Raw genomic sequence first — 54,027 nt, 5'->3', positions numbered from 1 at the left:
CCGACGCCGAGCCTCCGGTCGTGGCAAAAAAGGGTCCAGAATGGCGCTTCCCAGATCTTTCGCACTCGCGGTTTTCGTCGCGCTTGCTGGCTGTGAAAGCGAACCGCCCGAACTGACACCGCCCGGCGGCCCTGAGGATTATCTGCGTGCCGCCGACGTATTGGCCGCGGCGCAATGCGAACTTGATGCAGTCGCGGCGCGCGCCAATCCGGCCTTCACCGCCAAAAAGGCGGATATCACGCTCAATCTTCTGGTGCGCGTTTCGGAATCCACTGGTGGCGGCGTCACGCTGACCATTCCTATTGCGTCCACCGATCTGACCCTGCGTCGGGACCGCGTGCCGGAAGGCACGGCCTTGCGGCGTATGGAATTCCGCATCACCCACACCTTCGGTGCGACCGCTGCCTGTGCAAGCCCGGAGCAACCGCTGACCGCCACGGGCCTTCGCTATATCGAGGGCGGTCTCGGTCTGGTCGAATGGGTCACGGAAACCGACGTTCTGGTAGGGCATGCGGGCAGCGCACCGCGCGAAATGAACTATTCGATGAGCTTTGACGTCACGCTCTCGGATGACCGCTCGCCGGTTTTCTCGCGCCCGATCGATTCCATCGAGTCGGATTTTTCACGTCAGGACGCCACCGCCCGCGAAGTCCGCCACCGGATCGCCGTGACCGTCGTTCCGGGCCAGACCCGTGACAGCGCGATCCAAGCCGCGGCCGATCGCTTCCTCGAGCGCATCGGGTTGCAATGATCGGGCAGGCACGGACAGCGACCGCGCTTTAAAAGGTCATTCTTTGCAGCGTAAGGGCGCGCCGACGTGATACCGAAACAGGACGGACGTCGCATTCCGATGATGCTGCGACTGCAACAATCCCCGGCCGTACGCGCCGTGCTGAACGTCTCTTAACCTTTGGCAATCATCTCGGCCTGCCGCACGATCACCTCGGCCTGGCGCACGCTTGCTATGTCGACAAGCCGTCCCTTGTAAACAGCCGCACCCGCGCCGGTCGACTGCGCGTCTTCCATCGCGGCAAGGATTTCGCGGGCCTCGGCGACGGCCTCATCAGAGGGTGTGAAGACCTCGTTGGCGATGGCGATCTGCTTTGGATGGATTGCCCATTTGCCGACCATTCCCAGCGTTGCCGAACGGCGTGCCTGCGCGCGAAAGCCTTCGTCATCACTGAAATCACCGAAGGGTCCGTCCACCGGCAAGACCCCATGCGTGCGGCACGCCGCGACGATCGCGGTTTGCGCCCAGTGCCACGGATCGGACCAGTATTTCTGGCCGTCTCGGTGCATGTAATAGTTCTCCTGCGTGCCGCCGATGCCTGTCGTCTGCATTCCCATCGAGGCCGCGAAATCCGCCGCGCCAAGGCTCATCGCCTGTAAACGCGGGGAACTTGCGGCGATTTCTTCGACATGGGCGATGCCTGCGGCTGTCTCGATAATGACCTCAAGGCTGATTGGTTTCCTGCGCCCCTTGGCCGTCTCGATCGCCGTCACCAGCGCGTCCACGGCATAGACATCCGCCGCGCAGCCAACCTTGGGGATCATGATCTGGTCCAGCCGGTCACTGGCGTTTTCCAGCAGATCGACGACATCGCGATACCAGTAGGGCGTGTCCAAGCCGTTGATCCGGACCGTCAGATATTTCGTGTTCCAGTCCACATCATGGGTCGCCTGAATGATGTTCCGGCGTGCCTCATCCTTGTCTGCCGGAGCCACCGAGTCCTCAAGATCGAGGTTGATCACATCCGCATCCGACGCCGCCATCTTCTCGAAAAGCGCAGGCCGCGAGCCGGGGCCGAAGAGCTGGCAACGGTTCGGGCGGGCAGGGGCGGCAGGCTGTAGGCGGAACGACATACGCGTAACTTTCTTTCGTTTCGAATTTCCGGACTGATATTATGTTGCGCAAAGTCCTTCAAGGGTTGTTTTGCAGGTGCAGAAAAATGGGTCAGACTGACAGGTCGCGCAAGAATCTTCGACAAAGAGGCGGAAATTCAAGGATTAATCAGACAAAATCCGTGTATTCAGGGAAGATTGCAAGCTTATTGCATCGCAAGGCGCACAATATCGCGCGAACGCAACAGAGGACTTATCATGATTCGCACTCCATACCTCCTCTTCCTCGGAGACGCCCACGACAACCTCGCCGCCAAGGTCGCGCAAGGGATCAAGGACTGGAACCCTGACAGTGTCGTGGGACAGTTCCGCATGGAAGGCTGCAATGCGGATGTCGGTGCGCCGGACATGTCGCTGCAAGAGGCTTATGATAAGGGCGCGCGCACGCTTGTGGTCGGTGTGGCCAACCGCGGGGGGGTCATCTCGGACGCCTGGCTGCGCGTGCTGGCCGAAGCGATGGAGATCGGTTTCGATCTCGCCAGCGGTTTGCACAATCTGTTGCGCGACGAGAAGTTGTTGAAGGCAACCTCGGCCCGGACCGGCGCGACCCTTCATGACGTGCGGATCCCGACCGTTGCCTATCCGATTGCAAACGGTGTGAAGCGCACCGGCAAGCGCTGCCTCGCGATCGGGACGGATTGTTCGGTTGGCAAGATGTATACCGGCCTTGCGATGGACGCCGAAATGCAAAAGCGCGGCATGAAGTCGACGTTTCGGCCAACCGGGCAGACTGGCATCCTGATCACCGGCAAAGGCGTGCCGCTGGACGCCGTTGTGGCGGATTTCATGGCGGGTGCCGTCGAATGGCTGACGCCTGATGCCGAAGCGGATCACTGGGATCATATCGAAGGGCAGGGCAGTCTCTGGCATGTGTCGTATTCCGGCGTGACGATGGCATTGATCCACGGAGGTCAACCGGACGCACTGATCCTTGCCCATGAGCCGACCCGCACGCACATGCGCGGCTTGCCAGGGTTTGGTTTGCCAAAACTCGAGGAATTGCGTGACATGGCACTGCCGCTAGCGCGGATCGCAAATCCGGCTTGTGTGGTTGCGGGTGTTTCGGTCAATACAAAAGCGTTGGGCGATGACGAGGCGCTGGCATTATGCGCCGAAATCGAAGACCGGATGGGGCTGCCGACTGTTGATCCATACCGGCATGGAGCGGCACGTCTGGTTGACGCTCTGAGCGTGATTTAGGATTGCGCCGAGCCTATGGCTCGTCGCTGTAGGTGGGGGACGCTGTCCCCCACACCCCCTGGGATTTTTCAGACCCAAAGAATGAGGACGGCTTTTTGTCTTTGAGCATTTCCGTAGTTCCCGAGCAGTTTCGACTTGCAGAGACGTTTACGATCTCGCGAGGGTCTCGGGACGCCGCGGTTGTGTTGACCGTAACGGTGTCGGATGGCCAAGTCGAAGGGCATGGCGAATGTGTGCCCTACGCGCGCTACGGCGAGACCGTCGAGAGTGTGATGGCCGAAATTCTGGCGTTGCCCGGTACGATCACGCGGCGCGCGCTGCAGGAGGCATTGCCGGCGGGGGCTGCGCGCAATGCGGTTGATTGCGCGATGTGGGATATGGAAGCCAAGCGCGCGGGTGCGCGTGTCTGGGATTTGGCGGGGGTGCCGGCGCCCGGTCCTTTGAAAACGGCCTTTACGTTATCGCTGGATTCGCCTGAAAACATGGAGGCAGCTGCGGCGCGCCATGCGCATCGTCCCCTCCTGAAAATCAAACTTGGGACCCCCGACGATATGAACCGCCTCGAAGCGGTGCGGCGTGGTGCGCCGCTTACCGATATCATCGTCGACGCCAATGAGGGCTGGACTGCCGAGGTCTATACCGAGCTTGCCCCGCACCTCTTGCGGCTTGGCGTGTTGCTGGTCGAACAACCGCTGCCCGCTGAAAAGGATGACATGCTTGCCGAGATCGCGCGCCCCCTTCCGGTTTGCGCTGATGAAAGCTGTCATGACCGCGTGTCGCTTCCGGCGCTCAAAGGTAAATACGACATCGCCAACATCAAACTCGACAAGACGGGCGGACTGACCGAAGCGCTGGCGCTGAAACAGGCAGCCCTCGCGCAGGGTTACGGCCTCATGATCGGGTGTATGGTCGGTACGTCCCTGGCCATGGCGCCCGCAACGCTGCTGGCCGAAGGCGCCGCCTTCGTCGATCTCGACGGACCGCTCCTGCTGGCCGAAGACCGGACCCCGCCGCTGGCCTATGATGCCGAGGGCCTGCATCCCCCGGAATCCGCGCTTTGGGGTTAAGCCTCTTGCACCTTCTTCTGTTGGAAAATATCCCGGGGAGGTTCGGAGGGGCTGGCCCCTCCGTGCGCCATGCCACATCTCACTGCCCTCTAGTCGGAGAACCCAACCCATGACTCGCATCGTTTACGTCAACGGCGATTATGTCCCAGAAGATCAGGCCAAGGTTTCGGTGTTCGACAGGGGCTTTCTCTTTGCGGACGGCGTTTATGAAGTCACCAGCGTCCTTGAGGGCAAGCTTCTCGACTTTGCTGGCCATGCGCGTCGTCTCGAACGCTCGCTGAGCGAGCTTGACATGGCCGCTCCGGTCTCGATGGAGGCGCTTCTGGATATCCACAGGGAACTGATCGTGCGCAATGATCTGACCGAGGGAATGATTTACCTGCAGGTCACGCGAGGCGCTGATGCGGATCGGGATTTCGCGTTCCCGGACCCCGAAAAGGTTCCGTCGTCGCTGGTGCTTTTCACGCAGGCCAAGTCCATCGCCGACAGCCCGGCTGCAAAAAAGGGTCTCAGAGTCATCTCGATCGAGGACCAGCGCTGGGCGCGCCGCGACATCAAGACCGTGCAGCTTCTTTATCCTTCGATGGGCAAGATGATGGCCAAGGCCGCGGGCTGCGATGATGCCTGGATGATTGAAGATTGCCACGTTACCGAAGGGACCTCGAACAACGCTTATATCGTGAAGGACGGCAAGATCATCACGCGGCACCTGTCGAATGAAATCCTGCACGGTATCACCCGTGCCGCGGTCCTGCGGTTTGCTAAAGAGGCGCAAATGGTTGTCGAGGAACGCGCGTTCACAATCGATGAGGCCAAGGACGCCGATGAGGCCTTCATCACCTCGGCGTCGACATTTGTGATGCCGGTCGTCGAGATTGACGGCGCGGCTCTGGGCGACGGTAAGCCGGGGCCTGTCGCGGCGCGCCTGCGCGAGATTTATCTGGATGAAAGCCGCAAGACGGCCCTGTAATTTCCGGGGATAGATCGATTTCGAATTATTCTACCCGAGGGTATTTGGGAAACCCTTAAACCCGCCGCCTTATCCGGGCGCTTCACTGTTGGCGGGCCGGTAAGTCGTGACGAACCTTGACGAAATTCTGACTTCATTTGCATCGCTCGCGGGTGATGCGATTGCTATTGGGTTTCGTGGGGTTGACGATGGCGAAGCCAAGCTGCTTTGGATCAACAACGCCTACACCGACTTGTTCGGTTATCCTGCCGACGAAGTGATCGGGCGCGAAGCCAGTCTGGTCAATGATCCCGCGCATTTAGATGCGTTCATTGCTTCGGTAGAACCCGCGCTGGAAGCCGGGGACCAGCATATTCACAGTGAAACCTACTGCCGTACCAAAGAAGGGCAATCGGTCTGGACAAGCGTCATGATGTTCGTGGTCCCGGTTGAAGGCGGGCATTACTCTGCCGCGATCTGGATGCCCTGAAGCAACGTGAAAGGGCTGCGGAAATTGCGCTGAAGGAACGCGACAATGCCGTGGGCGAAGTCCAGCTTCTGCAGGACCGGCTGCTGACCGCGCTGAACGGCTTGGAGGGCCCCTTCGCGATCTGGGACAAGGATTTTCACCTCGTCGTGTCCAATGATGCCTTTGCGCGTAGTCTGATAAACCGGCAAGAACCGCTTCCGCCGGGAACCCCGCTGGAGGACTTCATGCGTCTGGCCGCGCATTCCGGCCTTTTCGAGGATTCCGTGGGTCGCGAAGAAGCTTGGGCTGAAGCTTCGGCAAAGGCGCTGCGCGCCGGGTCCATCCGCGATATTACCCGGTTCACAAACGGCCGGGTCCACAAGGCGACCAGCCACAAGACGCCGATTGGCGACACGCTGGTGATCGCGACGGATATCACCGAACTGGAAACCGCCCGGCTGGCGCGCGAATCCTATGCACGTCAGCTTGAGCAGGCGCATGAAATTGCCCACCACCAAGCTTATCATGACTCGCTGACCGGGCTGGGAAACCGGCGATTCCTGAACGAAGAACTTGCCCGCCTAAGCGCGATCCGCCGCCAGAACGGTGGGCACATTACCGCCCTTCACCTGGATCTCGATCGCTTCAAGCAGATCAATGATACTCGCGGGCACGCCGTTGGCGACGCGGTGCTTTGCCGGGTTGCGGAAATCCTGCGGAACCTCGTTCTTGACACCGATACGCTGGTGCGCACCGGCGGCGACGAGTTCGTGATCCTGCGCCATTGCACCAAAGATCATACCCTCCCCCCGGATAAGCTTGCCGATATCATCGTCGCCGCCTTCTGGCGCCCCGTGATGGTCGATGGTGTCGAGTATCGTATCGGCACAAGCATCGGTCTGGCTTCGACGGATGTCTCAGATGAGGCCGATCTGCTGACCGATTCCGATATCGCGCTCTACAAGGCGAAATCACTCGGCCGGGGCCGGGCACAGCGGTTTGACCGAACCGATTTCCTTGAAATGACCGAGCTTAAATCGCTGTCGGATGAGCTTTTGCGGGGTCTCGATGCGCGTGAAATCATCCCGTTCTATCAGGTTCAGATTGACGCCCAGACCGGACAACCGGTCGGTCTTGAAGCACTGGCGCGCTGGCGTCACCCGCGCCTTGGCCTGATCACACCCGACCGGTTCCTGCCGATTGCCGAAGACCTCGAAGTCGTGGACCGGATCGACCATCTGGTGTTCGAGACCGCGCTGGCGGAATGCGGTGTGGCGTTCAGATCTGTTCCGCCACCGTCCTTGTCTTTCAACATTTCCCACAGGCGGCTTATGTCGCGCGGCGTTGTCGAAGCTGCACAGAAGGCGTCACAATATCCCGGCAGGATCGCATTCGAATTGCTTGAGTCAATCTTTCTGGACGAACAGGACGACGCCACGACCTTGCAACTGGATGCCCTGCGCGACGCAGGTGTTTTCCTTGAAGTCGACGACTTCGGCAGCGGTCATGCCTCGATCATAGCTCTTGGACAGGTGTCGCCCGATCGCCTGAAGATCGACCGTCGTCTTATCGAACCGGTCACAACATCGTCACGCTCGGCCGCCATGGTGCGCGCGATCATTGATCTGGCGGGCGCACTGGACATTGAAGTCACCGCCGAAGGCATTGAGACAAAAGCCCACGCGGATATCCTTCGCGTTCTTGGCTGCGACAGGTTTCAGGGCTTTCACTTCGGCCGTCCTGCGCTGCTTGATGAGGTTCTCGCGGATTGGTGGCCAGCGCAGTCCTCGCGCGCGGCCAACGCAAGTTAGGACGTCTTCTTGGACCCGACGTTTTCCTCGAACGCCACTTCGAACGCCTGTTTTTGAGCATCGCTTGCTTCGGTCTGGTAGCGGTCGCGCCACTGGGCAAACGGCATTCCGTAGAACGCTTCCCGCCCTTCGTCTTTCGACATTTCGATCCCACGCTCAGCGGCGGCCTCCTGATACCAGCGAGACAGGCAGTTCCGGCAAAAGCCGGTGAGGTTCATCATGTCGATGTTCTGCACATCCGTTCGATCTTCCTGCAGGTGCTTTTGCAGGCGCCGAAACGCTGCGGCCTCAAGCTCGATTCGGGTCTGTTCGTCGATGGTCATTCGCGTCGCTCCTCAGCTTTCCGCCGCCGCCAGCGCCTTGGGCAAAAGCTTAGCAAAACGCTCTGCCCATTCGGCCTGACCCGCGTCGGATTCAATCAGGTCGTTCCTGACCTCAATCAAGGTGTTCTGCCGCCCGGGTACAATAGCATGGCGATAAATCGTGTCCCCGATCAGATGTCCCGAATAAGGTTTGTTCGCCCCCACGACCAGTCCGGGCACCTGTTCCAAAAGCTGCACCAGAGGCAGCGACAGTCGCGTATCACCGCCATAAAGCAGCCCACAGTGCCATGGCCGCATGGGCCGTCCGCGAAACCGGGGCGTGAACGAATGCACCGAAACGATCACCGTATCGTCGTGGCGCGCGGCCAAATCTGTCACGGCTTCATGATAGGGTCGGTAACACCGCTCCAGCCGCTCATTGATGCTGGCCTGTGAAATGCCGCGGTTGCCGGCAATCAAAGTGCCGTCATAAAGCTGCATTACCAGCGTCGGATCGTCCTCGCCCCGATTCGGGTCGATCACAAGCCGCGAAAAGTTGCTCAGGATTGCAGGCGCACCCAACAACTCGGCCAGCCGCTTGGCCACACCGGCCGCCCCGATATCAAAAGCGATATGGCGCTGCATGTCCTCGGCCGCGATGCCAAGATCGCCCCCGTTCACCCAGTCCGGCACCCGGTTTCGGGCGTGGTCACACACGATCAGCCAACGGGAAGCGCGATCGCCGCCCAAAACATGGTATGGTTCCCAAGATAAATTGTGGTGTTCGCCCTGCATGAGCCGTCTGTATCGCCCCCTCTGCAAAAGCGCCAGTTGTCACGCGCTAACATTTGCTGCAATAAGCCTGCAAAACCAGTTTAGCCCGAACGAGGAGTTCCGCTCATGAGACGCCAGCGCAACGTGAAGATTGTTGCCACCCTCGGCCCTGCTTCCAGCGACAAAAAGATGATCCGTGCGCTGTTTGACGCCGGTGCCGATGTGTTCCGCCTGAACATGAGCCATGGCGAGCATTCGGAGATCGGAGAGCGTCACCGCATCATCCGCGAGATCGAAGCAGAAACAGGGCGTCCGATCGGCATCCTTGCTGACCTTCAGGGCCCGAAACTGCGGGTGGGTGTGTTCGCCAACGAGGACGGCGAAGATCTTGTGGTCGGTCAGGCGTTCCGCCTTGATCTGGACGCCGCACCGGGCAGCAACACCCGCGTCCAGTTGCCCCACAAAGAGATCTTCGAAGCCTTGGAGCCGGGTTCAAGCCTGTTGGTGAACGACGGCAAGATAAGGCTGAAGGTCGAAAAATGCGGCAAAGATTTCGCGGATTGCGTCGTGGCCGTTGGCGGCACGATCTCAAACCGCAAAGGTGTGAACGTGCCGGACGTGGTCCTGCCACTGGCGGCCCTGTCGGCCAAGGATCGCAAGGATCTCGAGTTCGTTTGCCGCCTTGGCGTCGACTGGCTGGCACTGAGCTTTGTGCAGCGCCCCGCCGACGTGGCCGAAGCGCGCGAGCTTGCCCAGGGGCGCGCCGCGGTCCTGTCGAAGATCGAAAAGCCCGCTGCGGTTCTCGCCTTTGACGACATCCTTGCGGTGTCGGACGGCATCATGGTTGCGCGCGGTGACCTTGGTGTCGAATTGCCGGTTCAGAACGTTCCGCCGATCCAAAAGCGCCTGATACGCAAGTGCCGCGCGGCGGCCAAGCCGGTGATCGTGGCCACGCAGATGCTCGAATCGATGATCGAAAGCCCGATTCCGACCCGCGCCGAGGTCTCGGACGTGGCTGCAGCGATCTACGAAGGCGCCGACGCCGTGATGCTTTCGGCGGAAAGTGCCGCCGGTGATTTCCCGGTCGAAGCCGTGCAGACGATGAACGCCGTCGCGCTTGAGGTCGAAAGCGATCCGACCTACCGCGAGGTGATCGAAGCCAGCCGTGGCGGCGTCAAGCAGTCCGTCGCCGACGGCATCGTGTCCGCCGCCCGCGAAATTGCGGAAACCGCTGATATCAAAGTGATTTGTTGCTTCTCGCAGTCCGGAAAGACTGCGTCTCTGGTCGCTCGCGAACGTCCCGCAGTGCCGATTATCGCGATGACATCGCTGATGGGAACGGCCCGCCGCATGGCGCTGACCTGGGGTTTGCACTGCGTCAAGACAAATGAGGTTTCCCGCTTCAAGGAAGCCGTCCTGAACGCCGCCCGCGCCGCCCGCACTGAGGGTTTCGCCGAACCGACCGACCATCTGGTCGTCACTGCCGGTGTGCCTTTCGGCCAGTCTGGAACGACCAACATTCTGCGTGTTGCGCCTTGTGATGAGCGGTTGATCCTGCCGGCCGACCCGGACTGACAGCCTTATCGCCTGAAAACGGTGATTTTACCCTTGCCAGACAGCCGTTTCGCGGCTATCTCGCGCACTTCCGACGAGCACCCCGGCTAAAGTGGCATGCCGAGGGCGCTTTTGAACCGTCCGAAAGAAGGAGATGGAAATGCCTAAGATGAAGACGAAGTCGAGCGCCAAAAAGCGCTTCAAAGTGTCGGCGACCGGTAAGGTCATCGGCGGATCGGCCGGCAAACGCCACGGCATGATCAAGCGGTCCAACAAGTTTCTGCGGAACGCCCGCGGCACACGCGTGCTGAGCGATCCCGACCAGAAGTTGGCCAAATCCTATATGCCATACGCACGCTGAGGAGCTTGAGAGATGCCTAGAACCAAAGGTGGCACAGTCACCCACGCCCGCCATAAAAAAGTTACCGACGCCGCAAAAGGCTATTACGGCCGTCGCAAGAACACCTTCAAGGTGGCCCGTCAGGCCGTCGACAAGGCAAACCAGTACGCAACGCGTGACCGCAAGAACCGCAAGCGCAACTTCCGCGCGCTGTGGATTCAGCGGATCAACGCCGCCGTGCGCAGCCACGATGAGGCACTGACATACTCGCGCTTCATCAACGGCCTGTCGCTGGCTGGTGTCGAAGTGGATCGCAAGGTCCTCGCCGACCTCGCCGTGCACGAACCCGAAGCATTTGGAGCCATCGTCGAAAAGGCGAAGGCCGCGCTCGCGTAACACATCCCGTCAGGGATCAAGTTTTAGGAAGCCGCGGACCTTTTTAAGGTCTCGCGGCTTCTTGTCTTTCAGGCCCTTGCTGGCTAGCAGGGCAGGGATCAATCCAAGGGGGTCCGGATGGACGATCTTCGGCAGAAATATCTGAGTGCAATCGCAGACGCCGCTGACGAAAGCGCGCTGGAAGACCTGCGCGTCACAGCTGTTGGCAAGAAGGGCGAAGTGTCCCTCAAAATGCGCGAGTTGGGCCGCATGACGCCCGAAGAGCGTCAGGTCGCAGGCCCCGCGCTGAATGCGCTGAAGGACGAGATCAACTCGGCTCTTGCCGCCAAGAAATCCGCGCTTGAAGACGCCGCCCTCGATGCGCGTCTGCGCGACGAATGGCTCGACGTCACTTTGCCCGCGCGCCAGCGCCCGCAAGGCACGATCCACCCCGTCAGTCAGGTCACCGAGGAAGTCACCGCCATCCTCGCCGACATGGGCTTTGCCGTCGCCGAAGGCCCGCAGGTTGAGACCGACTGGTACAATTTCGACGCCCTGAACATCCCCGGTCACCACCCCGCGCGCACCGAGATGGACACCTTTTATATGCACCGCGAAGAAGGCGACAATCGCCCGCCGCACGTGTTGCGCACGCATACATCCCCCGTCCAGATCCGCTCGATGCAGGACGCCGGCGCGCCGATCCGCATCATCTGCCCGGGCCGCGTCTATCGCGCCGACTATGACCAGACCCACACCCCGATGTTCCATCAGGTCGAAGGCCTCGCCATTGACCGCGACATTTCGATGGCCAACCTCAAATGGGTCCTTGAGGAATTCTTCTCGGCCTTCTTCGGCACCAAGGTCAAAACCCGCTTCCGCGCCTCGCACTTCCCGTTCACGGAACCTTCGGCCGAGGTCGACATCCAGTGCTCATGGGAAGGCGGCACCGTCAAAGTGGGCGAGGGCGACGGCTGGCTTGAAGTCCTCGGCTCGGGCATGGTCCACCCCAAGGTGCTGGCCGCTGCAGGCGTTGACCCGAACGAATGGCAGGGCTTTGCCTTCGGCATGGGCATCGACCGCATGGCTATGCTGAAGTACGGCATCCCCGACCTGCGCGCCTTCTTCGATTCCGACCTGCGCTGGCTGCGCCACTATGGCTTTGCCGCGCTGGACCAGCCCACGCTGCATGGCGGACTGGTGCGATGAACGACGAATACGAAGACCTGAACGACACCTATCCGGGTGCTGGAAGCTTCAAGTTCGGCGACAACGCCGAGCTGTCGGCGGAATTAATCGGGTTGGTCCGCGCGGGCAAAAAACGCGCCACCTGCGATGCGCTGGCCACCTTCGAAGCCGAGCCCGGTTCCATGCCGGTCGTCGGCCGCTGCGATATCGCCCAGAACTGGGACGGCACGCCTGCGCTGGTGATCCGCACGCTGAAGGTCCAGCAGGTGCGCTTTTGCGACGTCACCGAGGAAATGGCCTTGGCCGAGGGTGAAAACCACGACCTCTGGGGCTGGCGACGCGACCACGAGACGTATTTCCGGAGGCACTACGACTTTAGCCCCGAGATGATGCTGGTGTTTGAGCACTTTGAGGTGGTCGAAGATTTGGCGGAGCGGGAGTGATGGCTTCCGCTAATCATATGTCCCGCGGGGCATCAGCCCCGCATCACGCCAGCCCCGCCCCCACGGGCGGGCGTGATACGCCCACCTTCGGGTCAGGCGTGATGGTTGGGTTGAGAAAATGACCGGTATTATACCCATAGTTACGGCATTTATCGCAATTTGTGGCGGAGCGTTTGCCTATTGGAATCAAAAAAGACTGGATCGCTCCAATGCACTTGTCGAAATGCGTCGGGATGCTTATCGGAATTTCATTAGTTCGATTATCGCAGCCACGTCAGCCCAATCTCAAGACTCCAGCGACACTGGTTCCAAGTTCGAGCGCTTTCAAATTGCTTCAGGGGATATGACGGTCGTTGCTTCAGATGAAGTACTAAAGCGCCTTGCAGCTTTCCAGCTCGACCGTACTAAATCGACTCTTTCGATCGACAGCAGCTTTAAGGACTTGCTTCAGTCCATGCGCAAAGATGTTTTTGAGCATTCCACTGCGACAATGAATGATATCGAACACTCATTCCCGATCAAATTCGGAGAAAAACAATGAAATTCACCCTCTCCTGGCTCCGTGAGCACCTCGACACCACCGCCTCGGTTGACGAAATCGCCGAGACGCTGACCGATCTCGGTCTTGAAGTCGAAGGCGTCGAAAACCCCGCCGAGAAACTCCGCGATTTCACCATCGGCAAGGTCACGACCGCCGAGCAGCACCCGGATGCCGACCGGCTCCGCGTCTGCATGGTAGACACCGACGAAGGCACCAAGCAGATCATCTGCGGCGCGCCGAACGCGCGTGCTGGCATCACCGTCGTCGTCGCCAAGCCCGGCACCTATGTCCCCGGCATCGACACGACCATTCAGGTCGGCAAAATCCGGGGCGTCGAAAGCTATGGTATGATGGCCTCGGAGCGCGAGATGGAGCTTTCCGACGAACACGACGGCATCATCGAACTGCCGTCGGGCGAGGTCGGCCAGTCCTTCGCCGACTGGCTTGCCGAAAACGATCCCGCCCGCGTCGATCCCGTGATCGAGATCGCCATCACGCCCAACCGTCAGGACGCGCTGGGCGTCGAAGGCATCGCCCGCGACCTCGCCGCGCGCGGCCTCGGCACCAAGATCGAAAAGCCGATCCCTGCTGTTCCCGGCAACGGCCCCAGCCCGATCAAGGTCACCATCGACGACGACACCCTCGACGGCGCGCCCTATTTCGCGGGCCGTGTGATCAAGGGCGTGAAAAACGGCCCAAGCCCCGCGTGGCTGCAGGCGCGTCTCAAGGCCATCGGTCTCAGGCCCATTTCCGCGCTGGTCGACATCACCAACTTCATGACCTTCGACCGCAACCGGCCGCTGCACGTCTTTGACGCCGACACCGTGCAGGGCGATCTGCGCGTGCATCGCGCGACAGGCGGCGAGGAGCTTCTGGCGCTGGACGAAAAGACCTACACGTTCGAGCCCGGCATGATCGTCATTTCCGGCGGCAAGGCCGTCGAAAGCATCGCCGGTGTCATGGGCGGCGAGGAATCCGGCGTCACCGAAGACACCGTGAACGTTTTCTTGGAGTCCGCCTATTGGGACCCGATCACCATCGCCCACACGGCCCGCAAACTAAAGATCAACTCGGACGCCAAGCACCGTTTCGAGCGCGGCGTGGACCCTGAATTCACTCTGCCAGGTCTGGAACTGGCCACGCAAATGGTCCTCGACCTCTGCGGTGGCGAGGCCTCCGACGTCGTGACAGCCGGGGCCGTCCCCGACACCACGCGGGCCTACAAGCTGGACACGGATCGTTGCTCAAGCCTTGTCGGCATGGACATTCCCGCCGAAACCCAACGCGCAACGCTTGAGAAACTTGGCTTTACACTGAACGGCGACATGGCGACCCCGCCAAGCTGGCGCGGCGACGTGCAGGGCGAAGCCGACCTCGTGGAAGAGGTCGCGCGGATCGAGTCCCTGACCAAGCTTGAACCTAAACCCATGCCCCGCGCCACCGCTGGCGTGCCCAAGCAAATTCTGACGCCGATGCAGAAACGCGAAGCCATCGCGCGCCGCACCACGGCGGCTTTGGGTTACAATGAATGCGTCACCTATAGCTTTATCGATGCGAAATCGGCGGCCCTTTTCGGCGGCGGCACCGACGCCACCCGCGTCGCCAACCCGATCAGCTCCGAGATGACCCACATGCGCCCGACGCATCTGGCGGGCCTTCTGCAGGCGGCGGCCCGCAACCAGTCGCGCGGTTTTGCCGATGTCTCGCTATTTGAAGTCGGCGCGATCTTCAAAGGTGGCGAACCGGGCGAGCAGGAGCAACTGGTCACCGGCATCCGCATCGGCGCGACGGGTCCAAAAGACCCCCACGGCGCACGCCGCGCGGTCGATGTATTCGACGCCCGCGCCGACGCCGAAGCGATTCTGGCGGCCCTCGGTGCGCCGTCCCGTACGCAGTTTGCGCGCGGCACGAATGCGTGGTGGCATCCGGGCCGGTCGGCGAAAATCACGCTGGGCCCGAAGATCGTGCTTGGTGCGTTCGGCGAATTGCATCCCAAGGTTCTGCGTGAAATGGGCGTCAAGGGGCCCGCCGTCGCCTTCGCGATCCACATCGCGAACATTCCTGAACCCAAGGCCAAATCCGCCTCGCGCGGGGCGCTTCACATGAGCGATCTGCAAGCCGTCGAGCGCGATTTTGCCTTTGTGCTGGATACAAAGGTCGAAGCCATGACGCTGGTCAACGCCGCCCTCGGCGCCGATAAGACTTTGATCGAGGACGTGAGGGTGTTCGACGAGTTCATCGGTGGCAGCCTTGGCGATGGTAAGAAATCGCTGGCGATTACCGTGCGGATGCAACCCACCGACAAAACGCTCACGGATGACGAGATCGAAGCCGTGGGCGCCAAGATCGTCGAGAAGGTCGGAAAGGCAACCGGCGGCGTGCTGCGCGGCTAGGTTACCGCTCCGAATGTGACCAGCGCGGCGCCCGCGATCACAAGAACCGCGCCCGCGGCGATTGAAAGCGTCATCGGCTGGGCGGGCACGCCCAGCAATCCGAACTGGTTGATCGCCAGTCCGGCGAGGATCTGACCCGTAACCAACAACACGAACAACGCGCCCGTCCCGATGCGTGGCACCAGAAATGTGGCGCCAAGTATGATCCCCGCGCTCATGACCCCGGCAAGGAACAACCATGGTGGCACATCCGCGATTTTGCGAAAGGAGTCGCCGCGCTGCCCCGAGACTAGCGCAATGACCACCGATGTTACGAAGGCCACGAAGAAGAACGGGACATTGCCCATCACAGCAGCCCCCATTACGCGCGCCGATTGTGAGATCATGGGGATATAGATCGACATGATCGCGCCCATGAGGATCGCAAGAGCATAAAGGTGGAGTGCCATATGGAATTCCTTTTTGATTGGGTGCCCCAAGGTCGCAGATGCAAGCTGAAAATCAAATTTTACCTTCTGCTCCCGGCACGCTAAAGAGCGTCAACAAGGAGATAAGCATGACAATGAAAGTATACCTGTCGGGTGAAATCCACACGGATTGGCGCGAGCAGATCATAGAGGGTTCCAAAGATCTGGACGTCGCGTTTTCCTCGCCTGTGACAAATCACGCGGCTTCGGATGATTGCGGTGTCGCAATCCTTGGCGACGAGCCGAACAAGTTCTGGCATGACCACAAAAGCGCCAAGGTAAATGCCATACGGACTCGCCATGGTATTGAAAACGCTGACATTGTCGTTGTCCGGTTTGGCGAAAAATACAAACAGTGGAACGCCGCGTTCGACGCTGGCATGGCTGCGGCTCTGGGCAAATCGCTTATCGTTCTAAGCCAGCCCGACCACCAGCATCCCTTGAAAGAAGTCCATGCCGCGGCCCTCGCTGTGGCAGAGGAACCGCGGCAGGTGGTTGAGATCCTGAATTATGTGCTGTCGGGCAAACTTCCGTAACGCCCGGCAACAGCCCGGCCGTTAACCTTTAACGGCCGGTATCTTCAGCCCGCGCTGAACCGCTGGCCGGGCCAGAAAACGGTCAAGATAGGCTGGAACATGGGTCAGTTCGTCCCAGCCAAGCATGTCCTTCGTCCCATACCCCTCAAGCCCGCGAAGCCAAGGTGCTATGGCAATGTCGGCGATTGAATATGTGCCCGCGACCCAGTCACGGCCTTCCAGATGCGCCTCGAGCACGGCCAGAAGTCGCTTGGATTCGGCCAGATATCGTTCTCGCGGGCGTGGATCCTCGATGTCCTTACCGGCGAATTTCACGAAATAGCCAAGTTGTCCGAACATCGGCCCGATCCCTCCCATCTGGAACATCAGCCATTTCAAAACGTCGTATTTCGCCGCGCCCTCGGGCATCAGTTTTCCGGTCTTTTCCGCAAGATAAATCAGAATTGCGCCGCTTTCGAACAGTTCGACCGTTTGCCCTGCCGGCCCGTTCGGATCGATCAACGCAGGAATTCTGCCGTTCGGGTTCAGCGCGGTGAACGCGGCGCTTTTCACGTCGGACGGGGCAAGAGTGACAAGATGCGGCTCGTAGTCCAGCCCGAGTTCTTCCAGAGCAATCGATACCTTGACGCCGTTCGGAGTGGGTGAGCTGTAAAGTTGCATGACGTCCGGGCGCGCGGCAGGCCAGCGCGCGGAAATTGGATGTGCGCTGATGGGGGTCTGGATATTCATAATCCGTTCCTTTGATCTTTGAATTTCGCTTGGACGTTACGTAGGTGCTGCGCGTCGTTTATTAACCGCTGCTAACTGTGCAAAATCGTGCTAGGGCGTGTGCACTTATGGTGCGTGCAATGTGCTCATTCATAACAACGGGGACTAGGGAGTGACAAAATGATCAACGAATTCAGAGACTTCATCGCCAAGGGCAATGTCATGGACATGGCCGTCGGCATCATCATCGGCGCGGCGTTCACGGCCATCGTGTCGTCGCTTGTGGGCGATCTTATCAATCCGATCATCGGATTGTTTACTGGTGGCGTCGATTTCACGAACAATTATGCCGTTCTGTCGGGTGATGTGGCGGACGGCGCAAGCCTGGAAGCGGCGCGGGAAACCGGCGCATCGGTGTTTGCCTACGGCTCATTCATCATGGCGATCGTCAACTTCCTGATCATCGCATGGGTGGTCTTCATGCTGGTCAAGATGGTCAACCGCGTCAAAGATGCAGCCATGAAAAAAGAAGAAGCTCCAGTCGCCGAAGCGCCAAAAGGCCCGACGCAGGAAGAGCTTTTGATGGAGATCCGCGACGCGCTGAAAGCGCAGTCCTGATCTTTTCATAGATGGCAAAAGGGCCTGCAATTGCAGGCCCTTTTTCGTGACAGTCCGAGGCGCCGAAGCCTAGATTTTCAATGCAAGCTGCGGCGACATCACGTCAATCCCAAGAGCTTTTCCCACCGCGTAATACGTCAGTTTGCCCGCGTGTACGTTCAATCCGTCCAGCAGGTGCACGTCGTCCTCGCAGGCTTTCTTCCAGCCCTTGTCGGCCAGCGCCAGCATGTACGGCATCGTCGCATTCGTCAGAGCAATAGTGGATGTCCGTGCGACCGCGCCCGGCATGTTCGCCACGCAATAGTGCATGATGCCGTCGACCTCATAGATCGGGTCCTGATGCGTCGTGGCTTTGGATGTCTCAAAGCAACCGCCCTGGTCGATCGCCACATCGACGATTGCCGCGCCCGACTTCATTGTCGACAGATCGGCGCGGCTTACCAGCTTCGGTGCCGCAGCGCCGGGGATCAGCACCGCGCCGATGACCATGTCCGCAGTCGCGACCAATTCGGCGGTAGCGGCCGCGCTGGCATAGCGGTTCTTGAACGTGGTGCCGAAAACATCATCGAGATAGCGAAGCCGGGGCAACGAGCGATCCAGAACCGTGACATCCGCGCCCATGCCTGCTGCGATCTTGGCTGCATGAGTGCCGACGACGCCGCCGCCGATAACCACGACATTCGCAGGTCCGACACCGGGCACGCCGCCCATCAGAACGCCGCGACCACCGTTCGCCTTTTGCAGCGTCCATGCACCAACCTGTGGTGCAAGGCGGCCCGCAACTTCCGACATGGGCGCCAACAAGGGCAGGCCGCCGCGCTCGTCCGTCACGGTTTCGTAAGCGATGCAGGTCGCGCCGCTGGCGATCAGGTCATGCGTCTGCTCTGGATCGGGTGCCAGGTGGAGGTAGGTGAACAGCACTTGGCCCTCGCGCAGCATCGCGCGCTCGACCGGCTGAGGTTCCTTCACCTTGACGATCATGTCGGCGGTGGCAAAGACTTCTTCCGCAGTGTCCGCGATTTCGGCACCGACCGCGCGATAGTCGTCGTCCGTAAAGCCCGCGCCCGCGCCGCCACCGGTCTGCACCACGACGGTGTGACCATGTCCCACGGCCTCACCAGCCGTCGAAGGCGTCATTCCGACGCGAAATTCCTGGGGTTTTATTTCTTTCGGGCAACCGATTTTCATGATGTGATTCCTCCTCGACACCGCCCATATGCCCAGATTTCATGGAAAGAACGCGCCGATTTCTCTGGTTGTTTGCGCTAAAATCGGCAAAGTATTCGAAGATACAAGAATTCAGCGATGGAATCGTGCGCCATGATGGAACTCGACGCGACAGATGCCCGAATACTTACGGTGCTTCAGCGAAAGGGGCGCATCTCCAACGCCGACCTGTCAGAAGAGGTCCACCTCTCGGCCTCCGCCTGTCACCGCCGCGTGCAACGGCTGGAAGACGCCGGCATCATCCGCGACTATGTGGCGCTTCTCGACCCTCGCAAACTTGGCCGCCCCACGGTTGTTTTCGTAGAAATTACCCTGTCTGGTCAGGCCGACGAAGTCCTCGACGCCTTCGAGCGCGAAGTTCGGCTGATCCCCGACGTTCTGGAATGTCACCTCATGGCCGGGACGGCGGATTACCTGCTGAAAGTCATCGCACGAGATACCGAAGACTTCGCGCGCATCCACCGCCGCTACCTCGCCCGTCTGCCGGGGGTCGCGCAGATGCACTCGTCTTTTGCGCTTCGTACCGTGCGCCAGACAACAGCTCTCCCCGTCTAAGGAATAACAATGGAAGCTCAGTTTGGACTTGGCATCGGGACGCTTGTCTACTTGGCACTTGCCTTGGGTGTGTGTGGTTTTCTGGCCCGAGATGAATTGTGGCTGCGGCTTTTCATGCTGGCCGCAAGTGCGCTTTACCTCGTCTACTATTTCTTCGTCGTTGGAGAGCCGCTGTGGGACGCGTTCATAACGAATGGCATTCTTGCTGTCGTCAATCTTGTGATGATCTTCGTTGTGATCGCCGAGCGAACGACATTTGCGATGACACGGGAAACGGCCGAGCTTTATCGCTCGTTCGATATGCTCAACCCCGGCCAGTTTCGGCGCTTGATGAAACATGGCACCAGCGGCATCGTCACTGACAAACTTCGTCTGGCCACCAAGGGCGAAGTGCTCACCAAGCTCTACTTCGTGTCCGACGGCCCGATCCATATCACCAAGCGCGATACCGAAGTTGTGATTGCGGACAAGACATTCATCGGGGAAGTCGCCTACCTTCAGGGCTCACCGGCGACCGCCACAGTCGAGCTTGGAAAAGACGCGCGCTATGTGGTCTGGGACCACGAGGTGCTGGCGCGCCTGAAACGGCGCTCTCCGGCCCTGCGCATCGCCATGGCCGCGCAGTTCAATCGCGACCTTCTGGCAAAGGTGGCCGCATCCATGCCGCTGGCTGCTGAAACCTGACGTCAGTCTGCGTCGACGATCTCAAAGTCGTGGGTAATCTCGACGCTGGCTTGCAGCATCTTTGTCGCCGAGCAATATTTTTCGGCCGAAAGGGTAACCGCCCGTTCCACCAGAGCGGGTTTGATGTCCCGCCCCGTCACCACGAAATGCATATGAATACGCGTGAAGACCGCCGGAACCTCATCTGCGCGATCCGCACTCATCTCTACCCGCACATCGTCGAAATCCTGACGCCCCTTTTCGAGAATCGAAATGACGTCGTAAATTGAGCACCCGCCAGTCCCGATCAGGATCAACTCCATCGCACTTGGTCCCGGCTTGGGCGAGGTCTCGGTGCTTCGGCCAAACGAGACGGCAGTACCATCTTCGGTCTTGCCCTCAAACGACCGGTTGCCGGTCCATGTGACGGTGGATTTCATTGGGATTGTCCTTGGAATTATCGGTCCCGCGACACTATTGTTCGACAGCGACCAGAGCAACTGGATCCGCATCTCAGAAACGCACAAAAGCGCCAGTGGATTTTGGCGCGCGTTTCGTCCCTGCGCCTGCCCTGTTATCCCGAGCGAAACCACCTCTTGCACAGCCGCTACGTTGTCGAAGCAAAGGACGCACGATGAGAACTCACAGAAGTCTCTTGTCCATCTGGGCGGTCATTACCGTCGCAAGCGGGATCGCCAGTTTTGTGGCGCTACTCGTGACTTACCTCATAGACGGTGCCGGGATCTCCGCGGCCTTTGGTATCGCCTGGCCCTTCGGTCTGACCGCTGCCGGGGTAGGCGCTTTGGGTGTTATCGGTCCGATCGCGGCTTTCTGGACGGGTATCGAAATCTTCGTGTTTGAACAATCGAATGATTTCAATGGTCTTGTTTTCGTATTGAGCCTGCCGTCGTGCATCACGGTCATTGTCTTTGCCTGTCTGGCGTATATCGACACGAAAACGGAGCGTTCGCTCAACATCTGGCTGGCGACACCATGTCTGGCGACGATCATCTTCCTTGGCGTTCTGCTTGTCGGGATGCGCAACCACCTTTTCTGATCGCAGGCCCAAGAAACAACAAACCCCCGAAGCCAGGCTGCGGGGGTCGTCGTTGGTCACCCCGAAAGGCAACCCAGTGCTTTAAGCCCCGAGCTTAGAGCATTCCCTCGCGCTGCGCTTTTTTACGAGCGAGCTTGCGGGCACGGCGGATGGCTTCAGCCTTCTCGCGCGCTTTTTTCTCGGAGGGCTTTTCGAAATGTTGCCGAAGCTTCATCTCACGAAAAACACCCTCACGCTGGAGCTTTTTCTTCAGAGCGCGAAGCGCCTGATCGACATTGTTGTCACGAACACTGACCTGCATGTGGTTGTCACCACCTTTCTAGGTTAAAGTTGCAGAATTGCAGGAGGTGGCGCTCTAGCACAGCCGACCTAACTTGTCCACTATCACGAGCAGCCCAAAAGGGACCGAGACATGAGTGACACCATCCGCGACCAGCTTCTTGACGCCATTCTGCCCCATGTGCCGTTTGACGGCTGGACTCCTGCCGCCTTTCGCGCCGCCGCCGCTGACCTTGGTATGGAAAAGGCCGTGGCCGAAACCGCCTGTCCACGCGGTGCGATGGATCTGGCGATTGCCTATCACCGGCGCGGGGATGCCGCGATGGTGGCCGCGATGGAGGCCTCGGAGATGAGCGAAATGCGTTTTCGCGACAAGGTCGCGACCGCCCTAAAGCTGCGCGTCGAGGCGCTGGATGACCGCGAAGCGGTGCGCCGTGCGTCTGCTCTTTTTGCGCTGCCGCAGAACGCGGCTGAAGGCACCAAGCTGATCTGGGAAACCGCCGATCACGTCTGGACCACCCTTGGCGACACCTCAAGGGATGTGAACTGGTACACCAAGCGCGCCACGCTGTCCGGTGTCTGGGCCTCGACCGTTCTGTTCTGGCTAGGCGATGAAAGCCCGCTTGCCAAGGACACGAAGGACTTCATCGACCGGCGTATCGACAACGTCATGCAGATCGAAAAGGCCAAGGCCAGCCTAAAGAAAAACCCGATCACCAAGCCTTTCATGTCATTGAAGGACCAGATCCTTTCGGGCGTAAAGGCCCCGGACAAGTCCCGTTTCGCCAACCTGCCCGGCAACTGGAATCGGCCCACCTAAAAGAACGCAGTCCAAATGACCAACACCATGCGCGCCATTGAAATCAGTACCCCCGGCGGACCTGAGGTCCTGACCCCTTGCGAACGCCCGATCCCGACACCGGGTGTCGGCGAAGTCCTGATCCGTGTCGCCTATGCCGGTGTGAACGGCCCGGATGTGCACCAGCGTAAAGGTCTCTATCGTGCTCCGGCCGATGCCTCCGACCTTCCGGGGCTTGAGGCGTCGGGTCACATCGCGGCCCTTGGCCCCGGTGCGACCGGTTGGCGCGAGGGAGACGCGGTTACAGCGCTTCTGTCTGGCGGCGGCTACGCCGAATTCGCGACGGCCCCCGCAACTCACTGCCTGCGCATCCCGACCGGACTGTCGCTCGAACAGGCCGCTGCACTGCCCGAAGCCTTTTTCACGGTCTGGTCCAACGTCTTCATGGCCGGTGGCCTGCGCGCAGGTCAGACAGTGCTCGTCCATGGCGGCACGGGCGGCATCGGCTCAACGGCGATTCAGCTTGCCGATCGGTTCGGCGCACGGGTCTTTGCCACCTCGGGCAGTAACGAGAAAGTGGCGCTTTGCGAAAAACTCGGCGCGGAACGTGGCATCAACTACAAGACCGAAGACTTCGTCGCGGTTCTGCGCGACGCCGGCCGCGCCGATCTCATCCTCGACATCGTGGGCGGCGACTACATCCAACGCAATATCAAGGCGCTTAAGACCGAAGGCCGATTGCAGATGATCGCCTTCCAGAGTGGCACCAAGGCGGAGATCGGCTTTGGCGAGATCATGCTGCGCCGCCTGACGCTCAGCGGCACAACCCTGCGCCCCCAATCCGTTGCCGCCAAAGCCGCGATCGCCGAACAACTGCGCGCGCAGGTCTGGCCGCTGCTCGACGCGGGCCGCATCGCCCCCGTCATGGACCGCGCCTTTCCGCTGGAAGACGCCGCCGCCGCACACACCGCCCTGGAAGCCGACCACATCGGCAAGATCGTCCTCACCGTCTGCGAAGCGGCTGCCTGACAACCCTGATTGCGACACGGGCGTTCGGCGGCGACGTCGCCTAGCGGATGGGCGAAAACAAAGCATCTTGCATCGTGCAATCGCGCGCCACGGACCCTGAACAGGCCCGCGGCTCCAAATCCCGCGTCAGGCAAACTCGAACTTCCTGAATACGCCCCGCCTTGCACGTCACTGTCACCCCGTCGGCCTGCAACTCCGGGTTATCCTCCAGAAACGCCGCTTCAATGACCGAGGCGGGCAATTCCACTGCCCGCTCAAGCCGTCGGAAAACATCCGGGCGCACAACCTGCTCATAGGCCTGTCGTGCCAGCGCATAGAATGCGCGCGACGACAGTCCCGAACACCGCCCGTGCTTGTTCCACTGATGCCAGGCCGACCCGCCAGATCCCATGATATCGGCCATGTCCCCGGTCTCGCGACGCGATGGATTGCGTTCGGAGGTATTGCAAAAACTCGGCCAGCCCTGCTCGTACTGCGGCCAAAGCCCATGCAACACCCAGCCGAAATCCGCGTCATCGGCGCACTGAGGCGACCCGCGCTTGTCCCCTTCCAGCGCACACCAGGTCGGCGACCAACTCAGCGCGAGGACATAATAATCAAAGTCTCCCGCCCGCTCGCCATCGCCAAAAGCAAACCCCGCCGATACCAGCCACACCAAAAACGCGCGCATTTCCTCTTTCCTCCGGGGCAAATCGAGACTATATCCCCGCCAGCTTCCCCGAAATCGACGACTTGGTCCAGCCGGACCGCCCGGTTTCACCGCGTGGGAAAGATGTGGCAGGAGACGAACACATGAACAAACCGATCATGGCCAAAGCAACCGCCGTCTGGCTGGTAGACAACACGACGCTTACCTTCAAGCAGGTCGCTGATTTCTGCGGTCTGCACGAGTTGGAGGTGCAGGGCATCGCCGATGGCGACGTCGCACAGGGCGTGAAGGGCTTTGACCCCATCGCGAACAACCAGTTGACGCAGGAAGAAATCGACAAGGCCGAGAAAGACCCGCTTCACGCGCTGAAGCTGAAATTCAACGCCGCCGCCGTTGGCGAAGAAAAGCGCCGTGGCCCACGCTATACACCACTGTCCAAGCGTCAGGACCGCCCCGCGGCGATTCTCTGGCTGGTGAAATTCCACCCCGAACTCAGCGACGGTCAGATCTCGAAACTGGTCGGTACGACCAAGCCGACGATCCAGTCGATCCGCGAGCGTACGCACTGGAATATCTCGAACATTCAGCCCGTCGACCCGGTGGCGCTTGGTCTGACCAAGCAGTCCGAACTGGATGCGGCGGTGCAAAAAGCCAACGAGAAAAAGGCCAAGGAAGGCGGCGTCATGTCTGATGACGAGCGTCGCAAGCTGGTCTCGACCGAGCAATCCCTTGGGATGCCGGACGAGCCAAAAATGCCGACAGCCATTTCCGGACTTGAAACATTCACGCTTTCGGATAATGACGACGATGAGAAAGAAGAGGACAAGTTCGACGCGGACACGCTCTTCAATCTGCCCGATAATGACGACGACGACGAAGACGAAAAGTCGTAAGGACGTTACCAAGTTCCCTCGGCTGCCAATTGGCCCTCGGTCCATTTCGACCGGGGGCTTTTTTTGTGCCAGACGCCCGGACTCGACCGCAGTTGACATCGCGCCTGCGCTCCGCGCCAAATGAAGCAGTGGAAAGGAAGGTGTCGCTATGCGTTTCGGCGGTCCGGTTCTGGGGTGTGTCTTGGTCCTCTTGCTCGCCACCGGTGTGGCCGCGGCCGAGCAATCTGAATTGGAATGCAGCTCCCCCGCACAGCAGGCACAGTCGGTCGTCACTCGCAACGATCTGGACACATTGATCGGATGGATCGCACTGAAGACGGACTACGATCTCAGCTCGGTTTACCATGATCCACCCGAGATCGTTTTCTGCGAAGTCGGCGATGTCGTCGACTACGAAACCGACGGGCTTTTGGTCGATGAACTGCTGGCTGCGGCGTACGATCTCTCGAGACGGCGCATCAATCTGGTACGGCCTTGGGCTGCTGATGACCCCTATGACCTGTCGGTTCTGCTTCACGAAGTGATTCATGCCGTGCAACTGGACAATCGCAAATGGCCCTGCCTTGGCGCCCCCGAGTGGGAGGCTTATGCGCTTCAGTCGCTTTGGCTCGCGGAACACGGGATCGTGCCTGATTTTGACTGGGATTTCATATACATGATCTCGCTTTGCCCAACTGACGCTGACGACTGAACGCCAAAGACCACACCCTCGCGATCTGGCTCCAGCGGGCTAAACGGCCACAATTGATCTAAACCAATTCAACCCGACCGCGCGCCGATAAAATGACGGCTGAGGGGGCAGCGAATACTGCCCGAAAGAAGGGGGTAATATGTCCAGAACATCACACCGCAAATTCGCCTATGGGATCGCCTTGGCAGCCGCATTGATTGCCACAGGCACGTCTTCGTTGTCCGAAGTCAGCGTTGGTTCAACCGTCGAAAGCCGCGTGCTGCTTGGGTTCAAAGTTGACGATGCCGCGGTCGCCGGAATGTTGCCCGAAGGATGGACTCCGATAACACTTGGCAAAGGCCCGGTTGCTGGTTCGAACCTGATCGTTGCTCTGATTGACCGCCATCTCATCCTTGATGCCGACGGCAATCCGGGTCATCCATCATCGGGGCCGACCGTCGCATTTCTAAGCTACGGTCGCAGCGAGGGCGTTCAAGAGGTTCGGGGATTTGTCACGCGGGTCTACGAGGAAGCGCCGGTTGTTGATCCCTACAAGACCTCGGTGACCGCCGATATCGACCGGTTTTCCTCGTTTTCGGACTTGGGCAACGGAGAACGCGTGCAATCCGAGGAATGGACCATTTTGCCCTCGGGCGGTGGCGAACTCAGGTTTGAACTGGATTTCAACGTTGGCGTCTATGGCTGGGTGACGGCGGGTGAAAGCCGACCGTTCTCCCCCGAAGATCCCGAGTTCTTTCGCATTTATCGATACGATCAACTCGCAAGTCTTGCGATGAACACCAACATGGGTCTCGAATTGAACGGCACGGTCAACTTCTCCGCAAGTGACCCTGATCTGGAGGCGCTATTTGACGGTTCGGAGGAGTTGATTTCGATTGTCTCGATCCCGATTTACCTCCGCAAGATCTCGCTTCCATAGCGACACCAAATCAGACTACCGTTGCCACAGCGCGCCCAAATGCGATCTGAGGCACCACTTTTGAGCACCACCGTTTTTTTCGCCGTCATTGGCGCGGCCCTGCTTCATGCCGCGTGGAACGCGCTGGTCAAAGGCGGCGCCGATAAAACCCTCAGCATGGGTGCCGTCGTCATCGGTCACGTGCCACTCGCGATCCTTGCGCTGGGCTTCGTGCCAGCCCCCGCGCTTGAAAGCCTGCCTTATCTGATCTGCGGCATTGCCTTGCACTTCGGTTATCAGATGTTTCTACTACTCGCTTACCAGAACGGAGACCTGACGCAGGTTTACCCACTGGCCCGCGGATCCGCGCCGCTGATGGTGGCGCTCTTTTCCGTTGTTGTTCTTGGCGTCCACCTTGAAAACCTCGAACTCCTCGCCATCGCGATCATCGGCACGGGCATTATCAGCCTCGCCTTGGTTCGTCGCAGCGACGGCCTGCGCAATCCGAAAGCCGCGACCTTCGCGCTTATCACCGGGCTATTCATCGCCTCCTATTCGATCGTTGACGGGCAGGGCGCACGCGTCTCCGGGTCCTCGGTCGGCTTTTTTGCATGGCTTGCCATCGCCAATGGCCTGCTAATGGCCCTGTTTCTTGCCATCAGGCACCCGGAAACCCTGAAGGCCATCCCGAAGAAGGGGATTTTCATCCTTCTTGTCGGCGGGGGCGCGTCCTTCATCGCCTACGCCCTTGTCACATGGGCCTTCACCCAAGCGCCCATCGCCCTGGTCACCGCGTTGCGCGAAACCAGTATCGTTTTCGCCCTTCTGATCGGCGTGTTCTTCCTCAAAGAACGCCTCGACCTGCTCAAGGTCTTTTCAACAGCCATGACCCTGATCGGGGCGCTGCTGCTGCGATATGCACGCTGAAGATGTCGCAGATCGGTGTTCAGAAAAGGTTAAAAGCCCGCCAAGACACCGAACGGTCGCACCGACGTGATACCGACGTAGAACCGACGTCATACCGACCTATCATTTTGTTCGAAATCAGTGCATTAACCGCTGTTCGCTCTGCAAACACGCACAAGTCATGAAGGCGCGGCTATGAGCCTACAATTTTAAACAGATTTCCGCGCGCGAAGTGCTGCCGAGATCGTCCCGTCGTCCAGATAATCAAGCTCGCCTCCAATGGGCACTCCCTGCGCCAGCGACGTCACGCGCACCCCGCCTTCAAGTTGTTCGGCGATGTAATGCGCCGTCGTCTGCCCGTCCACGGTTGCGTTCAGCGCAAGGATAACTTCCTGAATTTCCTCGGATTTCACCCGGTCGACCAGTTTTGGAATCCGCAGTTCGTCCGGCCCTACGGCGTCCAGGGCACTTAGCGTTCCGCCCAGCACATGATATCGGCCCTTGAACACGCCCGAGCGTTCCATCGCCCAAAGATCGGCCACATCTTCGACCACGCACAACTCACCATTGCCACGCTTTTCGCTGCGGCAAATCTCGCAGATATCGGTTGTCCCGATATTTCCGCAATTCAGACATTCCCGAGCGGTATCAGCCACTTGGCGCATCGCATCTGCCAATGGACCCAATAAGATGCTTCGCTTTTTAATCAAAAAAAGCACGGCACGACGGGCAGACCGGGGCCCAAGGCCCGGCAATCGCGCCATCATGTCGATCAGCGCTTCCAGTTCTTTCGGTGCGTCCGACAGAGCCCCGTCCCTAGAACGGCAGCTTCATGTCGGCAGGCAATCCGAGGCCTTCCGTCATTTTCTGCATCTCTGCGGCGCTTTTCTCGGACGCCTTCGACTGCGCGTCCTTGATCGCTGCAAGTATCAGATCTTCCACGACTTCTTTCTCGTTTGGGTTGAAGATCGACGGGTCGATTTCCAGCGCCGTCAACTCGCCCTTTGCCGTGGCCGTTGCCTTAACCAATCCTGCACCACTTTCGCCTACAACGGTCATGCGGTTCAGTTCTTCCTGCATTTCCGCCATTTTCGTCTGCATGTCCTGTGCGGCTTTCATCATCTTGCCCATGTCGGCCAGACCGCCCAAACCCTTTAGCATCGCTTACTCCTATTCGTCCTCAAACGGATCCCATTCGTCCTCGACTTCGGCCAACGCCTCATGCGCGACCTCGCTCGATATTTCCTCCGGTGTCTTGATAACCCCAAGTTTTGCCTTGGGAAATGCCGCAAACACCGCGTTCACCAACGGGTTCTCACGGGCCTCTGCGGCCAATGCCTCCCGTTTCGCGTCACGCGTTTCCACAATCGTCGGCGCGCCGCCCTTCCTCACTACTGTTACGGCCCAACGCACGCCCGTCCAAGCCTGCAAGCGGCTTCCCAATCGTTGCGCAAGATCGCCGGCAGCGTTCGGGGCCGGTTCGAATTCAATCCGTCCGGGACGATAACTGACCAGCCGCACGCCTCCTTCGATTTCGACAAGCAGTTTCACATCGCGGTTCGTGCGCACCAGATCGACGACGTTCTGAAACGTCGGAAACCGCGCCAGAGCGCTTTCGGGAGCTACCGCCAAAGCCGCCTGCGCGCCGGACGACGAAACGCCCCCGCCGGACGACATCGACGCAGCGCGGTCAGCCACAGCGCTTGCACCTTGCGAGGCTCCGGCCGAAACACCGCCGCCGCCGCCGCCGCCGCCGCCGGTTGGGGCAGGGGGGACGGGCGTGTCTTTCAACTTGGCCACCAGATCGCCCGGCGTCGGCAGTTCCGCCACATGCGTCATACGGATGATCGCCATCTCGGCGGCCATCATAGCGTTTGGGGAGGCGGATACTTCTTCCAATGATTTCAATGACATTTGCCACATGCGTGCCAGCACCGGCATCGACAAACGGTCCGCCATTTCGCGCCCGCGTGACCGCTCATCAGGGCCGACCGTCGGGTCGTCGGCCGCCTCGGGCGTGATGCGAATGACGCTGATCCAATGGGTGATTTCTGCCAGATCGCGCAGCACGGCCATCGGGTCTGCGCCGTCTGCATATTGCGACGAGAGTTCGGTCAAGGCGCCCGCCGCGTCGCCGGACATGACCAGATCGAACAGGTCCAGAACCCGTCCGCGATCCGCAAGTCCAAGCATCGCACGCACTTGCTCGGCAGTCGTTTCACCGGCGCCATGGCTGATTGCCTGATCCAGCAACGACTGCGCATCCCGCGCCGAACCTTCCGCCGCCCGCGTGATCAGAGCCAGCGCGTCATCGGTGATTTCGGCACCTTCCAGCGTCGCGATCTTGCGCAGCAAGGCGATCATCACTTCAGGTTCGATCCGGCGCAGATCAAACCGCTGACAGCGCGACAGAACCGTCACCGGAACCTTGCGGATTTCCGTCGTCGCAAAGATGAATTTCACGTGCGCAGGCGGTTCCTCAAGCGTCTTCAGCAGCGCGTTGAACGCGCTGGTCGACAGCATGTGGACCTCGTCGATGATATAGATCTTGTAGCGCGCCGAGGCCGCACGATATGCAACGGAATCAATGATTTCGCGGATATCTCCCACGCCTGTCCGGCTGGCGGCATCCATTTCCAGAACGTCCACATGACGCCCTTGCGCGATGGAAACGCACTGGTCGCAGACCCCGCAGGGATCCGTCGTCGGCCCCCCGGTTCCATCGGGACCAACGCAGTTCATGCCCTTGGCGATGATCCGCGCGGTGGTGGTTTTCCCGGTGCCGCGGATGCCCGTCATGATAAAGGCCTGCGCGATCCTGTCCGCCGCAAACGCGTTCTTCAGGGTGCGCACCATCGCGTCCTGACCGACGAGGTCAGCAAAGGTTTCAGGCCGGTATTTCCGGGCCAGAACCTGATAGCCGCTGCTGGTGGTGTCGCTCATGAATGCCCCGGTTGGATTCGCACCGGGCGAGGTTAAACCGGCGCGCCCGAGGCGTCCACCAACTTGCCGCGAATCACGACGAGAGATAGCCCCAAATCTGATCCTTAAGATGCGCCCGTTGCTTGCGAAGTTCTGTTTCGGCCAATGTTTCCATCGGCTCCACATTCGTTTCGGCGCGGTGAATGGTACGGTTCACTTCGTGATAGCTGTCGAACAGTGTCGCGAAATGTGCATCCGACTGTTTCAGCTCGCTCATTTTGGCGATGTGCGCGGGAAATTCTTCGGCAAGTTCGTGTGGTGTGTGTGACATGTCTGGCGTCTCCTTATTGTGCTTTGTCCGACATTAACCAGTCCGGACTCACCGCGCTTTGACACGGGTCAACTCTTGCCAGCGCGTGTCGCTTTGGCCCATACCGGCCTTGCATCACGGAGGCTACTTCAAGTGACGTTCTTTCCACACAATCCGCGCAGGCGGTCGGAGTTCACCTTTGCCTGACTGGTCTGTCAGTGAACTGCGGTTGCGCAACGGCTGGATTGGGATCGCGCCCATTCCGGGGCGCACTGCGGATTATCTTGTGGATCTGGCCAAGCTGCTGCGTTGGGGTCCGACGCTTGTTCTGACGATGACAACCAAGCGCGAGATGATCCGAGTCGGCGCCGAGGATTTCGGCGCGGACCTTGCTGCGGCCGGGGTCAAATGGCGCTACCTTCCGATTGCCGACTTTGGCGCGCCTGATGACACGACCAACGCCCTATGGCCCGAAGCCTCGGAGCTTGCCCATGCCGAACTGGATGCGGGCGGCAAGGTTCTTGCCCATTGCTATGGTGGATGCGGTCGCTCGGGCATGGCTCTGATGCGTATGATGGTCGAAGCGGGCGAGGACGCCGACTCCGCACTGGCGCGTCTGCGCGATGCACGGCCCTGCGCCGTCGAGGCTGCGGAGCAACGCGCCTGGGCCGCCGTGCCGATGACCCAGCGCAAAGGTCGCGAGATATGAGCGGTCCATCTGATGGCCAAAGGTTGCTTTTGACCGTCCTGATCGCGGCATGGCTGATCGCTTTTGGTTACGCGTTTTTCACCTTCGCAAGCACGCTGCCGCAAGGCGATGGATTTGTGCGTGGCATGAACCGCGTGACCGGCTATCTCGGCTGGCAGGGGATCGCGGGCATGATCTCGATCGCGGTCTTTTCTGTTGGGCGCCGCTGGTCCAAAGGGACCGCCGTCCGCCGCATGTCGGTCGTACCGATCATGGTCGCCATCCTGCACATCGCTATAATCACCGGCATCATCGTCTGGGCGCGCGCTTCTGGTTAGTGATCCCGCTCGGACCGCTTCCTTGCCATCGCGCCTTTGACCATCTTCCCGAAACCCTTCTCGCGTGCCCGCGTCTGGGCCAGCGTTTCGGAATTATGCGTTTCCTCGGCTTTCAGCTTGCGCCACCGTCTGACGCGGTCCTCGTCCAGTACGCCCGACTTCAACGCCGCCGTGATAGCGCATCCCGGTTCGGTTTCATGCGCGCAATCCGAGAACCGACAGCCTTCCGCCAAATCCTCGATGTCTTCGAAAACCGCCGCGATCCCGTCCGAAACATCCGTCAAAGCCAGTGATCGCATTCCCGGCGTATCGATGATCCAGCCGCCCGCCTTGGTGCGCACCAAGGCGCGAGATGTGGTCGTGTGCCGCCCCTTCGCGTCGTCCTCGCGAATACCCTGTGTCGCGGCCTCGTCCCCGGTCAAAGCGTTGCGCAACGTTGTCTTGCCAACTCCGGACGAGCCGACCAAAGCCAGTGTTTCGCCATTCCGGCACCAGGCATTCAGCCGCTTGACGTCCTCGGGGTCGGTTGCGTCGATCGCGATGGCAGTCAGCAATGGCGACAACCGGTGCGCCTCTTTTTCAAAGCGATGCGGATCACTGTCCATGTCGGCTTTGGTCAGAATGACCAGCGGCAGACAGCCCGCATCCGCCGCGATCACCAGATAACGTTCAAGGCGGGCCAGATTGAAATCGGCATTGCAGGACGATACGATCCCAAGGGTTTCGACATTGGCCGCCAAAAGCTGCGGACGGGCGTCGTTTCCGGCACCGCCGCGTTTCAGAAGGGTTTTGCGCTCAAGAACTTCGACGACCTGACCGTCCGCCGCCAGAACCCAGTCGCCCGGCGCAAGTTGTCCGCTGGACTGAGCCGTAATCAGCGAGTGCTGTCCGTCCGGTGAAATCGCCTCGACCCGGTCGCGGTGCACCGATGAGATGCGCATGGGGTAGGTTCCGTCCGGGACGTCCTGACGGGAAAAGAAAGCCGACCAGCCGAGGTCAGCAAGTGTGTAATTTGTCATTAGAAGGGGCCCTTGCAAGCAATAGAAATCCGCACGCCGTACAGACGCGCCAGTCCATCGTCGGGCCGTCTCAGAACTTAAACGCCCTGGGCCCGGAGGCAGAATTGGGTATCCATGAATCCTCCGATCGCTTGTGTTGGGTGAGAGGCTGAACACGACCCAAGCGGGGCTCGTTGCGGCTGCTTCCTTCCGGATCTGACCGGGTTGGCGAGGCGCCTGCCCGCGCCAACCTCTCAAGGTCCGACTTAGTCGCGCAAACCGGGATTCGCAAGTGCGGTGACAAATTCGACCGATTTGGCGCGATATGCTACTTTTATGGCGTGATCTGCGAGTGACGTGGCGTGTTTGGCGCAATACATCTGCTCCAGAACGCACATTGGAGGCCGCAACATGGCACGCAAATATCAAACTGTCCTCGTCACCGGCGCGTCGTCGGGCATGGGAAAAGACTACGTCTTGAGGCTTTTGAAGGAAGGCATGACGGTCTACGCCGCGGCGCGTTCCGTCGACAAGATGGCCGATCTTGCAGAGGCCGGCGCAATTGTTCTGGCGATGGATATCAGCAAAGAAGCCGACATTCTGGCCGCGGTGGACAAGATCAAGGCGGGGCACGGCGGCGTGGACGTTCTGATCAATAACGCTGGCTTCGGCAAATACGGACCTGTCGAGGAGACGCCCATTGATGCCGCGCGCTATCAGTTCGAGGTCAATCTGTTTGGGCTTGCGCGCCTCACGCAGCTTCTGGTTCCTGCGATGCGTGAGCAAGGCAAGGGCCTGATCCTCAACGTTTCGTCCATGGGCGGGCAAATCTATACGCCGCTTGGTGCATGGTATCATGCAACGAAACATGCGGTCGAGGCATGGTCGGATTGTCTGCGTCTTGAGGTGGCTTCGTTCGGGATCGACGTAGTCATCCTGCAGCCGGGGATCATCAAGACGGGGTTCATAGACGGTCTGGCGCAGAACTTCGACGGCGACGACAACGGACCCTATGGTCAGATGATCGCGAATTCGAACAACGCAACGCACAAGGCCTATCAACGCGGCACCGGCTCGCCGGTATCGTTGGTGTCTGATACAGTGGTTCGCGTCATCCGCGCCGACAGGCCGAAAACGCGCTATGTCGTCGGTGAATCTGCGCGGCCACTGATGGTCCTTCACCGCGTCTTGCCGACACGCTGGTATGACGCCCTGATCCTCAGAGCTGTGCGGTGACCCGTCCTTTCGTTCTCGACATTGGTTGGGCGGCGCTGGCCGACCGGCTTGGCGTGCGGCCAGCCGATATTCTGCGTCACGCAGACCTTCCCGAGGACCTGTTTCGGCGGGAACGCCCCACGCTTGAGCACGAAGAATTCCTGCGACTATGGACTGTAATTTGCCAGGAAATGAAAAGTGAAACACCCGGCCTTGATCTGGGGCGTGCAATTTACCCCGATGTGTTCAGCCCGCCTCTTTTTGCCGCCTCATGCAGCCCGAACATGGTGGTCGCCACCGAACGTCTTCAACGTTTCAAACCACTGGTTGGTCCCCTGATCCTTGAGACGCACAACACACGCGGCGGGCTGGAATTGACGATCGATGCAGAAGGCGGGGTCCGGCTTCCTGACGATTATGTCGCGACCGAGCTTGTCTTTCTCGTCCACTTCGCCCGCACCGCTACGCGCCATGACATCCGCCCCATTGCGGTTGAAATGGTTCATCCGCCGACCCACCCGGCCTATGGGGACTACTTCAGGTGCCGTCTGCGTGAAGGGCCGTTTAATCGCGTCGTCTTCAGTCCTGCCGATGCCGAGCGCCCATTCCTGTCCGCCAATCCTGCGATGTTCTCGATGTTCGAACCCGCCCTGCAAACCCGGCTGGATACGCTTGAACGCGATGCGTCAATGGCCGACCGTGTTCGTGCAGCCCTGATGGAAGCCATGCCGGCGGGGCAGGCGGAGATTGGGAAGATCGCGAAAAAGCTCGGAGTCAGCACGCGTGGATTGCAACGCAAACTGACCCATCAGGGGACGAGTTTTCAAGCCGAACTGGCGAAACTACGTGAAAGGCTGGCGCAAGATTACTTGCTCAAAGCCAATCACTCCAATGCCGAAATCGCCTATCTTCTCGGATTCGAGGACCCCAACTCGTTCATCCGGGCTTTTACCACGTGGACCGGCAAAAGCCCCGAAGCCACGCGCAAGGCGCTGCGTCAGGTCGGCTGACGTTCTGCCCAGCCGGCGAAGATTTTCTCCAGCGCGACGACCACGTAATAAAGGACGATCCCGAGGAACGCCAAGGCGATCAGCACTGCGAACATCAGCGGATAGTCTGCGTTCGTCTTGCCGCTGTCGAACAGTGCGCCAAGACCACGACCGTGCGGGCTGACGATCTCCATCAGGTTCGTGCCGATGAAGGCCAGCGTGACCGCGACTTTCAACGCACCAAAGAATTCGGGCAGGGTCTTGGGCAGGGCAATCTTCCAAAAGATCGTCGCCTGACTGGCCCCGAGCGATCGCAGGATGTCGCGGTATTCAGGCTCGAGGGTCGACAGTCCGATCGACACCGAAACGGCAATCGGGAAGAACGAGATCATAAAGGCGATCAGCACCGTATTCATGTCGTGCGCGCCAACGAATAACAGCGCGACAATCGGCACCACGGTCGCTTTCGGGATTGCGTTGAACCCAACCAGAAGCGGGTAAAGCGCGTCCCGCATCGTGCGCGAAAAGCCCATAACCATGCCAAGCGCAACGCCAAAGACAATCGCCAGCAGCAAACCGACGACTGTTCTCCATAAGGTCTGCCAGCCCATGACCAGAAACAGGTTCCAGAACTTCGAGTAGGCCTCCGGCAGGTCCGACGGCGATGCCATGACGTAATTCGGCCAGTCGTTGACCCAGACGAGGGCCTCCCACACGCCAAGAAAGATCAGGATTGCGATGATCGGAACGGCAAGCTTGCGGACCATCACGCGGCCTCCCCTTCATCTGTCGCGCGCCCTTGGGCGATCTCGATCTGGTGACGCAAGATGTTCAGACGCTCGGCAGCTTCAGGTGTGTAAAGGTCATCCAGCGTGCGCGGCGCATCGGTGGGGATATCCATGACATATTGCGTCGTCGCGGGGCGACCAGACAGCACAAGCACCTGATCGGCCAGGAAAATCGACTCGCGCAGATCGTGTGTAATCAATACGCCAGTGAATGGTTCTTCGGCGCGCAAGGCATGCATGGTTTGCCACAGGTCTTCGCGCGTGAAAGCGTCAAGCGCGCCGAAGGGCTCGTCCAAAATCAGCACCTCGGGCTTGTGCACAAGCGAGCGGCACAAGGACGCCCGCTGGCGCATCCCGCCCGACAGTTCCGAAGGGCGTTTGTCCTCGAACCCTTCCAGACCGACCAGCGAAAGTAACTCGCGCGCGCGGTCCTCTTTTTGAGTGTTCGTCAGCTTGGTCGGCACGATTTCAAGCGGCAACATCACGTTCTTCAGGATTGATCGCCATTCCAGCAGCACCGGGTTCTGGAACGCCATACCAACCGTCGAACGCGGGCTCTTCACGCGCTCGCCATGCAGCCAGACCTCGCCCGTATCGGGCTTCATCAGGCCGGCGATAAGCCGCGTCAACGTTGACTTTCCGCACCCTGACGGGCCGACGACCGCAGCGAAACCGCCCTCTTTGACCGAAACGTTCAGATTGTTCAGCACCGGCAACGGACCGTCCGCCGTCTGGTAGGCGTGGGTCACGCCCTTGATGTCGATCAGCGCGTCAGTTGTCATGAAGGTCGTCCCGGCAAAGGTGGTGCGGCGCGGCCCGCCAAGGCCGCGCCGTGTGCTGTTTATTTCAGGGCGAAACCGCCACCGGGCAGATAAGCGTCCGTGAAATACAGGCTTGCATCGGGCGGAGTCTGAAACTCATAGGTTTCGGCCAACTGTTCCAAAGCCCGCGCCATGCGTGTCGGATCGACAAGCCCCATGCCGCTTGCCATGACCGCATCTGTCGCCACATTGGCCTCGATCGCAAGCTGAAGTCGGCGTGTTTCCAAAGCCGCATCTGCTGCCGGGTTACGCTCGATCAGCGAGGCCACGGCCCCTTCCGGATCAGCGATTGCATCGACCCAACCGTCGGCGACAGCCGCCAGAAACGCCTTCAGCGTGTCGGGGTTTGCGGTTGCCCAATCGGTGTTCGCGATGATCGCATTGCCGTAAAGCTCCAGCCCGTAGTCGGCCATCAGGATCGTCGAAATGTCGTCCTCCGGCACGCCGAGACGCACAAGGTTCAGATAGGAAGAGAACGAAAATCCGGTGACGGCGTCAACTTCGCCTTGCGCCAGCATCGGCTCGCGGGTCGGAAAGCCGACCGGTTCGATCGTAATCGCTGACACGTCCAGATCGTTCGCCGTGGCAAACGCCGGAAACTGCGCCCAGGCACCGTCCGGTGGCGGCGCGCCAAGCACTTTGCCTTCCAGGTCCTTGGGCACTTCAATGCCAAGGCTCTTGCGGCCAACGATTGCGAAAGGCGGTTTGTCGTAGACCATCATCACCGCGATGACGGGCGCACCAGGGTTCTGGTCGAGGAACTTGATAAGGCTGTTAATATCGGCAAATCCAACCGGAAAAGCGCCGGTCGCGACCTTCGGGATCGCATCCAGCGAGCCTTGACCGGCGGCCACTTCCACGGCGAGTCCGGCATCGGCGAAGTGGCCGTTGTCGATCGCGGCAAAGTATGGCGCGGCGGGGCCTTCAAATTTCCAATCGAGTGCAAAAGGCACATTTTCCTGAGCGGAGGCCAGCGTTGCGGCAAGAATGCCTGCACTGGCCAGAATGGCGCGGGTGAACATGGGCAGCATCCTCCTTGTTTGATGGTGTTTCCTGAAACCGAACACCTTGTCTCTTTCGCCAGTGGCGAAGGCCAGCCCCCTTTGCGGCGCTGTCCAACACTACACCTAGCATTGCCAGTTTTTTTAGCAATGACGAAGCAACTGCCCTGATAATGAGCAGACGGGAGCGACCAAAGTCGCTCCCGCCGCCTGTCAAGTCAGAGGTTCAGCCGGAACAGCGCGAACCCGTCAGCGCCGTCGCCCGCAGGCGTGACGTCCACGCTTTTCAGATCATCAACATAGTCCGCCGCCTTCGGACCTGTTTCGAACACGACCGACGTGTCTGCCAGCGGCGCGAAAGTCCAGTTGGCGTCCGCACTTGGCTGGATCGTGCCTTGCTCGACGATATACCGCACGATCACGTCGCGGTTCGTGTCGGGCGCTTCGAAAATTACCGTCGATCCATCGGCACCGGGGAAATCCCCGCCGCCGCTTGCCCGATAATTGTTGGTCGCGACGATGAATTCCATGTCGTCCGTCACGGGCTGACCGTTATAGGCAAGGTTCTTGATCCGGTTGGCGTCCGGATTCTCCAATTCGCCTTTGGGGCCGAATTTCGACGGTTGGCTGAGGTCGATCTGATAGGTCACGCCATCCATCACATCAAAGTTGTAGGACGGGAAAGACGGGTTCAGCAGCGGCGTATCGCTTGTACCCGGCGTGACCTGATTGAACATACCGGCCGAGCGTTCAAGCCAGTCGCGTACTTCGCCACCGGTGATGCGAACGGCGCGCACCGTATTGGGGTAAAGATACAAATCCGCGACGTTCTTGATGGCCACGTCCCCTGCCGGAACGTCCGTATAATACTCTGGGCCACCGCGCCCGCCCGCCTTGAAAGGCGCCGCCGCTGAAAGGATGGGAAGGCCCTCGTGTTCGGTGCCTTTCATCATTTCCTCAATGTACCACTTCTGCGCGATCGAAACGATCTGCACCGATGGGTCGTCGGCAACCAGAGCGAAATAGCTGTGCAACGGAGCCGCTGTCTTGCCCACGGCGCGGCGCACATAGGCCAGTGTTTCCATATGCGTTTCTTCGGTCGCGGCCAGAACATCGGCATCGCTTTCCACCAGGGCGGACACCGAGCGATCCTCGTTGCGCTTGGAAATCGGACGTGTTTCCACAGACGAATTCACCACCCGCCACTTGCCGGCGTCGCGCTCCAGCATCAGGTCTATGACCCCGAGGTGCGAGCCCCAGAACCCCCCCATGACCGCAGGTTTTCCATGGATCAGACCCTTTTCGGCGTCTACCGCCGCATAGTCCGCATAAGTCGGTGACGGAAAGACAAGGTGGCTGTGGCCGGTGGCCAAAGCGTCGATACCATCCACCGCCGCAAGCGGCACGCTGGCATTTTCCATAAGGTCGGTCTCGTCCGCGGATCCAATGCCCGAGTGACTGAGCGCGATAATGATGTCCGCGCCCTCTTCGCGCATCAGAGGGACATAAGCCCGCGCGGTTTCCAGAATGTCGCGCGCAGTCACATTGCCTTCCAGATGCTTGCGATCCCAGTTCATGATCTGTGGCGGCACAAAGCCGATCAGCCCGACCTTGATCGGATGCGTTTCTCCCGCTCCATCCGTCAGAGTGCGCTCCAGAATGACATAAGGCGGGATAAGCGTTGTATCCTTGGTGGGGTCGCTGCCTTCAGTCTTGACCACGTTCGATGACACTACTGGGAAATCCGCACCGGCCAGCGATTTCATGAGGAAATCCAGACCGTAGTTGAATTCATGGTTGCCCAGGGTCGAGGCATCAAAGCCCAGCGTGTTCATCGCGGCGATGATGGGGTGCATGTCACCCTCTTTCATTCCGCGCTCGTAGGCGATGTAGTCGCCCATCGGATTGCCCTGCAGGAAATCCCCGTTGTCGCACAAGAGCGAGTTCGTGGCTTCCGCCCGGATGTCGGCAATATGCGCCGCCGTGCGGGCAAGTCCGACCGTATCGACCGCGCGGTCGCCATAGTAATCATAAGGCCAGACGTGCACATGCAGGTCCGTTGTCTCCATGATCCGCAGATGCGCCTGACCGGCACTTGCGCGGGCTGAAAAGGGATGCAGCGCGATGATGGATGCGCCGGCTGTGGTGGATAAGAACATGCGCCGGCTCATGGCCGGTCCTTTGAGACGAGACATTTCAGGCTCCCTGTTTTTGAGGTTTTGTTTTTCGATGGGAGCATGAAAACGTCGTGACGCCAAATCTAATTTCAGAGTGTTCACGCTAATGCCCGGCAGAGTTTGCGCAAGCCGCTGTTTTGGGGGAGGGTTTCGGCGTTTGCCAATCGCCTGATCCCATGTCACATCGGCAGTCAACGCGAGGGACGTGACGATGAAAAACGCAGAATCAGTGACATTTGGCGGCTCTGGCCTGGACCGTGCGGCTCATCTGCGAGGGTCTGAGGATAAGTTGTCAGCCTTGTTGCAAAAAGAAGGTACGGGCGTCCTTGCGATCTGGCGCGGCAAGCCCTTGATGGACCTCAAGACGCGGGGCTTGCAATGGCTTGCCTCCGACCACCCGGTGTTTGCGGCCGCTGATGAAGGCCCGATCTGGTTGGGTCTTGATGACGGCATCGCACGATTTGCACGCGACATTTCCGGCTGGGATCCCGATCAGGTGCCGGACACCCTCGGCGCGTTTCACGACCCTTCCGAACAGCGCCACCCCGACCTGCCCGCGTCGCAGGCGTTCTGCGAGTTGCGCGCAAACATGACGGCCCTGACGCCGCGCGAAGCCGAAATGGTGACGATGGCCAAAGCCGTTCTCAGTTGGCACGAAATCCACGGATTCTGTGCGCGCTGCGGGGCAAAGAGCGTCATTTCCCAGGCCGGTTGGCAGCGGGATTGCCCATCTTGTAGCGCACACCACTTTCCGCGCACCGATCCGGTGGTGATCATGCTTATCCTACACGGGAATTCGGTTCTGATGGGGCGCTCACCCGGTTGGCCCGAAGGAATGTATTCGCTGCTTGCAGGCTTCGTCGAAGCGGGCGAGACGATCGAGGGCGCGGTGCGCCGTGAAACCTTCGAGGAGTCGGGCATCAAGGTGGGCGAGGTCAGCTATCTGTCGTCGCAACCCTGGCCTTTCCCGTCGTCCCTGATGTTCGGCTGCATGGGCGTTGCTTTGACGTCGGAGATCACCGTCGACCCGGACGAGCTGGAAGACGCGGTCTGGGTCACCCGCGAGGATATGGCATTGTCCCTCATTGTAGACAATCCGGCGATGAAACCGGCCCGCAAAGGCTCGATCGCTCGGTTCCTGATTGAGAACTGGCTTGCCGATACTCTGGATTAGGGCCAAGACTCGGCCATGAAGCTAGCAAGTCAGAAGATCGTCGAAGCCCCGATTGCGGATGTTTACGCCGCGATTATGGACTTCCGGTCCTTCGAGGACATGCTGGCCGAACGCGGCACCAGAATCGAACGGCGCGGAGCGACCCAACCACCCGAGCCCGGCGCGCAATGGGCCGCCAGTTTCAAGTGGCACGACCGTGCCTATGACGTCGAAGCCGAGCTTGTCTCGGTGGATCCGGGCTGCGGTTATGCGATCGACAGCCACGGCAACGGCATCACCTGCATGGCCGTCGTCGATCTTCAGGAAGCCTCAGTTTCGGAAACCAAACTGTTCATTTCTTTCGAATTCGGGGCAACGACCTTTGCATCAAAACTGCTTTTGCAAACGTTGCGCCTGACCGGTCACTCTTTGAACCGGCGTCTCGACCAACGTGTCGAAACCTTTGCCGCAAAGCTCGCCAGACGCGCCTAGCGCCCCAGCTTTGCGTGAACTTCGTCCAGATCGATCTGACCCTTCGGCATCTTGTTCGCCGGGTTCTCGAAGTCATATTTGAACAGCCGGAAATCCTTTTTGTAGATCTCGTACACAAGATGCATCGACAGATCGTCGAAGAAATCCTTGACCGGATGCGCCCGCTTTGGCCCATGTCCTGCGCTTTCGTTAAAGCGCGGTATTTCGGCCAGATTGATCGGATGCGGCAATTCGGTGCCGTCCAGAACCGATTGCATGCCCTCGTTGAACTGTTCGGTCCAGAAAATCCGGTCATATCGACCGCCGTTCAGAATGAACGTCGAGATGTGCCCCGATTGCGCCGACCAGTGAATATCCGGGTCCATGGGCTTGCGAAACCGGATGGTGTCGCGGGCAAACAGGAGAAACCGGCGGAACATTTCGATCTGATTAAAGTCGCCGTCCACGTTGATCCCGTACTTCTGAGATAGCTGCGGCAACAGGTTGCCCCGATAGCGCTGCCCGTTGCGTTGAATGCCCGCGATCTTGTCAAAGAACGACGACAAAATTCGTGTGTAAGGGTTTCGCACACAGGTAAACGCAAGGCTCTTGTGGTTGCGTACATTGTCCGAGATCAGCGGCTGGCTGTCCTCCATCGCCCATTTGTGCAGCCCTTCCCGCGCGTCGTGAATGTCGCCGTCGAAGAACTGCCCGTGATCCGTGTAGTACATGATCTGGCCAATCGTCGAACACGCGCATTTAGGAACAACGCGATAGACCATGCTCTCGCTGGTTGTCATCCACGTGCCGGGAAAGCCCATAATCTGCGTACCGTTTTCTTGGCGCCGCACCGAAATTGAGCGACTTTTTCTTACAGAACCAAAAATCCAAGGGTTCTTCAATGGGACGCCTTCGGATACACATCTGACGAAAGCAGGAAACCGGTGAGGACAGACACAAAGATGGCGACAGTTGCCTTTATCCTTTTGTGTCACAAAGACCGCGAGGCGATCACCGCTCAGGTTGAACGGCTGACGGCGGCGGGCGACAAGGTGGCGGTCCATTTCGATGCCCGCGCATCGCAGTCCGACTATGAGGCGTTGCGTTCCAACTTCGTTGGAAATCCCGACGTGGCGTTCGCCAAAACCCGCGTCAAATGCGGATGGGGCGAATGGAGCCTGGTGGCTGCCACCCTCATCGCCGTCCGCACCGCCTTTGAAGCTTTCCCGGAAGCGACCCATTTCTATTTGCTTTCGGGCGACTGCATGCCGATCAAAAGCGCGCAGTATGTGCATGAATATCTTGATGCGCGCGACGCTGATATCATTGAAAGCTTCGACTTTTTCGAGAGTGACTGGATCAAGACGGGTTTACGCGAAGAACGGCTGATCTATCGACATATCTTCAACGAGCGGACCCAGCCGAGGCGATACTACGCTGCGATCAAGCTGCAACAGGTCCTGGGTCTCAAGCGTGCAATTCCGGCCGATCTGCGCATGATGATCGGCTCGCAATGGTGGTGCCTTCGACGCCGGACCATCGAAAAGCTGCTTCAATTCGTCGATCAGAACAAAGGCATTGAGCGGTTCTTCCGAACCACATGGATCCCTGACGAGACGTTTTTTCAAACCCTCGTTCGCCACCTTGTGGCCGAGGTCGAGATTGACTGCCGCACGCCGACATTCCTGATGTTCTCCGACTATGGAATGCCGGTCACTTTCTATAACGACCATTTTGATTTGCTTCTGGCGCAGGATTACCTGTTTGCCCGCAAGATCAGCGCTGAGGCCGAAGAGCTCAAAGCCCGGCTGGGTGCTGTCTATGCCGAAGTGGATCGCAACTTCAGCGTTTCGGACGAGGGGCGGCGGCTTCATGGGTTTCTGACCGGGCGCGGTCGCATCGGCCAGCGGTTCGCGCCGCGCTTTTGGGAACGAGACGCCACCATCGGCCGCGAGCGCACGCTTATGCTTGTCACCTGCAAGAAGTGGCACGTCGCAAAACGCCTTCTGGACCGCGTGGGTATGGCAACCAACTTGCCTGCCATCGAGTTTCTTTTTGACGAGGGATCGACCCCCTTGCCCGATCTCGGCGGCATCGAAGCAACCCTTGATAAGCGTTCGCGCCATCGTCGCGCCATGGTGCGGATGCTTTTCGATTATTACGAAACCGACCGCATGATCCTCTGTCTGGATCCGTCGCGCCTGCATTTGCTGCGCGATTTCTTTTCCGACCGCTGCGAAACGCGCCTTCTGGAAATCGACTGCCAGTACGGAGACGATTATCTGCAAGGACACGCCCGCCGCGTCGGTCTAGCAAGCGAGATGACGACCGAAGCCAATTTCGCAGCACTTCTGCCCACATTACGCAACGATCTGACGCGCGAAATCGAAGCGATCCGTGATGAGAGATTTCCCGAGTTCTTTCGCATCAAAGAGACCGCCGCGCCCGAAGAAAACGCAGCACCTCTTGCCAAATTTTTGGGGATCGAGCACGAAAAGGCGCTCGACATTGCCCGCACCGATTACTTGTTTGCTGACTGAGGACCGCCATGACCTACGCTTACGACGACACAAACATCTTCGCGATGATCCTGCGCGGAGAAATTCCGAACTCGACCGTGGTGGAAACCGATCACAGTCTGGCTTTTCGCGATATTCATCCGCAGGCGCCGGTACATATCCTCCTTATTCCCAAAGGAAAATACGTCACGATCGACGATTTCGCCGCGAACGCGGGGCCGGAAGAAGCGGCCGACTTTTGGGCGACCTTCGCGTCCGTCATCGAAAGCGAAGGGCTGCGCGAGAAGGGGTTCCGCGTGATTTCCAACGCGGGAGAGCACGGTTTGCAAGAGGTTCCGCATTTCCACCTGCATATTCTCGGTGGTCACGCGATGGGGCCAATCCTGGCGCGCTAAGCCAGGCTAAAAGACCGCCTGTTCGCGCAAGTCCACGGTCTCGCGTCCTGCGACCACGTCGGCGTAAAAGTCGAAAAGGCGGTCCGATCCGAACTCTGGCGTCGCATCGGCGTCGTACGCTCCCTTGCTGGCATCAAAAAGCAGCATCGATTCCGTGGCATAGTAGCGACCGATGGCGGCAAGACCCGCTTTCACGCGCAGGCTCGGCGCGACGATACCTGCCAACCTCAATCCCCCGGCAATCACGTCCAGCATTGCAACCGGCACCTTGCGGAATTTCTCGGGCTGGCCGGTCAGCCGAAACATTTCACGCCCCATGTCAAATGGCGTCAGCGCAGGCCCCGGACCCCCAATCGGCAGAATGCGGTTCCGCCTGTCCGGCGCATCGATGCACCCTGCAATGAAAGCCCCCAAATCCCGGTCGCTGATCGGCTTGCACGCGGTAAGCCGACCATCTCCAAACACCAGATAGGGTTTCCCGGCCTTCACACGTGCAATCTGCCCCGACAGGGATTTGAAGAACGCCGTCGGCCGCACGATGCTCCAGTTCAGTCCCGAAGCCATGAGTTTTTCCTCAAACGCAAGCTTGGCGTGCTGAAACTCAAGCAGGGGCTTTTGTACGCATATCGCGGACAGCAAGATGAAATGCCCGACCCCTGCCGCCTTCGCCTGTTCCAGAACGCCGACATTCGCGTCATGATCGATTGCCCAGGCGTCGTCCGGCGCGCCGGTGCGCGAGGCGATGCAGGAGACGACTACATCAAAAGTCTCACCCGCAAAGCCATAGTCGCGCAACGAGGCCGCGTTGGTGACGCTGGCGAAATGCAAACGTGCGCCGACGGCCACCGGATCGTCGTTCTCAGGCCGCAGGATACAGGTCACATAATGCCCGGCCGCGATCAACGCCCTTGTCGCCGCGCGGCCTGCCGTCCCTGTTGCGCCTACGACCAGAACGCGTCTGGGCGTAAAATCTCGCGAAGGAAGCTGCGGGGTTTGCGTCATCAGGTGCGGTTCAGACCGTTAAGGTTGGTAAATTTACCGTCTCGTTCACTTTGCCGCACGACGGGCCTTGCTCGTCGGGGTGGCATGGATAAGATACCGCCCAAACCCCATAAGCGCGAGATTTTAATGTCCGACACTTCTCAGACACCCACGGGCAACCCGCCGGAAACTGAAACGGTTACCCAAACCCGAATCGCCTGCGATGGCGGCGAAGGCGCTTTGGGCCATCCGCGCGTCTGGCTGCAGATCGACCGCAAGAAGGGCTGGGTGGAATGCGGCTATTGCGACAAGCGTTTCGTGCTGGCTGACGACTAGCGCAGCGTATGGCCGCGCCATGCGGCAACCATCAGAAATACGCTTCCTGCCGCGAATGGCACAGTGATAAACCAGGCATAATAATTGCCGGGTGTATCGTAGTAGGCATAGTGGACATAAATGCCGCCCGCCGTTCCCAGCAGGGCAATGCAACCACCGTAAATGCCGATTCTCGTCAGAAAGGCGCTGCGCTTGACGGGCAGCCCTGTAAGACCCGCGACAGCGAAGGCCCCCAGTCCGACGGCTGTCGCCATAGGGTTGAAGTCGGCGAAAAAGAGTTGCGCAAACAGGTGTGTGCACCCGATGAAGGCAACCAGTATGCGGACCAGAATGCTGGCGACTAGGCCAAAATCTTTCATGTTGCGCCAGATTCCTTTGCTGTTTGTTTCTTGAAGCGACAAAGCGCGCCCAAGCAAGCCTGTTTCCGTCATGCATCGCCTTGACTTCCGCGTGTCTGAACGGAACTCTGCGCCATCGTTAAAAAAATGTCAGGGAGACATATCATGGCAGTTCGCCACTTACTCGTTGCAGCCTCGACGCTTGCGCTTGTTGCAAGCTCGGTATCGGCTGAGACACTGCGCTGGGCCCGTGCGGGCGATGCGCTGACGCTCGATCCGCACGCGCAGAACGAGGGTCCAACCCACACCGTACGTCACCAGATGTACGAACCGCTCATCATTCGCGACACATCCGGCGCTTTCGAGCCGGCGCTGGCAACAGACTGGGGTCCGTCCGCTGACGACCCGAACGTCTGGGTGTTCAACCTGCGTCAGGGCGTGAAATTCCACGACGGCGCCGATTTCACTGCCGAAGACGTGGTGTTCAGCTTCGAGCGCGCCAAACAGCCGAACTCGGACATGAAAGAACTCATCGGCTCGATCGTCGAAGTGCGCGCGGTTGATGACTATACCATCGAGATGGTCACCAGCGGTCCAAACCCGATCCTTCCATCCAACCTCACCAACCTGTTCATCATGGACAAAGGCTGGTCCGAGGCGAACAACACGGTCGACGTGCAGGACTTCGAAGGCGGTGAGCTGACTTACGCAACAACTAATGCCAACGGCACGGGCCCATACGTTCTGACAAGCCGTGAGCCTGACGTTCGCACTGTCATGACCCGCAACGAAAACTACTGGGGTCGTGATCAGTTCCCACTGGAAGTCTCCGAGATCATCTACACACCGATTCAAAACGCTGCGACTCGCGTTGCTGCGCTCTTGTCCGGTGAGATCGACTTCCTTCAGGACATGCCCGTTCAGGACCTTGAGCGCGTGAACAGCGTCGACGGTCTGGTGGTCAAGAAAGCCCCGCAGAACCGCGTGATTTTCTTTGGCATGAACCAGGGCGCGGACGATATCGAAGCCGACAACGTTGATGGCAAGAACCCACTGGCAGACGCCCGTGTGCGCAAAGCGATGTCGATGTCGATCAACCGCGACGCGATCCAGCAGGTAGTTATGCGTGACCAGTCGATCCCGGCTGGCATGATCGCACCGCCATTCGTGAACGGCTGGACAGCCGAGATGGACGCAGAAAGCTCAACGGATATCGAAGCTGCGAAGGCACTGATGGCCGAAGCCGGATACGGCGATGGCTTCTCGATCCGTCTGGACTGCCCGAACGACCGCTACATCAACGATGAAGCGATCTGTCAGGCGGCTGTTGGCATGATGGCGCAAATTGGTGTGACGGTGAACCTCGACGCCAAGCCAAAGGCTCAGCACTTCCCGCTCATCACGGACGGCAAGACCGACTTCTACATGCTGGGTTGGGGCGTTCCGACCTACGATTCCGAGTATATCTTTAACTTCCTCGTCCACGGACGTGAAAGCGATATCGGAACATGGAACGGCACGGGTTTTGACAACGATGAGCTTGATGCAAAGATCAAGTCGCTGGCGTCAAACACCGATCTTGCTGCACGCAACCAGGATATCGCCGATATCTGGCGTGTCGTTCAGGACGAGACCCTCTACATCCCGATCCACCACCAGGTTCTGAACTGGGGCATGGCTGACGGAGTAGGCATCGAAGTTGATCCAGAGGATCAGCCTAAGGTCAAATACTTCACAATGAACTAACGACTTTCGGGCAGGCGGGGCGACCTTCGCCTGCCCATTTCGACACAACTTTCACGGTAAGATCGATAAACTTGTGTCCTTTTTCGCATAATGCCCCATATCATTTGTCCAAGTTATGTCGGTGATGTCTGATCAAAGGCGTTGCGACAAACGGGAGCGATGACTTTGGGTGACCTGAAATGCGCGAAGGCCTGATCAATTCGGCACCAGCAAGATTTGATCTCGGCGATCTGGGTTTGCTCGATGGCGCAAGCGAACGTGAGTTCGAAGTCATCACCCGCACCGCAGGCGTTGTCCTGCAAAGCTCTGCAGCGCTATTCTGCCTTCTGGACGAGCCGCGCTCGTCGGTCTTCATCCGGTCCCGATATATTCCCCGCGGCAGCAGCCTGCTTCCCGATAAATACGCGCAGCATCACTCGATGTTTGCCCGCATTATCGAGCGCAACAAAGGCGTCAAGATCACCGATCTCGCGGAGGTCGCTGAATTTGGAGAAGCTTTCGAACCGTCGGTGCTTCCCTTCAAGAGCGCGCTGATCGAACCCGTTTACGGCCCGGCGATGGAACCTATCGGTTGTCTTGCGGTGTTGTCCAATGTCCCACGCAAATGGGCCGAGCTGGAGCGCATGGAACTGAGAGACCAGGCACACCTTCTGTCACGCTATGTGTTGTTGCGTGCGTCGCTTGAGACACTAAAGCGTCTGTCGCGAGAACGTGATGCGCTATCGAAGGCCCAGCGGTACCACAACTAGCCGCCTTCTCACGTTTCCTTGAGTCCACTGTCGCGCAGCCTAGCTTCAGGGTAGGACAGGTTGTCACACATAGCAGAAAGCTGCAGTTCTCGGGGAGACGAATAATGACACGACTACTTACAACAGCCGCGATTTTCGCTTTGGCGGCGGGACCCCTTTCGGCGGCAGAGTTCCGCTGGGCGGGGCAGACCGACCCTCAGACAATGGACCCGCACGCCGTAAGTTCAGCGCCCGTTCTGGGCTTCTTGAACAACGTTTACGACGGGCTCGTGCGCATGTCGAAGGACATGACGCTTGAACCATCGCTTGCCACCTCGTGGGAGCCGATCGGCGCAGGCGAAGGCTGGCGCTTTGCGCTGCGTGAAGGCGTCACGTTCCATGACGGAGCCGCTTTCGATGCCGAAGACGTCATGTTCTCCTACGAAAGGGCTTCAAGTGAAGTTGCCGACGTCCGCAGTTGGTTCGCCTCGGTCACCGAAGTGAAAGTCGTCGATGACTTCACCGTCGAGATTTACACCTCGGCGCCGAATCCACTTTTTCCGGCGTCCATCGCAAACTGGATGATGATAGACAAAGGCTGGTCCGAAGCCAACGACGCCGCGCGGCCCGACAAGGAATCCGGCAACTATGCGACGCTGAATGTCAACGGCACCGGTGCATTCCGGGTTGAAGATCGCCAGCCGGGACTGTCCACGACCTTGGTTCCAAACGAAAATTTTTGGGATGAGGTCGAGCATAATATCACGTCGGCGACCTTCACGCCGATCCAGAATTCCGCAACCGCCGTTGCGGCGCTTTTGTCGGGCGACGTCGATTTCGTCGAGCCGGTCCCGATCCAGGATGCGGCGCGTCTTGAAGCAAGCGACGGCATCAACATCATTCGCGGCATCGAAACCCGTGTCTTGATGCTGGGTTTTGCACATCAGGCGGATACGCTGAAGTATGGCAGAAGCGCCGGTGAGGCGAACCCGTTCAAAGACGTGCGTGTTCGCGAGGCAGTCGCAAAGGCGATCAACACAGATGCCATCCTGCAAACGATCTGGCGGGGCAACGCGCAGGCGGCCAGCCAGTTGGTGACACCGGCAATGAGCGGCTATTCGAAAGTGCACGACGCGCGTCCGGCGTTTGATGTCGAGGGTGCGCGGGCACTCTTGGCCGAAGCAGGTTATGCGGATGGGTTCGGCTTTGGTCTGAAGTGCCCGAACGACCGTTATCCCAATGACGAGTCGGTTTGTCAGGCGATCACGGCAATGCTGGCGCAGATCGGGATTGACGTTGAACTGGAAGCGATGCCGGTCTCGAACTATTGGCCTGAGCTTCGCGAAGACAACTTCGATATGTATCTTCTTGGCTGGTCGCCCGGCGGTTCGATGGACCACGAGCATCCGCTGCGGTTTCTGGCGTCCACTCCGAACGAGGAAAAGCGGCTGGGTTCGTGGAACTTCGGTGACTATTCCAACGCGCGCCTTGATGAGCTTTTGCCGATGATTCAAGCCGAGCTGGATCCGGCGGCGCGTCAGGCGATGATCGATGAGGTCGTCGGTTTGTATCAGTCCGAGCACGCCTATGTGCCACTGTACGTGCAGCCGCTTGTTTGGGGCACTCAGGACAATATCGAGATGACGCAGCGCCCGGACAACTTCTTTATCCTGCGGTGGGTCACAGTGAACTGATATCTTGCGCGCCTTCGGCGCGGATATTGGATATTTTCAAACAGAAGAAGGGGCCTTTCGGGGCCTCTTTTTTTGGACGCGGCGCGTTAACCTTAATGGCTATTAAGGTTAACGGCGTTTGGTGTCGGCGGGGTAAACTCCGAGAATCGTGATTTCGGAGGTGAAATAGTCAAGCTCGGCCATGGCAAGCTGGACGTTCTCGTCGTCGGGGTGGCCTTCGATGTCGGCGTAGAACTGAGTAGCCGAGAACGAGCCGTCGATCATGTAGCTTTCAAGCTTCGTCATGTTGACGCCGTTCGTGGCGAAACCGCCCATGGCTTTGTAGAGCGCTGCCGGGATATTGCGAACGCGGAACACGAAGGTGGTGATCATCGTGTCGCCGCGCCGCGTGAGGTCGGGTGTCTTCGACATCACCAGAAAGCGCGTCGTATTGTGGTCCTGGTCCTCGATGTGGCGGGCAAGCACGTCAAGGCCGTAGACCTCGGCGGCAAGTTCGGAAGCAAGGGCGGCCACCGACTTGTCGCCTGCTTCGGCCACATCGCGCGCGGCGCGTGCATTGTCGGGGCTTACAGCGCCAAGAACGTTGTTTTCCTTCAGCCAGCGCGCGCATTGCGGCAGCAACACAAGGTGGGAATAAGCTTTCTTGATGTCACTTACCTTGGCGCCCGGCACGCCGAGGACGTTGATGTGCACGCGTACAAAGGCTTCATCGACGATGTGCAGGCCACTGTCGGGCAAGAGGCGGTGAATGTCGGCAACCCGGCCGTAGGTGGTGTTTTCCACCGGCAGCATGGCAAGGTCCGCAGCCCCGGAAGTCACTGCCTCGATGACGTCTTCGAAGGTGCGGCAGGGCATCGGTTCATGGTCGGGACGGGTCTCGGCACAGGCCTGATGCGAGTAGGCGCCGGGCTCTCCCTGGAATGCAATTCGTCCGTTCATCTCGTGGTTTATCCGACCCGCTGTGACAAAAAGGCTTTTCGCCGCAGGTGTTATCGCTTGAAGCCCGGCATGGGAAGCGGATAGATAACCGCTAAACTATGAGGGAACTGGACGCGACATGTTCGACACGATGACTTTGACAAAAACGCTGGGGGGCCTCTGCGGCACGTTCCTCGTTTTCCTGCTGGGCGGCTTTGCGGCGGAATTCATTTATCATCCCAAGCATGGTGACGATCACCATCAGGCTTACACGATTGAAGTCGAGGGTGCGGGTGAGGCTGAAGAAGAAGTAGCGGAAGTTCCCTTCGCCGATGTTTACGCAGTGGCGGATGCGGGCGCTGGCGAGCGTTTGTGGCGACAGTGTCAGGCCTGTCACAAGCTGGAAACAGGCGCGAACGGCACGGGTCCGTATCTGGCGAATGTGGTCGGGCGCCCCAAGGGTGCGGCGGAAGGCTATGCCTATTCGACGGCCATGGCCAATTTCCCGGGCGAGTGGACGCCGGAAGCCCTGAACGAATTTCTGATTTCGCCAAGCGGCTATATCGAGGGCACCAAGATGAACTATCGCGGCATGCCTGACATCGAGGACCGTGCGAACCTGATCGCATATCTCGAAACCGCTGGCGGATAACCTTTTTATCACGATTTTGGTACTTTGGGGCCGGTCGCTGTTGCGTCCGGCCCTTTTGCTGCGCACGGTGTCTTCACCAAATATTCAGAGCCACGGCCTTGAACATTAGACAAATGAAAAACTAGCTTCATTTTACCAGTACAAGCCCGCTTTCGCCGGGACGTATCGAAACGGAGGATGAACCCCATGACACCACGACGCCCTCGCGCGGTTGCTCTTTCTGCCAGACTTTCCGAAAACCGCCTGGCGCTGAAATGGATTGGCCTTGCGGGCCTGGTCGCGGGGACTTTGCTGGCGACGGGTTCGGTGGTGCGGGCCGATGCTCATGAAGAGATCATTGTAAGCCATGGGTATTCGTTCTTCGGCGATCTGGTTTATCCGGCGGATTATCAGCAACTGAACTACGTCAACCCGAATGCGCCGAAGGGCGGCGAGATCAGCCAGTGGGCGCCGGGCACCTTCGACAGCTTTAACAACTATACGCGCAACGGGCGTGCCGGGGCTTTGTCGACAATCGGGCATGAAAGCATCCTCACGACGTTTGCCGACGATCCGAACGCGTCCTACTGCCTTTTGTGCGAGACGATGGAGTATCCGGCCGAAAGTCTCGACTGGGTGATCTTCAATCTGCGCGACAACGTCACGTTCTCGGATGGCCGTGGCTGGACGGCGCATGATCTGGCTTTCACGCACAACCTTTTCATGACTGAGGGTCTTCCGTCCTTCCGCGCGGCTTTCGGCAGCATTATCGAAAGTGTCGAGGTCATCGACGACTACACCATCAAGTTCAACTTCACCGAATCCGCACCGCGTCGCGATGTGATTACGACAGCAGGGATTTTCCCGGCGTTCTCGAAAAGCTGGGTGGAAGAAACCGGTTTCAAGCTTGAGGAAAGCGGCCTTACGCCCATTCTCGGCACAGGCCCCTACCAACTCGACAGCTATGATGTGAACCGCCAGATCATCTATCGCTACAACCCCGATTACTGGGGCGCAGAACTGCCGCAAAGCCTTGGCCGCAACAATTTCGAGACCATCCGCATCGAATATTTCGCGGACAGCTCGGCCGCCATGGAAGCTTTCAAGGCTGGTGAATACACCTTCCGCGTCGAAAACTCCTCACGCGAATGGGCGACGGGCTATACCTTTCCGGGCCTGATAAATGGCTTTGTGGTGAAAGAGGAACTGCCCGATGGCAGCCTCGGCACGGGCCAGTCCTATGTCTTCAACCTGCGTCGCGAGAAATTCCAGGATCCGCGCGTGCGCGAGGCCATTGCGATGATGTTCAACTTCGAATGGTCAAACGAGAGCCTCTTTTACGGTCTTTATGAGCGGACCACGTCCTTCTGGGACAACGGAGGGGACCTGACGGCTGTCGGTGTTCCGACCCCGGAAGAGGTGGCGATCTTGCAGCCACTGGTCGACGAAGGCCTGCTGGATGCGTCTATTCTGACCGACGAAGTCGTGATGCCCACGACTTCCGGCCCCCGTCAACTTGATCGCCGCAATCTGCGTGCAGCTTCGGCCCTGCTGGACGAGGCCGGCTGGATCGTCGGTGACGATGGCAAGCGGCGCAAGAACGGACGCGTGCTGACAGTCGAGATCCTCGACAGCAGCCCTGCGTTTGACCGTATCCACAATCCCTTTGTGCAGAACCTTCTTGCGCTTGGGATTGAGGCCAAACTGGACCGTGTCGACCCAAGTCAGGAAACCGACCGGTCGCGCAACTACGACTACGATCTGACCGTCCACCAGTTTGCGCTTGGGTATGAACCCTCGACCGGCCTGAAGCAGTACTTCAGTTGCGAAGCCATGGACCAAAGCACACGCAACCTGATGGGCGTCTGCACGCCTGCGATTGATCGCCTGATCGAAAAGGCAATTTCGGCCAGTTCGCTGCAGGATTTGCATGCCTCGGTGCGATCTCTCGATCGTGTGCTGCGCGCGGAACGGTTCATCATTCCGCAGTGGATCAACAACTCGCATTGGGTCGCCTATTACGACATGTATCGCTATCCCGAGCCGCTGCCGCCGCTTGCGCTTGGGGCGCTTGATTTCTGGTGGCATGATGCCGAAGCCGAAGCCGCACTTCGCGCGCAAGGCGCGCTCTAGGGGATCGACGGCACCATGGGCGCATATATCCTCCGACGGCTATTGCTGATCATTCCGACGCTGTTCGGGATCATGGTCATCAATTTCACGCTGACGCAGTTTGTGCCTGGAGGCCCAATCGAGCAGATCATCGCGACAATGGAAGGGCAGGGGGACGTCTTCGAGGGGATCTCGGGCGGCGGTTCGGAAACCTTCGAATCACAGGGCGACGGCGGCTATGTGGGCGCGCGGGGCCTGCCGAAGGAGTTCATCGAAGAATTGGAACGCGAGTTCGGTTTCGATAAGCCGGCACATGAGCGTTTCGCGCTGATGATGTGGAACTATATCCGGCTCGATTTCGGAGAAAGCTACTTCCGCTCAATCAGCGTGATTGATCTGGTGATCGAGAAAATGCCGGTGTCGATCACGCTTGGCCTGTGGTCCACCGTCATCGCCTATCTGATCTCGATCCCGC

General features: G+C 59.3%; 61 protein-coding genes and 1 other RNA gene (1 of these 62 only partly in view). 39 read left to right on the top strand and 23 right to left on the bottom strand.

Features of this window, described 5'->3' with window-relative positions:
* The first annotated feature begins 40 nt into the window (after positions 1-40).
* The gene (locus BOA8489_RS05520) at positions 41-751 is read left to right on the top strand and encodes a hypothetical protein (protein WP_093972963.1); all 711 of its coding nucleotides are present in this window, start codon (positions 41-43) and stop codon (positions 749-751) included.
* A gap of 152 nt (positions 752-903) precedes the next feature.
* On the opposite strand, the gene BOA8489_RS05515 is transcribed toward BOA8489_RS05520, so the two are convergent.
* A complete protein-coding gene (locus BOA8489_RS05515; RefSeq protein WP_093972962.1) occupies positions 904-1,863 on the bottom strand; it encodes an L-malyl-CoA/beta-methylmalyl-CoA lyase in 960 nt (319 codons plus the stop codon).
* A gap of 237 nt (positions 1,864-2,100) precedes the next feature.
* On the opposite strand from BOA8489_RS05515, the gene dgcN reads away from it, so the two are divergent.
* The 5 genes from dgcN (at position 2,101) to BOA8489_RS05490 (ending at position 7,398) form a co-directional block, all read left to right on the top strand.
* Positions 2,101-3,102, top strand: coding sequence for an N-acetyltransferase DgcN (gene dgcN / locus BOA8489_RS05510; RefSeq protein WP_093972961.1), 1,002 nt, complete (start codon positions 2,101-2,103; stop codon positions 3,100-3,102).
* A gap of 101 nt (positions 3,103-3,203) precedes the next feature.
* Positions 3,204-4,169, top strand: a complete 966-nt coding sequence (gene dgcA / locus BOA8489_RS05505) for an N-acetyl-D-Glu racemase DgcA (protein WP_093972960.1) — start codon at positions 3,204-3,206, stop codon at positions 4,167-4,169.
* Positions 4,170-4,278: 109 nt separating this feature from the next.
* Entirely contained in the window at positions 4,279-5,139 is an 861-nt protein-coding gene (locus BOA8489_RS05500; RefSeq protein WP_093972959.1) for a D-amino-acid transaminase, read from the top strand.
* 106 nt (positions 5,140-5,245) lie between these two features.
* A complete protein-coding gene (locus BOA8489_RS05495; RefSeq protein ID WP_093972958.1) occupies positions 5,246-5,608 on the top strand; it encodes a PAS domain-containing protein in 363 nt (120 codons plus the stop codon).
* A gap of 50 nt (positions 5,609-5,658) precedes the next feature.
* Positions 5,659-7,398 (top strand): putative bifunctional diguanylate cyclase/phosphodiesterase, encoded by a 1,740-nt coding sequence (locus BOA8489_RS05490; protein WP_093972957.1) that lies wholly within the window; start codon positions 5,659-5,661, stop codon positions 7,396-7,398.
* Here the strand turns inward: BOA8489_RS05490 and BOA8489_RS05485 are convergent.
* Both BOA8489_RS05485 and BOA8489_RS05480 read right to left on the bottom strand, forming a co-directional pair.
* Positions 7,395-7,715, bottom strand: coding sequence for a DUF1244 domain-containing protein (locus BOA8489_RS05485; RefSeq protein ID WP_176440220.1), 321 nt, complete (start codon positions 7,713-7,715; stop codon positions 7,395-7,397). The genes BOA8489_RS05490 and BOA8489_RS05485 overlap by 4 nt on opposite strands.
* Before the next feature lie 18 nt (positions 7,716-7,733).
* On the bottom strand, positions 7,734-8,495 hold the full coding sequence (locus BOA8489_RS05480) for an N-formylglutamate amidohydrolase (RefSeq protein ID WP_093972955.1): 762 nt from the start codon (positions 8,493-8,495) through the stop codon (positions 7,734-7,736).
* Positions 8,496-8,600: 105 nt separating this feature from the next.
* Here BOA8489_RS05480 and pyk point away from each other — a divergent pair, with 105 nt between their 5' ends.
* The 7 genes from pyk to pheT all read left to right on the top strand — a co-directional run bounded on the left by pyk (position 8,601) and on the right by pheT (position 15,308).
* Complete coding sequence (gene pyk / locus BOA8489_RS05475) at positions 8,601-10,049, top strand: pyruvate kinase (RefSeq protein WP_093972954.1); 1,449 nt, start codon at positions 8,601-8,603, stop codon at positions 10,047-10,049.
* 139 nt (positions 10,050-10,188) lie between these two features.
* Entirely contained in the window at positions 10,189-10,389 is a 201-nt protein-coding gene (gene rpmI / locus BOA8489_RS05470) for a 50S ribosomal protein L35 (RefSeq protein WP_093973065.1), read from the top strand.
* Between the two features lie 12 nt (positions 10,390-10,401).
* Positions 10,402-10,764 carry a 50S ribosomal protein L20 gene (gene rplT / locus BOA8489_RS05465; protein ID WP_093972953.1) on the top strand — a complete coding sequence of 121 codons (363 nt, stop codon included), beginning with the start codon at positions 10,402-10,404 and terminating at the stop codon, positions 10,762-10,764.
* A 117-nt stretch (positions 10,765-10,881) separates the two neighbouring features.
* The gene (gene pheS, locus BOA8489_RS05460; protein WP_093972952.1) at positions 10,882-11,952 is read left to right on the top strand and encodes a phenylalanine--tRNA ligase subunit alpha; all 1,071 of its coding nucleotides are present in this window, start codon (positions 10,882-10,884) and stop codon (positions 11,950-11,952) included.
* Entirely contained in the window at positions 11,949-12,374 is a 426-nt protein-coding gene (locus tag BOA8489_RS05455; RefSeq protein ID WP_093972951.1) for an ASCH domain-containing protein, read from the top strand. Before pheS ends, BOA8489_RS05455 begins: the two co-directional genes overlap by 4 nt.
* A 118-nt stretch (positions 12,375-12,492) precedes the next feature.
* Positions 12,493-12,915 (top strand): hypothetical protein, encoded by a 423-nt coding sequence (locus tag BOA8489_RS05450; RefSeq protein ID WP_093972950.1) that lies wholly within the window; start codon positions 12,493-12,495, stop codon positions 12,913-12,915.
* A complete protein-coding gene (pheT, locus tag BOA8489_RS05445; RefSeq protein WP_093972949.1) occupies positions 12,912-15,308 on the top strand; it encodes a phenylalanine--tRNA ligase subunit beta in 2,397 nt (798 codons plus the stop codon). The genes BOA8489_RS05450 and pheT overlap by 4 nt, the downstream gene beginning before the upstream one ends.
* On the opposite strand, the gene BOA8489_RS05440 is transcribed toward pheT, so the two are convergent.
* Complete coding sequence (locus tag BOA8489_RS05440) at positions 15,305-15,757, bottom strand: DMT family transporter (protein ID WP_093972948.1); 453 nt, start codon at positions 15,755-15,757, stop codon at positions 15,305-15,307. The genes pheT and BOA8489_RS05440 overlap by 4 nt on opposite strands.
* A 107-nt stretch (positions 15,758-15,864) precedes the next feature.
* Here BOA8489_RS05440 and BOA8489_RS05435 point away from each other — a divergent pair, with 107 nt between their 5' ends.
* Complete coding sequence (locus BOA8489_RS05435; protein ID WP_093973064.1) at positions 15,865-16,311, top strand: YtoQ family protein; 447 nt, start codon at positions 15,865-15,867, stop codon at positions 16,309-16,311.
* A 21-nt stretch (positions 16,312-16,332) separates the two neighbouring features.
* Here BOA8489_RS05435 and BOA8489_RS05430 read toward each other — a convergent pair whose 3' ends face one another.
* Positions 16,333-17,040 (bottom strand): glutathione S-transferase family protein, encoded by a 708-nt coding sequence (locus tag BOA8489_RS05430; protein ID WP_093972947.1) that lies wholly within the window; start codon positions 17,038-17,040, stop codon positions 16,333-16,335.
* 159 nt (positions 17,041-17,199) lie between these two features.
* On the opposite strand from BOA8489_RS05430, the gene mscL reads away from it, so the two are divergent.
* Positions 17,200-17,637, top strand: a complete 438-nt coding sequence (mscL, locus tag BOA8489_RS05425) for a large conductance mechanosensitive channel protein MscL (RefSeq protein ID WP_093972946.1) — start codon at positions 17,200-17,202, stop codon at positions 17,635-17,637.
* Positions 17,638-17,706: 69 nt separating this feature from the next.
* Here the strand turns inward: mscL and ald are convergent, their stop codons facing one another.
* Entirely contained in the window at positions 17,707-18,825 is a 1,119-nt protein-coding gene (ald, locus tag BOA8489_RS05420; RefSeq protein WP_093972945.1) for an alanine dehydrogenase, read from the bottom strand.
* A 135-nt stretch (positions 18,826-18,960) separates the two neighbouring features.
* On the opposite strand from ald, the gene BOA8489_RS05415 reads away from it, so the two are divergent.
* Together BOA8489_RS05415 and BOA8489_RS05410 are read left to right on the top strand one after the other, a co-directional pair.
* Positions 18,961-19,419 (top strand): Lrp/AsnC family transcriptional regulator, encoded by a 459-nt coding sequence (locus BOA8489_RS05415; protein ID WP_093973063.1) that lies wholly within the window; start codon positions 18,961-18,963, stop codon positions 19,417-19,419.
* 9 nt (positions 19,420-19,428) lie between these two features.
* Complete coding sequence (locus tag BOA8489_RS05410) at positions 19,429-20,103, top strand: cyclic nucleotide-binding domain-containing protein (RefSeq protein ID WP_093972944.1); 675 nt, start codon at positions 19,429-19,431, stop codon at positions 20,101-20,103.
* Positions 20,104-20,105: 2 nt separating this feature from the next.
* On the opposite strand, the gene BOA8489_RS05405 is transcribed toward BOA8489_RS05410, so the two are convergent.
* A complete protein-coding gene (locus BOA8489_RS05405) occupies positions 20,106-20,522 on the bottom strand; it encodes an OsmC family protein (RefSeq protein WP_093973062.1) in 417 nt (138 codons plus the stop codon).
* 194 nt (positions 20,523-20,716) lie between these two features.
* Here BOA8489_RS05405 and BOA8489_RS05400 point away from each other — a divergent pair, with 194 nt between their 5' ends.
* Positions 20,717-21,139, top strand: a complete 423-nt coding sequence (locus tag BOA8489_RS05400) for a hypothetical protein (protein ID WP_141138243.1) — start codon at positions 20,717-20,719, stop codon at positions 21,137-21,139.
* Between the two features lie 94 nt (positions 21,140-21,233).
* Here the strand turns inward: BOA8489_RS05400 and rpsU are convergent, their stop codons facing one another.
* Positions 21,234-21,440: a 30S ribosomal protein S21 gene (gene rpsU / locus BOA8489_RS05395; protein ID WP_036556662.1), complete on the bottom strand. Its 207-nt coding sequence runs from the start codon at positions 21,438-21,440 to the stop codon at positions 21,234-21,236.
* Between the two features lie 111 nt (positions 21,441-21,551).
* Between rpsU and BOA8489_RS05390 the strand changes: the two genes are divergently transcribed.
* Both BOA8489_RS05390 and BOA8489_RS05385 read left to right on the top strand, forming a co-directional pair.
* Positions 21,552-22,238, top strand: coding sequence for a COQ9 family protein (locus tag BOA8489_RS05390; protein WP_093972942.1), 687 nt, complete (start codon positions 21,552-21,554; stop codon positions 22,236-22,238).
* Between the two features lie 15 nt (positions 22,239-22,253).
* The gene (locus tag BOA8489_RS05385; protein ID WP_093972941.1) at positions 22,254-23,246 is read left to right on the top strand and encodes an NAD(P)H-quinone oxidoreductase; all 993 of its coding nucleotides are present in this window, start codon (positions 22,254-22,256) and stop codon (positions 23,244-23,246) included.
* Positions 23,247-23,286: 40 nt separating this feature from the next.
* On the opposite strand, the gene BOA8489_RS05380 is transcribed toward BOA8489_RS05385, so the two are convergent.
* Entirely contained in the window at positions 23,287-23,916 is a 630-nt protein-coding gene (locus tag BOA8489_RS05380) for a ribonuclease T2 family protein (RefSeq protein ID WP_093972940.1), read from the bottom strand.
* A 122-nt stretch (positions 23,917-24,038) separates the two neighbouring features.
* On the opposite strand from BOA8489_RS05380, the gene BOA8489_RS05375 reads away from it, so the two are divergent.
* The 4 genes from BOA8489_RS05375 to BOA8489_RS05360 all read left to right on the top strand — a co-directional run bounded on the left by BOA8489_RS05375 (position 24,039) and on the right by BOA8489_RS05360 (position 27,304).
* Positions 24,039-24,788 carry a DUF1013 domain-containing protein gene (locus BOA8489_RS05375; RefSeq protein WP_093972939.1) on the top strand — a complete coding sequence of 250 codons (750 nt, stop codon included), beginning with the start codon at positions 24,039-24,041 and terminating at the stop codon, positions 24,786-24,788.
* A 148-nt stretch (positions 24,789-24,936) separates the two neighbouring features.
* A complete protein-coding gene (locus BOA8489_RS05370; RefSeq protein WP_093972938.1) occupies positions 24,937-25,479 on the top strand; it encodes a DUF6647 family protein in 543 nt (180 codons plus the stop codon).
* A gap of 139 nt (positions 25,480-25,618) precedes the next feature.
* Positions 25,619-26,398 (top strand): hypothetical protein, encoded by a 780-nt coding sequence (locus BOA8489_RS05365; RefSeq protein ID WP_093972937.1) that lies wholly within the window; start codon positions 25,619-25,621, stop codon positions 26,396-26,398.
* Positions 26,399-26,458: 60 nt separating this feature from the next.
* Positions 26,459-27,304 carry an EamA family transporter gene (locus BOA8489_RS05360; RefSeq protein WP_093973061.1) on the top strand — a complete coding sequence of 282 codons (846 nt, stop codon included), beginning with the start codon at positions 26,459-26,461 and terminating at the stop codon, positions 27,302-27,304.
* Between the two features lie 188 nt (positions 27,305-27,492).
* Here the strand turns inward: BOA8489_RS05360 and recR are convergent, their stop codons facing one another.
* From recR to BOA8489_RS05340, 4 genes are all read right to left on the bottom strand, one after another.
* Positions 27,493-28,089, bottom strand: coding sequence for a recombination mediator RecR (gene recR / locus BOA8489_RS05355; RefSeq protein ID WP_093972936.1), 597 nt, complete (start codon positions 28,087-28,089; stop codon positions 27,493-27,495).
* A gap of 10 nt (positions 28,090-28,099) precedes the next feature.
* Positions 28,100-28,444 carry a YbaB/EbfC family nucleoid-associated protein gene (locus BOA8489_RS05350; RefSeq protein ID WP_093972935.1) on the bottom strand — a complete coding sequence of 115 codons (345 nt, stop codon included), beginning with the start codon at positions 28,442-28,444 and terminating at the stop codon, positions 28,100-28,102.
* Positions 28,445-28,453: 9 nt separating this feature from the next.
* Positions 28,454-30,226, bottom strand: coding sequence for a DNA polymerase III subunit gamma/tau (locus tag BOA8489_RS05345; protein ID WP_093972934.1), 1,773 nt, complete (start codon positions 30,224-30,226; stop codon positions 28,454-28,456).
* Positions 30,227-30,299: 73 nt separating this feature from the next.
* Entirely contained in the window at positions 30,300-30,536 is a 237-nt protein-coding gene (locus BOA8489_RS05340; RefSeq protein ID WP_093972933.1) for an HP1242/YdcH family protein, read from the bottom strand.
* A 178-nt stretch (positions 30,537-30,714) separates the two neighbouring features.
* Here BOA8489_RS05340 and BOA8489_RS05335 point away from each other — a divergent pair, with 178 nt between their 5' ends.
* The gene (locus BOA8489_RS05335; protein WP_093972932.1) at positions 30,715-31,224 is read left to right on the top strand and encodes a protein-tyrosine phosphatase family protein; all 510 of its coding nucleotides are present in this window, start codon (positions 30,715-30,717) and stop codon (positions 31,222-31,224) included.
* Positions 31,221-31,541 carry a hypothetical protein gene (locus tag BOA8489_RS05330; protein ID WP_093972931.1) on the top strand — a complete coding sequence of 107 codons (321 nt, stop codon included), beginning with the start codon at positions 31,221-31,223 and terminating at the stop codon, positions 31,539-31,541. Before BOA8489_RS05335 ends, BOA8489_RS05330 begins: the two co-directional genes overlap by 4 nt.
* On the opposite strand, the gene rsgA is transcribed toward BOA8489_RS05330, so the two are convergent.
* Positions 31,538-32,560, bottom strand: coding sequence for a ribosome small subunit-dependent GTPase A (gene rsgA, locus BOA8489_RS05325; RefSeq protein ID WP_093972930.1), 1,023 nt, complete (start codon positions 32,558-32,560; stop codon positions 31,538-31,540). The two genes, BOA8489_RS05330 and rsgA, sit on opposite strands and share 4 nt — an antisense overlap.
* Positions 32,561-32,698: 138 nt before the next feature.
* An RNA gene (gene ffs, locus BOA8489_RS05320) (signal recognition particle sRNA small type) lies at positions 32,699-32,796 on the bottom strand.
* A 154-nt stretch (positions 32,797-32,950) separates the two neighbouring features.
* Between ffs and BOA8489_RS05315 the strand changes: the two genes are divergently transcribed.
* Positions 32,951-33,775: an oxidoreductase gene (locus BOA8489_RS05315; protein WP_093972929.1), complete on the top strand. Its 825-nt coding sequence runs from the start codon at positions 32,951-32,953 to the stop codon at positions 33,773-33,775.
* A complete protein-coding gene (locus BOA8489_RS05310) occupies positions 33,772-34,764 on the top strand; it encodes an AraC family transcriptional regulator (protein WP_093972928.1) in 993 nt (330 codons plus the stop codon). Before BOA8489_RS05315 ends, BOA8489_RS05310 begins: the two co-directional genes overlap by 4 nt.
* On the opposite strand, the gene BOA8489_RS05305 is transcribed toward BOA8489_RS05310, so the two are convergent.
* From BOA8489_RS05305 to BOA8489_RS05290, 4 genes are all read right to left on the bottom strand, one after another.
* Positions 34,752-35,510, bottom strand: coding sequence for an ABC transporter permease (locus BOA8489_RS05305; RefSeq protein WP_093972927.1), 759 nt, complete (start codon positions 35,508-35,510; stop codon positions 34,752-34,754). The genes BOA8489_RS05310 and BOA8489_RS05305 overlap by 13 nt on opposite strands.
* Positions 35,510-36,313, bottom strand: coding sequence for an ABC transporter ATP-binding protein (locus tag BOA8489_RS05300; protein WP_093972926.1), 804 nt, complete (start codon positions 36,311-36,313; stop codon positions 35,510-35,512). The genes BOA8489_RS05305 and BOA8489_RS05300 overlap by 1 nt, the downstream gene beginning before the upstream one ends.
* Positions 36,314-36,372: 59 nt before the next feature.
* Positions 36,373-37,374 carry an ABC transporter substrate-binding protein gene (locus tag BOA8489_RS05295; RefSeq protein WP_093973060.1) on the bottom strand — a complete coding sequence of 334 codons (1,002 nt, stop codon included), beginning with the start codon at positions 37,372-37,374 and terminating at the stop codon, positions 36,373-36,375.
* A 197-nt stretch (positions 37,375-37,571) separates the two neighbouring features.
* Complete coding sequence (locus BOA8489_RS05290; RefSeq protein ID WP_176440214.1) at positions 37,572-39,548, bottom strand: bifunctional 2',3'-cyclic-nucleotide 2'-phosphodiesterase/3'-nucleotidase; 1,977 nt, start codon at positions 39,546-39,548, stop codon at positions 37,572-37,574.
* Positions 39,549-39,741: 193 nt separating this feature from the next.
* Between BOA8489_RS05290 and nudC the strand changes: the two genes are divergently transcribed.
* Positions 39,742-40,704: an NAD(+) diphosphatase gene (nudC, locus tag BOA8489_RS05285; protein WP_093972924.1), complete on the top strand. Its 963-nt coding sequence runs from the start codon at positions 39,742-39,744 to the stop codon at positions 40,702-40,704.
* A 15-nt stretch (positions 40,705-40,719) separates the two neighbouring features.
* Positions 40,720-41,175, top strand: coding sequence for an SRPBCC family protein (locus BOA8489_RS05280; protein WP_093972923.1), 456 nt, complete (start codon positions 40,720-40,722; stop codon positions 41,173-41,175).
* Here the strand turns inward: BOA8489_RS05280 and BOA8489_RS05275 are convergent.
* Complete coding sequence (locus tag BOA8489_RS05275) at positions 41,172-41,975, bottom strand: sulfotransferase family protein (protein ID WP_093972922.1); 804 nt, start codon at positions 41,973-41,975, stop codon at positions 41,172-41,174. The two genes, BOA8489_RS05280 and BOA8489_RS05275, sit on opposite strands and share 4 nt — an antisense overlap.
* A 141-nt stretch (positions 41,976-42,116) precedes the next feature.
* On the opposite strand from BOA8489_RS05275, the gene BOA8489_RS05270 reads away from it, so the two are divergent.
* Positions 42,117-43,694 (top strand): DUF5928 domain-containing protein, encoded by a 1,578-nt coding sequence (locus BOA8489_RS05270; RefSeq protein ID WP_093972921.1) that lies wholly within the window; start codon positions 42,117-42,119, stop codon positions 43,692-43,694.
* Between the two features lie 8 nt (positions 43,695-43,702).
* Positions 43,703-44,068 (top strand): HIT domain-containing protein, encoded by a 366-nt coding sequence (locus BOA8489_RS05265; RefSeq protein WP_093972920.1) that lies wholly within the window; start codon positions 43,703-43,705, stop codon positions 44,066-44,068.
* 6 nt (positions 44,069-44,074) lie between these two features.
* On the opposite strand, the gene BOA8489_RS05260 is transcribed toward BOA8489_RS05265, so the two are convergent.
* Entirely contained in the window at positions 44,075-45,070 is a 996-nt protein-coding gene (locus BOA8489_RS05260; protein ID WP_093972919.1) for an NAD(P)H-binding protein, read from the bottom strand.
* A 126-nt stretch (positions 45,071-45,196) separates the two neighbouring features.
* Here BOA8489_RS05260 and BOA8489_RS05255 point away from each other — a divergent pair, with 126 nt between their 5' ends.
* Positions 45,197-45,385 carry a zinc-finger domain-containing protein gene (locus BOA8489_RS05255; protein ID WP_093972918.1) on the top strand — a complete coding sequence of 63 codons (189 nt, stop codon included), beginning with the start codon at positions 45,197-45,199 and terminating at the stop codon, positions 45,383-45,385.
* On the opposite strand, the gene BOA8489_RS05250 is transcribed toward BOA8489_RS05255, so the two are convergent.
* Entirely contained in the window at positions 45,382-45,744 is a 363-nt protein-coding gene (locus tag BOA8489_RS05250; protein WP_141138242.1) for a hypothetical protein, read from the bottom strand. The genes BOA8489_RS05255 and BOA8489_RS05250 overlap by 4 nt on opposite strands.
* 144 nt (positions 45,745-45,888) lie before the next feature.
* Here BOA8489_RS05250 and BOA8489_RS05245 point away from each other — a divergent pair, with 144 nt between their 5' ends.
* The 3 genes from BOA8489_RS05245 to BOA8489_RS05235 all read left to right on the top strand — a co-directional run bounded on the left by BOA8489_RS05245 (position 45,889) and on the right by BOA8489_RS05235 (position 49,891).
* Positions 45,889-47,469, top strand: a complete 1,581-nt coding sequence (locus tag BOA8489_RS05245) for an ABC transporter substrate-binding protein (RefSeq protein WP_093972916.1) — start codon at positions 45,889-45,891, stop codon at positions 47,467-47,469.
* Positions 47,470-47,648: 179 nt separating this feature from the next.
* Positions 47,649-48,218, top strand: a complete 570-nt coding sequence (locus BOA8489_RS05240) for a hypothetical protein (protein WP_093972915.1) — start codon at positions 47,649-47,651, stop codon at positions 48,216-48,218.
* Between the two features lie 104 nt (positions 48,219-48,322).
* Positions 48,323-49,891, top strand: a complete 1,569-nt coding sequence (locus BOA8489_RS05235; RefSeq protein ID WP_093972914.1) for an ABC transporter substrate-binding protein — start codon at positions 48,323-48,325, stop codon at positions 49,889-49,891.
* A gap of 108 nt (positions 49,892-49,999) precedes the next feature.
* On the opposite strand, the gene BOA8489_RS05230 is transcribed toward BOA8489_RS05235, so the two are convergent.
* Entirely contained in the window at positions 50,000-50,830 is an 831-nt protein-coding gene (locus tag BOA8489_RS05230; protein WP_093972913.1) for a prephenate dehydratase, read from the bottom strand.
* A gap of 118 nt (positions 50,831-50,948) precedes the next feature.
* On the opposite strand from BOA8489_RS05230, the gene BOA8489_RS05225 reads away from it, so the two are divergent.
* The 3 genes from BOA8489_RS05225 to BOA8489_RS05215 form a co-directional block, all read left to right on the top strand.
* Positions 50,949-51,461, top strand: a complete 513-nt coding sequence (locus BOA8489_RS05225; protein WP_093972912.1) for a c-type cytochrome — start codon at positions 50,949-50,951, stop codon at positions 51,459-51,461.
* A 177-nt stretch (positions 51,462-51,638) separates the two neighbouring features.
* Complete coding sequence (locus BOA8489_RS05220; RefSeq protein ID WP_370807131.1) at positions 51,639-53,573, top strand: extracellular solute-binding protein; 1,935 nt, start codon at positions 51,639-51,641, stop codon at positions 53,571-53,573.
* Between the two features lie 15 nt (positions 53,574-53,588).
* On the top strand, positions 53,589-54,027 hold the 5' portion of the coding sequence (locus BOA8489_RS05215; protein ID WP_093972911.1) for a microcin C ABC transporter permease YejB. 641 nt of this gene lie beyond the right edge of the window; the window shows 439 of its 1,080 coding nt (coding positions 1-439); its start codon is at positions 53,589-53,591; its stop codon lies off the right edge, out of view.

This window comes from Boseongicola aestuarii, assembly GCF_900184815.1.
Classification (GTDB): domain Bacteria; phylum Pseudomonadota; class Alphaproteobacteria; order Rhodobacterales; family Rhodobacteraceae; genus Boseongicola; species Boseongicola aestuarii.
The sequence above is the reverse complement of the archived record's forward strand: the minus strand, read 5'-3'. Positions and strand labels throughout refer to the sequence as shown.

Bases quoted from the DNA above. Each gene is read 5' to 3' on its own strand.
- BOA8489_RS05340 (WP_093972933.1), bottom strand. From the start codon at position 30,536: ATGTCACACACACCACACGAACTTGCCGAAGAATTTCCCGCGCACATC.
- BOA8489_RS05390 (WP_093972942.1), top strand. From the start codon at position 21,552: ATGAGTGACACCATCCGCGACCAGCTTCTTGACGCCATTCTGCCCCAT.
- BOA8489_RS05375 (WP_093972939.1), top strand. From the start codon at position 24,039: ATGAACAAACCGATCATGGCCAAAGCAACCGCCGTCTGGCTGGTAGAC.
- BOA8489_RS05515 (WP_093972962.1), bottom strand. From the start codon at position 1,863: ATGTCGTTCCGCCTACAGCCTGCCGCCCCTGCCCGCCCGAACCGTTGC.
- BOA8489_RS05300 (WP_093972926.1), bottom strand. From the start codon at position 36,313: ATGACAACTGACGCGCTGATCGACATCAAGGGCGTGACCCACGCCTAC.
- BOA8489_RS05305 (WP_093972927.1), bottom strand. From the start codon at position 35,510: ATGGTCCGCAAGCTTGCCGTTCCGATCATCGCAATCCTGATCTTTCTT.
- mscL (WP_093972946.1), top strand. From the start codon at position 17,200: ATGATCAACGAATTCAGAGACTTCATCGCCAAGGGCAATGTCATGGAC.
- BOA8489_RS05275 (WP_093972922.1), bottom strand. From the start codon at position 41,975: ATGGGCTTTCCCGGCACGTGGATGACAACCAGCGAGAGCATGGTCTAT.
- BOA8489_RS05315 (WP_093972929.1), top strand. From the start codon at position 32,951: ATGGCACGCAAATATCAAACTGTCCTCGTCACCGGCGCGTCGTCGGGC.
- pyk (WP_093972954.1), top strand. From the start codon at position 8,601: ATGAGACGCCAGCGCAACGTGAAGATTGTTGCCACCCTCGGCCCTGCT.
- BOA8489_RS05520 (WP_093972963.1), top strand. From the start codon at position 41: ATGGCGCTTCCCAGATCTTTCGCACTCGCGGTTTTCGTCGCGCTTGCT.
- rpmI (WP_093973065.1), top strand. From the start codon at position 10,189: ATGCCTAAGATGAAGACGAAGTCGAGCGCCAAAAAGCGCTTCAAAGTG.
- BOA8489_RS05290 (WP_176440214.1), bottom strand. From the start codon at position 39,548: ATGTCTCGTCTCAAAGGACCGGCCATGAGCCGGCGCATGTTCTTATCC.
- BOA8489_RS05220 (WP_370807131.1), top strand. From the start codon at position 51,639: ATGAACCCCATGACACCACGACGCCCTCGCGCGGTTGCTCTTTCTGCC.
- BOA8489_RS05245 (WP_093972916.1), top strand. From the start codon at position 45,889: ATGGCAGTTCGCCACTTACTCGTTGCAGCCTCGACGCTTGCGCTTGTT.
- pheT (WP_093972949.1), top strand. From the start codon at position 12,912: ATGAAATTCACCCTCTCCTGGCTCCGTGAGCACCTCGACACCACCGCC.
- BOA8489_RS05370 (WP_093972938.1), top strand. From the start codon at position 24,937: ATGCGTTTCGGCGGTCCGGTTCTGGGGTGTGTCTTGGTCCTCTTGCTC.
- BOA8489_RS05450 (WP_093972950.1), top strand. From the start codon at position 12,493: ATGACCGGTATTATACCCATAGTTACGGCATTTATCGCAATTTGTGGC.
- BOA8489_RS05410 (WP_093972944.1), top strand. From the start codon at position 19,429: ATGGAAGCTCAGTTTGGACTTGGCATCGGGACGCTTGTCTACTTGGCA.
- BOA8489_RS05380 (WP_093972940.1), bottom strand. From the start codon at position 23,916: ATGCGCGCGTTTTTGGTGTGGCTGGTATCGGCGGGGTTTGCTTTTGGC.
- BOA8489_RS05225 (WP_093972912.1), top strand. From the start codon at position 50,949: ATGTTCGACACGATGACTTTGACAAAAACGCTGGGGGGCCTCTGCGGC.
- BOA8489_RS05265 (WP_093972920.1), top strand. From the start codon at position 43,703: ATGACCTACGCTTACGACGACACAAACATCTTCGCGATGATCCTGCGC.
- BOA8489_RS05500 (WP_093972959.1), top strand. From the start codon at position 4,279: ATGACTCGCATCGTTTACGTCAACGGCGATTATGTCCCAGAAGATCAG.
- dgcN (WP_093972961.1), top strand. From the start codon at position 2,101: ATGATTCGCACTCCATACCTCCTCTTCCTCGGAGACGCCCACGACAAC.
- rplT (WP_093972953.1), top strand. From the start codon at position 10,402: ATGCCTAGAACCAAAGGTGGCACAGTCACCCACGCCCGCCATAAAAAA.
- nudC (WP_093972924.1), top strand. From the start codon at position 39,742: ATGAAAAACGCAGAATCAGTGACATTTGGCGGCTCTGGCCTGGACCGT.
- BOA8489_RS05280 (WP_093972923.1), top strand. From the start codon at position 40,720: ATGAAGCTAGCAAGTCAGAAGATCGTCGAAGCCCCGATTGCGGATGTT.
- BOA8489_RS05440 (WP_093972948.1), bottom strand. From the start codon at position 15,757: ATGGCACTCCACCTTTATGCTCTTGCGATCCTCATGGGCGCGATCATG.
- BOA8489_RS05250 (WP_141138242.1), bottom strand. From the start codon at position 45,744: ATGAAAGATTTTGGCCTAGTCGCCAGCATTCTGGTCCGCATACTGGTT.
- BOA8489_RS05455 (WP_093972951.1), top strand. From the start codon at position 11,949: ATGAACGACGAATACGAAGACCTGAACGACACCTATCCGGGTGCTGGA.
- rsgA (WP_093972930.1), bottom strand. From the start codon at position 32,560: ATGACAAATTACACACTTGCTGACCTCGGCTGGTCGGCTTTCTTTTCC.
- BOA8489_RS05385 (WP_093972941.1), top strand. From the start codon at position 22,254: ATGACCAACACCATGCGCGCCATTGAAATCAGTACCCCCGGCGGACCT.
- pheS (WP_093972952.1), top strand. From the start codon at position 10,882: ATGGACGATCTTCGGCAGAAATATCTGAGTGCAATCGCAGACGCCGCT.
- BOA8489_RS05435 (WP_093973064.1), top strand. From the start codon at position 15,865: ATGACAATGAAAGTATACCTGTCGGGTGAAATCCACACGGATTGGCGC.
- BOA8489_RS05235 (WP_093972914.1), top strand. From the start codon at position 48,323: ATGACACGACTACTTACAACAGCCGCGATTTTCGCTTTGGCGGCGGGA.
- BOA8489_RS05415 (WP_093973063.1), top strand. From the start codon at position 18,961: ATGGAACTCGACGCGACAGATGCCCGAATACTTACGGTGCTTCAGCGA.
- BOA8489_RS05400 (WP_141138243.1), top strand. From the start codon at position 20,717: ATGAGAACTCACAGAAGTCTCTTGTCCATCTGGGCGGTCATTACCGTC.
- BOA8489_RS05240 (WP_093972915.1), top strand. From the start codon at position 47,649: ATGCGCGAAGGCCTGATCAATTCGGCACCAGCAAGATTTGATCTCGGC.
- BOA8489_RS05480 (WP_093972955.1), bottom strand. From the start codon at position 8,495: ATGCAGGGCGAACACCACAATTTATCTTGGGAACCATACCATGTTTTG.
- BOA8489_RS05255 (WP_093972918.1), top strand. From the start codon at position 45,197: ATGTCCGACACTTCTCAGACACCCACGGGCAACCCGCCGGAAACTGAA.
- BOA8489_RS05405 (WP_093973062.1), bottom strand. From the start codon at position 20,522: ATGAAATCCACCGTCACATGGACCGGCAACCGGTCGTTTGAGGGCAAG.
- BOA8489_RS05270 (WP_093972921.1), top strand. From the start codon at position 42,117: ATGGCGACAGTTGCCTTTATCCTTTTGTGTCACAAAGACCGCGAGGCG.
- rpsU (WP_036556662.1), bottom strand. From the start codon at position 21,440: ATGCAGGTCAGTGTTCGTGACAACAATGTCGATCAGGCGCTTCGCGCT.
- BOA8489_RS05365 (WP_093972937.1), top strand. From the start codon at position 25,619: ATGTCCAGAACATCACACCGCAAATTCGCCTATGGGATCGCCTTGGCA.
- BOA8489_RS05230 (WP_093972913.1), bottom strand. From the start codon at position 50,830: ATGAACGGACGAATTGCATTCCAGGGAGAGCCCGGCGCCTACTCGCAT.
- BOA8489_RS05430 (WP_093972947.1), bottom strand. From the start codon at position 17,040: ATGAATATCCAGACCCCCATCAGCGCACATCCAATTTCCGCGCGCTGG.
- BOA8489_RS05350 (WP_093972935.1), bottom strand. From the start codon at position 28,444: ATGCTAAAGGGTTTGGGCGGTCTGGCCGACATGGGCAAGATGATGAAA.
- BOA8489_RS05330 (WP_093972931.1), top strand. From the start codon at position 31,221: ATGAGCGGTCCATCTGATGGCCAAAGGTTGCTTTTGACCGTCCTGATC.
- BOA8489_RS05260 (WP_093972919.1), bottom strand. From the start codon at position 45,070: ATGACGCAAACCCCGCAGCTTCCTTCGCGAGATTTTACGCCCAGACGC.
- BOA8489_RS05345 (WP_093972934.1), bottom strand. From the start codon at position 30,226: ATGAGCGACACCACCAGCAGCGGCTATCAGGTTCTGGCCCGGAAATAC.
- ald (WP_093972945.1), bottom strand. From the start codon at position 18,825: ATGAAAATCGGTTGCCCGAAAGAAATAAAACCCCAGGAATTTCGCGTC.
- BOA8489_RS05295 (WP_093973060.1), bottom strand. From the start codon at position 37,374: ATGTTCACCCGCGCCATTCTGGCCAGTGCAGGCATTCTTGCCGCAACG.